The organism is Paenibacillus sp. HWE-109 (assembly GCF_022163125.1).
In the GTDB taxonomy this organism is placed as follows: Bacteria; Bacillota; Bacilli; order Paenibacillales; family NBRC-103111; genus Paenibacillus_E.
Genome location: NZ_CP091881.1, coordinates 1,614,804 through 1,672,474, shown reverse-complemented (window position 1 = coordinate 1,672,474; position 57,671 = coordinate 1,614,804). Strand labels below are relative to the sequence as shown.

Annotated in this window: 39 protein-coding genes and 1 pseudogene (2 of these 40 cut by a window edge); 5 read left to right on the top strand and 35 right to left on the bottom strand. The window is 48.1% G+C overall.

Annotated features, from left to right (window positions below; translation table 11 throughout):
* The 16 genes and pseudogenes from LOZ80_RS06710 to LOZ80_RS06630 all read right to left on the bottom strand — a co-directional run.
* Positions 1-778, bottom strand: the 5' portion of a protein-coding gene (locus LOZ80_RS06710; RefSeq protein WP_238170695.1) for an extracellular solute-binding protein. The gene continues 602 nt to the left of window position 1, outside the view; the window shows 778 of its 1,380 coding nt (coding positions 1-778); its start codon is at positions 776-778; the stop codon falls past the left edge of the window.
* Positions 779-899: 121 nt separating this feature from the next.
* Complete coding sequence (locus LOZ80_RS06705) at positions 900-3,317, bottom strand: hypothetical protein (protein WP_238170694.1); 2,418 nt, start codon at positions 3,315-3,317, stop codon at positions 900-902.
* A 192-nt stretch (positions 3,318-3,509) separates the two neighbouring features.
* Positions 3,510-5,111: an extracellular solute-binding protein gene (locus LOZ80_RS06700; protein WP_238170693.1), complete on the bottom strand. Its 1,602-nt coding sequence runs from the start codon at positions 5,109-5,111 to the stop codon at positions 3,510-3,512.
* Between the two features lie 174 nt (positions 5,112-5,285).
* The gene (locus LOZ80_RS06695; RefSeq protein ID WP_238170692.1) at positions 5,286-6,173 is read right to left on the bottom strand and encodes a carbohydrate ABC transporter permease; all 888 of its coding nucleotides are present in this window, start codon (positions 6,171-6,173) and stop codon (positions 5,286-5,288) included.
* A 13-nt stretch (positions 6,174-6,186) separates the two neighbouring features.
* Positions 6,187-7,146 (bottom strand): ABC transporter permease, encoded by a 960-nt coding sequence (locus tag LOZ80_RS06690; RefSeq protein ID WP_238170691.1) that lies wholly within the window; start codon positions 7,144-7,146, stop codon positions 6,187-6,189.
* A 39-nt stretch (positions 7,147-7,185) separates the two neighbouring features.
* Positions 7,186-8,190 (bottom strand): zinc-dependent alcohol dehydrogenase, encoded by a 1,005-nt coding sequence (locus tag LOZ80_RS06685; protein WP_238170690.1) that lies wholly within the window; start codon positions 8,188-8,190, stop codon positions 7,186-7,188.
* Between the two features lie 278 nt (positions 8,191-8,468).
* Complete coding sequence (locus LOZ80_RS06680) at positions 8,469-10,559, bottom strand: hypothetical protein (protein ID WP_238170689.1); 2,091 nt, start codon at positions 10,557-10,559, stop codon at positions 8,469-8,471.
* Positions 10,560-10,613: 54 nt separating this feature from the next.
* The gene (locus tag LOZ80_RS06675; RefSeq protein ID WP_238170688.1) at positions 10,614-11,762 is read right to left on the bottom strand and encodes a GNAT family N-acetyltransferase; all 1,149 of its coding nucleotides are present in this window, start codon (positions 11,760-11,762) and stop codon (positions 10,614-10,616) included.
* A gap of 275 nt (positions 11,763-12,037) precedes the next feature.
* Positions 12,038-13,246 carry a multidrug effflux MFS transporter gene (locus tag LOZ80_RS06670; protein WP_238170687.1) on the bottom strand — a complete coding sequence of 403 codons (1,209 nt, stop codon included), beginning with the start codon at positions 13,244-13,246 and terminating at the stop codon, positions 12,038-12,040.
* A 175-nt stretch (positions 13,247-13,421) separates the two neighbouring features.
* Entirely contained in the window at positions 13,422-15,896 is a 2,475-nt protein-coding gene (locus tag LOZ80_RS06665) for an S-layer homology domain-containing protein (protein ID WP_238170686.1), read from the bottom strand.
* A gap of 984 nt (positions 15,897-16,880) precedes the next feature.
* The gene (locus LOZ80_RS06660; protein ID WP_238170685.1) at positions 16,881-17,879 is read right to left on the bottom strand and encodes a type I glyceraldehyde-3-phosphate dehydrogenase; all 999 of its coding nucleotides are present in this window, start codon (positions 17,877-17,879) and stop codon (positions 16,881-16,883) included.
* Between the two features lie 303 nt (positions 17,880-18,182).
* Positions 18,183-19,360 (bottom strand): annotated as a pseudogene (locus LOZ80_RS06655) (IS3 family transposase).
* Between the two features lie 502 nt (positions 19,361-19,862).
* A complete protein-coding gene (locus tag LOZ80_RS06645; protein ID WP_238170684.1) occupies positions 19,863-20,750 on the bottom strand; it encodes a carbohydrate ABC transporter permease in 888 nt (295 codons plus the stop codon).
* Between the two features lie 30 nt (positions 20,751-20,780).
* Positions 20,781-21,740, bottom strand: a complete 960-nt coding sequence (locus LOZ80_RS06640; protein WP_238170683.1) for an ABC transporter permease — start codon at positions 21,738-21,740, stop codon at positions 20,781-20,783.
* Between the two features lie 88 nt (positions 21,741-21,828).
* Complete coding sequence (locus tag LOZ80_RS06635; RefSeq protein ID WP_238170682.1) at positions 21,829-23,430, bottom strand: type 2 periplasmic-binding domain-containing protein; 1,602 nt, start codon at positions 23,428-23,430, stop codon at positions 21,829-21,831.
* 156 nt (positions 23,431-23,586) lie between these two features.
* Positions 23,587-24,486, bottom strand: coding sequence for a helix-turn-helix domain-containing protein (locus LOZ80_RS06630; RefSeq protein WP_238170681.1), 900 nt, complete (start codon positions 24,484-24,486; stop codon positions 23,587-23,589).
* Between the two features lie 140 nt (positions 24,487-24,626).
* Here LOZ80_RS06630 and LOZ80_RS06625 point away from each other — a divergent pair, with 140 nt between their 5' ends.
* From LOZ80_RS06625 to gdhA, 3 genes are all read left to right on the top strand, one after another.
* Positions 24,627-25,637 carry a Gfo/Idh/MocA family protein gene (locus tag LOZ80_RS06625; protein WP_238170680.1) on the top strand — a complete coding sequence of 337 codons (1,011 nt, stop codon included), beginning with the start codon at positions 24,627-24,629 and terminating at the stop codon, positions 25,635-25,637.
* Positions 25,634-26,620: a Gfo/Idh/MocA family protein gene (locus tag LOZ80_RS06620; protein WP_238170679.1), complete on the top strand. Its 987-nt coding sequence runs from the start codon at positions 25,634-25,636 to the stop codon at positions 26,618-26,620. The genes LOZ80_RS06625 and LOZ80_RS06620 overlap by 4 nt, the downstream gene beginning before the upstream one ends.
* Positions 26,621-26,908: 288 nt before the next feature.
* Positions 26,909-28,291 carry an NADP-specific glutamate dehydrogenase gene (gdhA, locus tag LOZ80_RS06615; protein WP_189012334.1) on the top strand — a complete coding sequence of 461 codons (1,383 nt, stop codon included), beginning with the start codon at positions 26,909-26,911 and terminating at the stop codon, positions 28,289-28,291.
* A gap of 68 nt (positions 28,292-28,359) precedes the next feature.
* On the opposite strand, the gene LOZ80_RS06610 is transcribed toward gdhA, so the two are convergent.
* The 11 genes from LOZ80_RS06610 to LOZ80_RS06560 all read right to left on the bottom strand — a co-directional run bounded on the left by LOZ80_RS06610 (position 28,360) and on the right by LOZ80_RS06560 (position 40,410).
* A complete protein-coding gene (locus LOZ80_RS06610; protein WP_283214743.1) occupies positions 28,360-28,674 on the bottom strand; it encodes a DMT family transporter in 315 nt (104 codons plus the stop codon).
* On the bottom strand, positions 28,674-29,015 hold the full coding sequence (locus tag LOZ80_RS06605) for a DMT family transporter (RefSeq protein WP_189012337.1): 342 nt from the start codon (positions 29,013-29,015) through the stop codon (positions 28,674-28,676). Before LOZ80_RS06605 ends, LOZ80_RS06610 begins: the two co-directional genes overlap by 1 nt.
* Positions 29,016-29,036: 21 nt before the next feature.
* On the bottom strand, positions 29,037-29,801 hold the full coding sequence (locus tag LOZ80_RS06600; RefSeq protein WP_238170678.1) for a TetR/AcrR family transcriptional regulator: 765 nt from the start codon (positions 29,799-29,801) through the stop codon (positions 29,037-29,039).
* Positions 29,802-29,866: 65 nt separating this feature from the next.
* The gene (gene tnpC, locus LOZ80_RS06595; RefSeq protein ID WP_238170677.1) at positions 29,867-31,312 is read right to left on the bottom strand and encodes an IS66 family transposase; all 1,446 of its coding nucleotides are present in this window, start codon (positions 31,310-31,312) and stop codon (positions 29,867-29,869) included.
* A 1,944-nt stretch (positions 31,313-33,256) separates the two neighbouring features.
* Entirely contained in the window at positions 33,257-34,966 is a 1,710-nt protein-coding gene (locus LOZ80_RS06590; protein WP_238170676.1) for an adenine deaminase, read from the bottom strand.
* Between the two features lie 21 nt (positions 34,967-34,987).
* Complete coding sequence (locus LOZ80_RS06585) at positions 34,988-36,049, bottom strand: ABC transporter ATP-binding protein (RefSeq protein ID WP_238170674.1); 1,062 nt, start codon at positions 36,047-36,049, stop codon at positions 34,988-34,990.
* A gap of 15 nt (positions 36,050-36,064) precedes the next feature.
* Complete coding sequence (locus LOZ80_RS06580) at positions 36,065-36,853, bottom strand: ABC transporter permease (RefSeq protein ID WP_189012345.1); 789 nt, start codon at positions 36,851-36,853, stop codon at positions 36,065-36,067.
* A 4-nt stretch (positions 36,854-36,857) separates the two neighbouring features.
* Complete coding sequence (locus LOZ80_RS06575) at positions 36,858-37,679, bottom strand: ABC transporter permease (protein ID WP_238170672.1); 822 nt, start codon at positions 37,677-37,679, stop codon at positions 36,858-36,860.
* A 27-nt stretch (positions 37,680-37,706) separates the two neighbouring features.
* Entirely contained in the window at positions 37,707-38,639 is a 933-nt protein-coding gene (locus tag LOZ80_RS06570; protein WP_238170671.1) for a nucleoside hydrolase, read from the bottom strand.
* A gap of 69 nt (positions 38,640-38,708) precedes the next feature.
* A complete protein-coding gene (locus tag LOZ80_RS06565; protein ID WP_238170670.1) occupies positions 38,709-39,818 on the bottom strand; it encodes an ABC transporter substrate-binding protein in 1,110 nt (369 codons plus the stop codon).
* A gap of 244 nt (positions 39,819-40,062) precedes the next feature.
* Positions 40,063-40,410, bottom strand: coding sequence for a DUF2294 domain-containing protein (locus LOZ80_RS06560; RefSeq protein WP_238170669.1), 348 nt, complete (start codon positions 40,408-40,410; stop codon positions 40,063-40,065).
* A 326-nt stretch (positions 40,411-40,736) separates the two neighbouring features.
* Between LOZ80_RS06560 and LOZ80_RS06555 the strand changes: the two genes are divergently transcribed.
* Both LOZ80_RS06555 and LOZ80_RS06550 read left to right on the top strand, forming a co-directional pair.
* The gene (locus LOZ80_RS06555; protein WP_238170668.1) at positions 40,737-41,750 is read left to right on the top strand and encodes an ATP-binding cassette domain-containing protein; all 1,014 of its coding nucleotides are present in this window, start codon (positions 40,737-40,739) and stop codon (positions 41,748-41,750) included.
* Positions 41,747-42,562 (top strand): ABC transporter permease, encoded by an 816-nt coding sequence (locus LOZ80_RS06550; RefSeq protein WP_238170667.1) that lies wholly within the window; start codon positions 41,747-41,749, stop codon positions 42,560-42,562. The genes LOZ80_RS06555 and LOZ80_RS06550 overlap by 4 nt, the downstream gene beginning before the upstream one ends.
* Positions 42,563-42,879: 317 nt before the next feature.
* Here LOZ80_RS06550 and LOZ80_RS06545 read toward each other — a convergent pair whose 3' ends face one another.
* The 8 genes from LOZ80_RS06545 to LOZ80_RS06510 form a co-directional block, all read right to left on the bottom strand.
* Entirely contained in the window at positions 42,880-44,385 is a 1,506-nt protein-coding gene (locus LOZ80_RS06545; protein ID WP_238170666.1) for an FAD-dependent oxidoreductase, read from the bottom strand.
* Positions 44,386-44,886: 501 nt separating this feature from the next.
* Positions 44,887-45,501 (bottom strand): polysaccharide deacetylase family protein, encoded by a 615-nt coding sequence (locus LOZ80_RS06540; RefSeq protein WP_238170665.1) that lies wholly within the window; start codon positions 45,499-45,501, stop codon positions 44,887-44,889.
* Between the two features lie 173 nt (positions 45,502-45,674).
* The gene (locus LOZ80_RS06535) at positions 45,675-50,606 is read right to left on the bottom strand and encodes a sugar-binding protein (protein ID WP_238170664.1); all 4,932 of its coding nucleotides are present in this window, start codon (positions 50,604-50,606) and stop codon (positions 45,675-45,677) included.
* A 142-nt stretch (positions 50,607-50,748) separates the two neighbouring features.
* Positions 50,749-52,278, bottom strand: a complete 1,530-nt coding sequence (locus tag LOZ80_RS06530) for an extracellular solute-binding protein (protein ID WP_238170663.1) — start codon at positions 52,276-52,278, stop codon at positions 50,749-50,751.
* A 77-nt stretch (positions 52,279-52,355) separates the two neighbouring features.
* The gene (locus tag LOZ80_RS06525) at positions 52,356-53,237 is read right to left on the bottom strand and encodes a carbohydrate ABC transporter permease (RefSeq protein ID WP_238170662.1); all 882 of its coding nucleotides are present in this window, start codon (positions 53,235-53,237) and stop codon (positions 52,356-52,358) included.
* Positions 53,238-53,248: 11 nt separating this feature from the next.
* Positions 53,249-54,109: an ABC transporter permease gene (locus LOZ80_RS06520; protein WP_238170661.1), complete on the bottom strand. Its 861-nt coding sequence runs from the start codon at positions 54,107-54,109 to the stop codon at positions 53,249-53,251.
* Positions 54,110-54,305: 196 nt separating this feature from the next.
* On the bottom strand, positions 54,306-56,048 hold the full coding sequence (locus LOZ80_RS06515; RefSeq protein WP_238170660.1) for a sensor histidine kinase: 1,743 nt from the start codon (positions 56,046-56,048) through the stop codon (positions 54,306-54,308).
* Positions 56,049-56,141: 93 nt separating this feature from the next.
* Positions 56,142-57,671, bottom strand: partial view of a response regulator gene (locus tag LOZ80_RS06510; RefSeq protein ID WP_238170659.1) — the 3' portion only. It continues 87 nt past the right edge of the window; only the last 1,530 of its 1,617 coding nucleotides appear in the window; its start codon lies off the right edge, out of view; the stop codon is at positions 56,142-56,144.

Here is a 57,671-nt window from a genome sequence, read left to right as displayed (position 1 = left end):
GCCTCTCGAACTTTTTACCGGTTTGCAACAGCAGCAAAGGCCAACGATTAGATGAATACAAGTCGCAATGAAAACCAAGCCGTTCATTTGGGATGGCCAGCTTTGACGAATATTCGATCAAGTCCTTCCATTGCCAGCTGCTATCCGGCTCGGACAAATTCGCCGCTTGAAAGTGCTCACGGTTGTAGCACAGAATGAGTGGGGAGAAAATAAACGGCTGCACGAGCTGGCGGCCCTCCACCTGAAAGGCATCTGACAAGAACGAATACAGCTCTGGATTCCGTTCCATCGGCTCCAGCAGTCCTTCGTCTCCATTTTCCGCGCATTCCTGAAAATTCTTGAAGTTCATCATCACCACATCAAGCAGGCCGCTGGACAAGTACTCGCTGATATAACCGTAATTGTTGCTGGAGGTAGGCACAGCTTGTACCCGAATATGCGGGTTTTCCTTTTGAAAGATGGCGAGCAGCCTGTGCAAATCGGCTTCGCCAGTTACGGAGCTGTGGAAGCCTAACTTCACAGTAACGAAGGCCCCGTCCGGTGGACCGACAACCTTGGTGCCGACGCGCGGTATTTTCTCAATCAACCCTTCTGAAACAAGAACTTCGAGCCCTTTGCGCACAGATTGGTTGCTTAGAAAGAATTGCGCAGCGAATGTCTTCTCAGAAGGCAGATATTCCCCCACCGCCCGCTTTCCTGTCAGTATGTCTTCCCGCAGCGTACTGACGAGTTCGCTTAACCGTTCGCGGGACGTCTTGCGTATTGTCCGTTCTTCCATCGTTAGACCTCATTTCCATCCGATACACTGTCAAGATCAGGAAGCAACAGTCTTTTCCTGCATCTGCATTGCTAATTTTATTATAGCCATGTTCCACCATTACCTGTCAATGTACTAGGGATTAGGAAAACAAAAAATTTCCAGTACTATGCTTCACTGTATCACTTTCTGGCGGCAGCGCTGTCCGGTTAACCCCTTCTTCCACACAAGACGCCATTAAGAAGTAAGTCCCGCTGCCTAAGTTAGCTTCCGCCACATACTTTCCTCCAATAAATCGAGAGCCGATCGCTTTCCATTTGTTCACGCCGTCCTGCATATGGAAATGCGCCATGTTCACATCGGCAGCGCTACTCGTTAAATTCCCGAAGTTCCAAGTCATCACGTTAGTCGGGTCAACGCTCTTCAAGAAAGCTCTCTCGCTATTGCTCCCGCTGAATACTGCTCCGCCATCGATCGTGATCGACTGATCCGGCTTATTCTTGGCGCTGTTCACATCGCCAACTTTATCCCAAGCGCCCGTAAACAAGAAGCAGCAATCCACGAGCCCGCCGCCCTGCATGATGATTTCACGAGTTCCTACCCTAACCGTACCACCCGTTTGAGGCACCCCCTTGAACCACGTATTAACAAGCGTCAGCTTATTGATACTCCCGAGGTTGACGTCTTCGATGTTATAGAACTCGCTGTTCAGAATCGTCAATTCTCCATTGCTTGGCGTATACCCTACCTGCGTCGTTCCCGTACGGATCGGGCGGGCGATTTCGTATCCCTTGAGCATGCCGAAGGAGCAGCTATCGATGATGTTTTTCCTTTTTCCGCGAGACGAGCCCTTCGAAATCGTAACCATCTCTTCGGCCGTGCAGCCTCGCATTTGCAACCCATCCATATTGACCCAGAAGGAACCGGAATTGGCCATCTTCACACCAGGTTTGGTATACGTTACGACCGCATGACAATCCTCAAGTGTCAGATCCGTTAAGCGCTTGCTCGCCACGATCCGGGAAGCGATATGTTTCTTCACCGTCACCCGCTTGGCGCTGTCTCCCCAAGTTGTGCCGCTGTTCGCGAACGATAGCAGTCCTGAGTTGTTCAGATACGTCAGATCGTGCTCATATTGCCCATGGGTAACGAACGGGCCGTATTCATCGCCGTCACCGTGGCAATTTTCCACCAGACTATAGGCTGCACATGTAAAATCGTTCAAGTGCCGAGCGTTGCTCGTATTGCAATCCCTGACATGCCCGTACAGCACGTTGAGCTGTTGCGTCAAATAGCCGGTACCGCCCCAGTCGCGTTCTTCCGGATTCATCAATTGACAGCGCTCCGTCACATAATGAGTGTTGTATCTCCGCATGACGACTGGCCAGAACACCTTGGTCGCCTTAATCCCCGATGCGTCGCATTCGACGGCGAACTCGTAGGCAACAGGATTCGATCCAATCTGATCCCATGTTGGGAACGGTCTAACGCTTGTGCCATTGGGAGGCACCGGTATGCCGATAAATTGCATATTGCGAACGTGGCAGCGGAAAGCAGGGTGAACTTTTTTGTAAGTAACCGGCCGTCCCTTGGCAAGCAGCCAGCCCAACTTGTAATTGAACCGAACATGGGTGGCATCGAAAATTTCCGTTACTTTGATCAAATAGTCAAGTTCACGCTGCGCGCCGCCGGCAGCATTGTTTTTGATCTGGGCATGCCACCAGCTGTCCACTTCAAAAATCGACGAATCAGCGACTTCAAATATATCAGAGTACTCCTGTAAATCTTGTGTTAGTGTTACCGTTTGCACGATTCCGGTTACTATTCCTTGAAAAAACATCACAGCGCCGAACGGATTATCCAGCGTGTTCAACTCCATGCCTTCGGTCGTCACAGTGTGACCGTGGAAATCAATTTCTATGTCGCTGCGATGGAACACATGACGCTTCACGAAGTTCAAATCCGAGTACGCCTCAACCCGGTGGATCGAAGGATCATTGATCAGCGCCTCGAGCGCATCATCGGCATTCTTCTTCACATCGAATATGCCGAACCAGCGAAAGTCGCCAACCCCACTATGTACGACTTCGAAACAACCCTCCGTCTTAGGCGGCTTCCGTCCCATGCTATCGTCATTCTCGCGACCTTTGCCGCCCTTGATCGGCTTGATCGGCTTGTGCACCGTACCGCCGTTATCCGCTTTGGTGCTGCCTACTACAAAGCGAACAAGCTTGGCGCCTCCGTCACCGTTCTTATAGTAGCCTCCGACAAACACATAGAGGCCGTCATCCAATTGGCCGGAAGGGAGTGACTTGAGCTCCTCCACGTTGCTGACTCGCAGCACTTGATTCCCTTGGCTGCTGTTGCTGAATTTCTCATTGTCTGCTGATGCGATACGAGGAACCAAAGCGCTTCCAGCCAGCATCGCACCGCCAATCCCTAGCGTTGCCAGCATCTTTCGTCTACTGATTGCTTCGCCCGCTTTACCTGTTGCTTGATTCGCCTCGCCAGTTACGTTCGTCGCATTCGATTTTCCTTTTTTGTCAGTCAGGAAAAACATCGTTCAACAACTCCATTTCGCAAAGGGTTTAGGTAAGCTCGCCTGATGATCATGTTCCGGGAACAGCAGGCCATATCCGCGCTCATACGCGGGGATTGGAGACTGCCGCAGCAAGGAACGTCTAAATGGTCAGACTAGCGAACATCTGGAACCTCCGCTAGTCTGACCATCATGCCGTACAACGTCTACGTATTAGTTTTCCGCTTTGAACTTGATCGTTTTGCCTTTGGCTGCTGTAGCAAGCTCAGCATAGTTGTCAAAAATCGCCTTGCCGCCGAATTTCGTCATGATTTCTTGACGGTATTGCGGCCAATTGGATGCATCCTTGTCTTTATACACAACTTGGATATGCAGTTCATTCATCCGTTTGCGCATCGCGCCCAAATCCATGCCTTCCTTGACAGTCAGAGCCGTGCCGACAGAAGGAAGAATTTTGTAACTGTTGATTTTCTCCACGATTTTCTTATCGCGCTCCGTAATTTTCGGATCGACGACATTCAGCCCGAACACCTCCGGTTTGCGCGGTGTAAACCAGCCATAGATTTCAATGAAGTTATTGTTGTCGATTACGTCTTTCTTGTAAGCATCTTGATTCACTTCTATTGTCTTGCCGTTGCGCTTGTAATGAACGCCTTCTTTGCCGTAACGGGTCAACAGAAATCCTTCTTCGCCAGCCAGCCAGTCGAGAATTTCAATGGAACGCTGTACTTTGGCATCGGAAGTCTTGGAGCTGATCAGGAACGGATTGCCTGGAATCGTCTCGACCCATGTGCCGGTTTTTTCCCATGGATGGAACGGCTCCCAATCCGCTGTCGTTTGACCCGCTTGCTTGGATTTCATTTGCAGGCCTGCCGGATTGTTGTCGAAGGCAAGGTCTCTGCCTTGACCGATCACGATACCCGCTTTGCCCTGCGCCGCTTTATCAAAGTGCTGCCCGTATTTGTTGAGGAACCAATCCGGATCGACAACTTTCAGATCCAGCAGTTTCTTAATATCTGTAAGCACATTTTGCATGCGGATATCGCTGCGGACGTCGATGAATTGATCGCCGTCGACATAGGTGTCGCCGACCAAGCCATTTTGCAGGAATTCCGGGAAATCCATAGAAACGCTGGTGCCGCTGCCTGCAGCCGTAAAGCCGTAGGTGTCATTCTTGCCGTTGCCATCCGGATCATTGAACGTGAAGGCTTTCATAACATTAACGAGTTCATCGTAGTTCGTCGGCATTTTCAAATTCAACTTGTCAAGCCAATCCTTCCGTATATAAAAGGTACGGTAATAGTTCGTTTCATAAGGAACAGGCGCACGTTTAAACGCGCTTTGCACTTGGTATGATTTCAAGTTAGCTTCAGTTACCCAATTTTTGAAATAGTTCGGCATTTTCTCAGGTGTAACAATGCCCGTCAAGTCGCGGGCCACGCCGTCACGGATGTAGTTATTGGAAGGGACACCCTCTGCATAGAAGAGGTCCGGAATGTCGCCGGAAGCGATCATCGTATTCAACTTATTGGTGTAGTCTTGACCAAGCGGCAAGTAAGTCATTTTCAGAGTGACATTGAACTTCTCTTCGATTGCACTCTTCACGAAATCTTTATCTGCCGAAGGAAGTTGGGAACTTGCATCTGCGATAACCGTCCATTTCAGATCCAGCTTTTCCTTCTTAGCGTCCGGACTGGAAGAAACGCCGGTCTTCCCTGCTGGTGACGATGAAGCACCTTCTTTGGCGTCCGAACATGCAGCGAGCAAGAGTGAAGAAGCCAACAATACAGTCGTTACTTTTGAAAACGTTCTCAAACCAATGACCCCCTATTCGATTTCGAAGAATTAGATTCCTTTTACCATCAAGCCATTTTCTTACTTCCGTCAATTCATCTGAATCGTTTGATCGTCAAACCCACATGCATTGCCCTCAAGGTTCACCTCCCGTAAGTAATACACTGTTCCTGAAAAACAAAGCCGCCGTCAGACCTACCCTTTGACGGCACCCAACAGCATGCCCTTAACGAAATATTTTTGCAAAAACGGATATACGATCAACACGGGTACAATCGCTACCACTACGGTAGCCATTTTAATCGTTTCTGGCGGCATCGTATTCAGCGCAGATTGCGGGACAGCCAGCTCCTGACTGATAGCGGGCGACACAATCATGTTGCGCAGCACGACCTGCAGCGGATACAGACTCCGATCATTCAAATACATGACCCCGCCGAAGTACGCATTCCAATGATTCACACCATAGAATAAGCCGAGTGTTGCCATGATCGGCAGCGAGAGCGGCAGCACAATCCGAGTCAGCGTGCCGATATCGCTGCAGCCGTCTACCTTCGCCGCTTCCTCAATCTCATACGGCAGACCTTCGAAGAAAGTCTTCATAATCAATATATTGAACGATGACACGAGACCCGGAATAATCAGCGCCCAGACGGTATTCATCAAACCGGTTGCCTTGACGGTTAAATAAATGGGGATAATCCCCCCTGAGAACAACATCGTAAACACGATGCCCATCAGCACAATATTGCGTCCTGGCAGAAATTTCTTCGATAACGGATACGCCAGCATCGTCGTAATCGCCAGGTTGCACGCCGTACCGACGACTGTGATAAAGACTGTCACTTGCAGCGCTTTGGGAACCGTATTGCTGGAGAAAATCGTTTTGAATGCCTCGAACGTGACGGCATGCGGGAAAATGATGAAACCGCCGTTCTTGAGCACTTCCGTATATGGCGTGATCGCCATGACGAAAACAAAGTAAATCGGGAACAGCGTTGCCAAACAGAATATCGCCAGAACCGTATAAAGAACGGCATCTACAACGCGGTCTGATTTGGTTTTTTTAAGTATGAATGGCATGGCGATGCCTCCTTTACCAGATGCCGGACCCGCCGACCTTTTTGGCTAATTTGTTCGCTCCTATCACGAGCACAAGACCGATCACTGATTTGAACACACCCATCGCCGCTGGAACACTGAATTCCATCTGCTCGATGCCTCGCCTGAAAATCCATGTATCGAGAATATCACCCACATCGTAAACTCTAGCGTTCAGGAAAATGTAGACTTGCTCGAAGCCGGCATCCATAATATGCCCGATTCGCAAGATTAGCAGCAAAATGAATACTTCTCGAATGCCTGGCAGCGTAATATGCCACAGCTGCCGCCAACGCCCCGCGCCGTCGACCACGGCCGCTTCATACAATTCGTGATTGATCGAGGACAGCGCGGCCAAATAGATGATTGCTCCAAAACCGGTGCTCTTCCAAATATCCGACGTGACCAGCAGCGAGCGGAAATAATCCGAATTGGCAAGTACATCCAAATCTCCCCAACCCATATCGCGGAAGAACGTTGTAACTAGCCCTGCTCCAGGAGCAAAGAAGGAAAAGACAAGTCCATACACGATAATCCACGATAAGAAATGCGGTCCATAGGTAATCGTCTGCACAACCCTTTTGAACCATGGCGCGCGAATCTCATTGAGAATAAGCGCCAGCATCACGTCAGGCAGCATGTTGAATAAAATACGGTACACACTGATCAGAATCGTATTGCGCATCAGACTCGGAAATTCCGGCGACGAGAAGATCGTCCGAAAATTATCAAAGCCGACCCATTCGCTCCCCCACATCCCCTTCAACAGGTTGTATTTCTTGAATGCGATCACGAGCCCGAACATCGGCACATAATGATAAACGATGTAATAGGCGATTCCCGGAACCATAAGCAAATACAGCCATTTGTAACGGAGAAATGTTTTCCAGATCGTCGGTATTATCCGTTTTTTGACCGTAGAGTCACCAGAAATCGCATTCACATTTGCTCCCATATTCAACCTCCTTCATCATTGGTGAATGTGATCCTTACCTTAAGCAGGTTTGAGTTTCCCGTGACGAACAACAATCCCCATCGATTGCTGCGGCTTTTCCAGACAGCTTTGATACATAGAAGGCAGCTCATCGAGCGCACATTCATTCGTGATGAGCGATTGCATATCGATCCGTTTCTCCGCAATTAAGCGTAAGAATTCCCCCATATTCCTGCCTTCTGTCCATCGCACGTATCCTAACGGATAATCGACTCCTTGCTGCTCATACGTATGCTCATAGCGGCCAGGACCGCCCGCCCGCGAGATGTGCACACTCGCTTCTTTCATAAAAAGCAGATCCCGATCAAATTCCGTCCCGGTATCCCCAACAATTACGACGCGTCCACGATCGCGAAGCCAGCCGATCGCATCATCCACCATACTATGTTTCCGGCTGCTTGCACAAAGCATAACAGCATCTGCGCCAAGCCAGGAAGGATCTGATTCAACAAGACGTCTAAGCTCAACTTGTGAGCGGCAAGCTTTGGCCCCGACTGCTTCAAGCGTGCGACAGCGCTCCTCCATCAGTTCCAGTCCAATTACTCTGTAGCTCGCAGCATGCGCAATACGGGCGATTACCTGCCCTAATATGCCAAGCCCTGCAATGATCATCGCTTCCCCGAAACTCAAACTAGCTTGACGCAGGGCATGAATCGCAATCGCTCCAATGCCGACGAATGCTGCTTCCTGCAGCGTGACACCTTCCGGTATCGGCGTTACTAAATGTTTCGGCACGAGCAGGAACTCTCTGTGGGCAGGCACCCCGTAGCAAGCGACTTTTTGCCCGGGAACAACGTGAGTTACACCTTCTCCTACCTCCTCAACAATCCCGCTCGCGCTGTAACCCAAATTAGCATCCCCGCTATTTTGTATCATCATTAGCTCGGTACCTACACTTACAACGGAATATTCCGTTTTCACTTTGACGAATTGAGGTATCATCTCCGGGGGTGGAAGCTCTAATAATTGCGCCGACCCATTTATGCCTTTAACTGCTCTCATCATGCTTACCTCTTTCTGGTTTGTATCTGATTTAATAATTACACCAGAAACTAACTAACTTCGATTTGTGATTTGTTTCTGATTTATTTTTATTATAAATAGGCTAAATATGAATGTCAATCCTTTTTTGTGTTTGCAATCGCTTTCAATGTTAGGTTATATAACGCATATTGATTAACGCATTACATATACCTAACATTAGAAATCAGGACCGCACCGCAAGGATACACGCTAAAATAAGAAAGAAGCCCACCTATTAACAGGTAGACTTCAACGATGAATTAAACAAGGATCATGTTTCCGGCCTCATGTTTGACTAGATGACTTTCCACCGGCAGCAAAGATCGATCGACCTTATCTTCTATGCAAGCCGTCATAAGCATATACGAATCACGGTTGAATGCGCCTTCCGCAACTATGTATTTGCCTCCAGAAAACCGGGAGCCTATGGCTCTCATTTTATTAATGCCGCCTTGAATGTGAAAGTGCGCTGTATCAGCATCAGGGGCTGCACTATCGCAATCCCCGAGAATCCATGTTATAATTCCTGCCGTGTTCCTACTCTTCAAATAAGCCTTATCTGCATTCGCGCCCCGAAATGACGTGCCTCCATCTATCGTAATGGACTGGTTGTTCGTTCCGCTCAGCTCGATACCGGAATCTTTAAAACCACCGCCATGAATCACCACCTCATCAGAACAGATCTGAATCGGACTCGCTTCAGGAGAAGCGCCGACAAACCACGTGTTCGTCAGCCTCAGACGCTTGATGCTTCCGACTAAATTTCCATCGACGTTGTGAAAATAGCAATTCAACATGGCGAAATCGCTTGAGACTGGGCCAAATCCAGCATGCGCAACTCCGGGAAGCCGCGCCATTTCCCCGTTCTTGGTCATTCCGAAGGCGCAGCCGTCAGCCAAATTACCGCGTTTCGAGCGGGATGAACTTTGCGAAAGGGTCAGCATCGTGTCCGCTGTACAGCCCCTCATTTGCAAACCATCCGCATTTGCCCATATCGTACCGGAATCGACCAACCCTTCCTTGTAAACGGCATGAACATCCTCCAGTGTTAAATCGGTTATGCGCTTGTGCGCTACCACTCGTGAACCGACATGCTTTTTGACAGTGATTCGCTTGGCACTATCTCCCCAGGTTGTACCGCTGTTAGCGAATGAGAGCAAACCCGAATTCCCAACAAATGTGAGATCATGTTCATACTGTCCATGAGTAACGAACGATCCATGTTCATCGCCATCGCCGTGGCAGTTCTCAACCATACAATAGGCCGCACATGTGAAATCATTCAAATGTCTTGCGTTGCTTGTATGGCAATCACGAACATGCCCATACAGCACGTTCAGTTGTTGCGTCAGATAACCGGTTCCGCCCCAAATCACTTCCTCAGGGTTCGTCAACCTGCATCGTTCCGTCACATAATGAGTACAGTAGCGCCGCTCAACAACTGGCCAAAATACCTTTGTCGCCGTAATATCAGCAACATTGCACGCAACGGCAAACTCGTAGGCGATCGGATTTGAACCCAATTGATCCCAGTTCTCCGATGGCTTCTCGCTTGTTGAACCATTATCCGGCACGGGGACGCCGACGAAATTCATGTTCCGCACATGACTGCGGAAGACAGGATTCATCTTCATGTAAGTGATTTCCCGTCCCGCAGCAAGGGGCCAGCCAAGCTTGTAGTTAACCCGGACGTGGCTGCCATCGATGATTTCTGTAATCTGCAGCAGGTAGTCCAACTCCCGCTGCGCACTGCCTGCCGGATTATTCTTCACCCTGACTTTCCACCAGTCATCCACCGTAAAAAGGGTCGAATCCAACACCTCCAGAATATCGGTTTGCTCGGGAAGATCAGCAGAAAGTGTAAGGATTTGCGTTTCGCCGGATACCTTCCCCTGGAAGAATATCACCGCTCCGAACGGGTTTGCTGGCGTATTTAACTCAATACCTTCCGTCGTGATGGTATGCCCGCCAAAATTAAGTTCAATATCGCTGCGGTCATATGTATGTCTTCGCACAAAATTAAGATCCGTATGCGCCTCAATCAAATGAATTGAGTCGTCATTGACCATTGCATCCATGGCATCGTCCGCATTCACTGTCGCATCCATAATGCCGAACCACCTGAAGTCGCCCACCCCGCGATGAACGGTTTCCCAGCGTCCGCTGCCGCCTGTGCGAGGATCATGAATCGTCCCGCCATTATCGGTTTTGTTGCTGCTCGCCATCCAACGTACAAGCTTGCAGCCGCCATCCCCCTTTTCATAATAGCCTTCTACATACACAAGCTGACCATCATCCATGGGATGCGGTTTACAGGCCAACAGCTCCTCCAGGTTGGAAAGTTGAATCATCTCATGACCTCCTGCTCTTATTGGTTTTCCAATCCTATGTCTCAAACAAGTGTTTCAAACAAAATTCAACCCTCCGGCATGCGGAAAAGGAACAGGGAACAACTGGCCTAACAATTCCTTCAACGGTTCTGGAACAGCGATGTCAGCTTCCGGATCGAACAATACCGCTACAAGTTCTTCCTCACTCAAAGCGACCGCTTCCACGCCATCCACATACAAAATAGTCCCGCCGCTGGCGCCGGATCGGAGAAAACTCAGCCTGGATGCAGCTAATGGCGCCTTCTCCACCAAATAAGGCAATAGCTCGCTGAACAATCGTTCCGGATCAATGATCTGTGCGGTGCCATGATTCCTCATTTTCTTATGGGGGAAATCAGCCAATACCTGCAACAGCCTCGATTCATGCCACAGTACCGGAACTTCCAGAACATCAACAAGCCGCTCGCGCAAAACATGACCAAAAATAGATGCCACTGCTTCCGCACTGCCGCCCCATTCCACCACAAAAGGAGCTTCTTCATTAACATCATCCCCCTCTGAGGGCACCGCAATGACAACATAGGAAGCAATATCATCCGATTCGAAAGCCGCAAACACAGCATGCTGCATATGATAACAGCTGGCGATGGCTTCGCTAGCGATCAAAGCGGCAAGTTCTGCCACTCCCTGCTCATACCTTACAGGACGAGTTCTAGCTGCTCCATGAAGTCGGAACAGATCTTCCGAACCAATTCGCCGAACTGTGAAGTCGGAACTGGCAGCAATCACTGGCAGCTTCTCGTCTTTAGCGGATATTATAAACCTTGTCACCCTGCCATAATAATGACAGCCACTGCGCATATAGAGCGGACCATCACCAGAAACAAGCATCATACTTGCTCCAATGCGATCTGCATGAGCCAACACTTGACCCAGCATCGCAGAGGCGATTTTCTTTCCCCGATAGCTCGGAGATGTACACACGGAACCAAGGGATACCACATTCAGATTAGCAGCTCCAATGCGTATAATCGAAGGAACTAATCCCATGAAAGCAACAAGTCTCTCCCCCTCAAATGCACCGAAGGATTGCCCGAGGCGTCCGTCGAATGCACTCGGAAACGCTCTCAACATAGAAGCCTGCTTAGCATCGCGAAACGTTTCATCAGCCAATTGAACCGCCTGCGCCATTTCGCGTTCACTCATTGTACGTATCTCAATCATGAGATATCCTCCTTGAAAACTTGTAGTCTTCCATTGTTCTGGTTTCTTTCTGATTTATTAATGTAATATTAAAATATAAATTAAACCAGCTAGTTTGTTTCAGGTTTATTTCAAGTCAATAATCAGTCAATTCCAATCCGTTGTCAACCTTTTTTTCCGCACATCCATTAAACAACACCGTTATTTAAAGCAATTCGACAGATGAAACGCAAAAAGAGCAAAGCCAAGCTTTATCAGCTTGAACTTTGCTCTTACCTGCCGTTTGATATAAGCTACTAACCTAATCTTGCACTACTCGAGCTTCTTCTAACGAGAAAGAAGTAGGCCAGCATCGCTGCAGCGCTCGTCAATAAAATAATCACGCCCAGCGGAACGGCCGTGTCTTCGCCCGCGATGCCGACAAGCGGTGAGACGACTGCACCGAGCAGGAAGGGAATGACCCCTAGCAGGGCAGCAGCGCTGCCCGCCATATGAGCCTGAGTCTCCATTGCCAGCGGGAATGCTGCCGTAGATGTGATGCCGATTGCCGCCACGAAGAAGAACAGCGGAATCACCAATGCGAAAAGCGGTCCATGGACGATGGCCACCACCAAGACAATAACGCTTGCCAAACAAGCAAGCCATAGGCCGAACAACAGAAACGCATGCTCGGATACACGATGCGACATCCGCCCGACCAGCTGAGAACCGATGATCAGGCTGATGCCGTTCGATCCAAACAAAAGAGCGAATACGGTCGGTGATGCCCCATAAATATTTTGATAAATAAAGGGCGTTCCCGAAACATACGCGAAGACGCCCGCGATCATAATGCCCTGTGCCAGCATGTAGCCGACAAACTTGCGATCTCGCAAGAGCAGTCCATAGTTCCGCAGCTGCTCCACGAAGTTGCTGGGCCTGCGGCGATCAACTGGCAAAGTCTCCTGCAGCTTCCATTTGGTCATCGTCAATAAGTAGATTCCCAGTAGTGACAGCGCTACAAATACGCCGATCCAAGATGTGAAAGAAAGAATCCCACTACCGGTAACCGGCGCCACGAGCGGACCCAAATTACCTACAAGCAGGAGCAGCGAGAAAAATTTGGTAAGCTCGTGACCACTATACAAATCGCGTGCGATCGCGCGGGAAATGACAATGCCCGCCGAAGCGGCAAAACCCTGCACGAAGCGGAATGCGATCAACAACCCGATATTGGGCGAGAATGCGCAAGCTAACGAAGCGACGACATAAACCGCCATGGAGATCAGCAGCGGATTCCGTCTACCGTAGACGTCGCTCAGCGAACCCATGACGAGCTGGCCGATGCCGAGTCCGAGTAAGCAAGCGGTCAAGCTGAGCTGCACCAGCGAAGCTGTCGTACCGAATTGCTTCACAATCTCCGGAAACGCCGGTAAATACATATCGATCGTAAAAGGCCCGAGTGTCGAAAATAAACCGAGCAGCATAGCTAATCTAAACACATGCTGATTGTTCTTGTTGGTCATAGTAAATAGAATCTCCTATTCTTCGTTCCGTATCCGCAGACTCTTTATCTCTATTGGTCAAGTCTGTTTTTCATCTTAACACATCTGTACAGATTTCGACAACAGTTTAGTTGCACGAACTCGAAAAGAAAACGAGATCAAGCTGCAATAGCAACCTGATCTCGTAACACTCCACCTATTTAAACTGTTCAAGCAAAGATTTCACATCAGGATTCAGGCTCAGCGCACGCAAGATAATAGTCAAAGCTTCTGCTCTAGTAGAAGATTCGTTAGGAGCAAAAGTATTTGCGTCTCGACCTTCAACTAACCCAGAGGAGGCAGCCGCTTCAATCTCTTTGGCATTCCAAGAACTTCCTACATCCCTAAAAGAAGCAGCTTGGTGTTTATCTGTCGCATTTAGATCGATTAAACGCCCTAAAATGGCAATGATTTCTGCTCGAGAAATGGTTTTATCCGGTTTAAACGTACCATCTTCATATCCCGTTATGATTCCGTTTGAGGAAAGAGCTGCAATCGCTTTATTCGCCCAGTGCTCCTTCACATCTTTCAATAAAGCGGATTTGTCCGCAGCTTCGACGTGAAATACTTTAGCTATCATAACTGCAAATTCTGCACGCGTGATGCTAGCATCCGGCTTGAATGTATTGTCTTCATATCCCGATATAACGCCCAGTTTTACAAAAAGATCGATATTAGATTTGCTCCAGTGCTTGTTCACATCGGAGAATTGGGTATTGTTTGATTTCGTTTTTGCTTCTTCAATCTTGCTTTTTATGAACTCCTCGACCTTGGCAAGGTTAACCACTGAAGTGAAAACAGCTGTTGGTTGTTTCGTTGGAGGTGCTGTGTCTATACTTGGAGACGAAACTTGACCTTCCGAAGAATTATTATCTGGCAGTTGCGCCGCAACTGTTATCGTAACGAGATAATCTTTGAAAGTAGCATCTTCCGCGTAAACGGCATAGTTGACAGTGTTCCGAAAATCTTGTTTGGTACTGCCGCTAATTTGATCAAGAAGACCAACTTTTGCTTTGGTGCCTGTAATCGTAAAGGTTGGAATTAATTCAGATACATTCGTCCCATAAGGAACAGTCAGCGATACGGTTTGATTATTTTGATTTATAACCCCATTGACTTGCGGAGTCGTTAGTCCAAAAGAGGTCATATCCTTCGCAGGATTCAACGCCCTATTCAGAATCAAAGTGTAAGGTACTGCAGCATTCTCAGAGTCTACCGCATAAATGGTTGGTGAGAGACTAATATCATTTTCAGTAACACCTGATTGTTGAACAATGCCATTCATTTTAAGGTGGTCTGCCGTTGTTGTGTAAACGGCTTTTGTTGCACTTAAATCAGTGCCATAAGGGATTTGGAAGGAAATCTTTTTATTGACCTCATCAATGACACCATGAACTTGAATCGGGTAGCTTAAATCATAGGAAACTATTTGTTTTTGCAACTCTACGGATACTACATAATCTTGCGTTAATCCATTTTCAGCAAAAACCGTATATGTTACTGGTTGTGAGAAGTCATTGATGCTTTGACCCGAAACTTGGAGTTGGTTGCCAACTCTTACAGATTGACCATTGGCGGTAAAGTTTGCAGCTTGATTAGCACGGTCATAGCCTGTTGGTACTTGTACCGCTATAGTATGATTAGATTCATTGACAATACCATCTACACCACCAACGTTAAATGTCAGCAGTTGTTTAGTTGCACTTGCATTTTGAGGCGCTTCATTGACGGTTACCAAATAATCTTGAACATCCAATCCCTCATCCAACACGGTATAAGTGATAGGTGCAGTAAAATTGCGCGCTTCTTCACCACTAATTTGTTGTTGCCCGTTAATTTGAACCATATAACCTGTAGTCATGAAAACAGGCACTAAAGCTGACAGGTTCGTTCCATAAGGAACTGTAATTGAAATGGTTTTACTGGACTCATCAATAATTCCGGTTGCAGGAAGGGATGCTAAAGCAAAGTACGTGAATTCTTTTGCCTTACTGAGCACTTTTTGTATACTGACAGTAACCAAGTAGTTGCGGGAGCTTTCGTCATCCGCGACCACCGTATACATCACCGGTTGTGTAAAGTCCACGACAGATACACCACTCGTTTGAATAGCCCCATTTACTTGTACCGAAGCTCCGTCCGTTGCGAACGAAGGCGTCAATTGCGTTAGGTCTGCGCCCTTCGGGACTGTGAGAAATACGGCGTATGCTTCGTCATCAATCAGGCCCGTTGCCGGTGGATTGGTTAAATTAAAAGCTGTGATAGACTTTAAGTTGCTCGGCCCAATGGTCACAGTTACCGTGTAATCTTGTGTACTATTATCCTCCGCAACGACGGTTAATACGACAGGATTCGTATAGTTAGTACGCGTCATATCGCTCGTATGATTAATGACAGATGCTCCCGAAATCGTAAATGATTCAAACATATTATTAACGGCAGATCGGTAAGGAACGATCACGCTAATCGTATGATTGCTCTCATCAATCACGCCAGGATTACCTTCTACAGAAAACGAAAGAAATGCCTTGTTTGAACTTAAACTAGTGGCAAATATCGCTTGTGGAAGCACACTCAAAACCAAGCTTATAACTAGAAATAGCCCTGCTAATCTTTTGAAATTTCTTAACAACCTTTTCAACCTCCATTTTTCTTTCAGTCAATTCTAGTTTGAATTGACATGACTTCGCTGTAGTACCATGTATTATATTCTCGCAGCATTCGACATTTTCCTCTATTTCCCGACAAGCACCTCCGTCATCAAACGTCGCAGTCGCTTTTTTGGGCGCATATTGAATGCGATTTGACCGTCGGCATACACCAGAAACCCAATGCGCGCCCGAAATTCGCCCCTGAGACGGGGCACCTCTCCGTCTTTGGGATCGCAGATCACCTATTTCCGTAATTATATGGAATATTAACCCCTCCGCGGATCGTAGAATCGCTATTTCGCGCAAACTGCCCAGTTTTGGGCGCAGCACAGTGAAATAGCGGAAGCACGTTCCGCGCTAGCGGAAGCTGCGCTGCCAGATAGGCAGTTTCATTGGAAAAATCCAGTGAAATCCTCCATTTCACATTCAAAATCCCGATCACATTGGATAATTACAATGTAAATCTCCAAATTGGCCCTTGGAAGCTGATTTCAAGTAAAACCATTGGACTAATCCAATTAAAGGTTGATTTCAAGTGTCTCCAAGCTAATTTCAGTGGAAATATCCAATGAAGTGCTTGATTACTTAGTGGTGCAATGAGCAGCAAAAGCCAGTTGAGAGTTGAAATGTGTGGTAAGAGAGGCTTTAGGTGGGAGGAACAACCAGTGGAATCGTAGATTCGCTATTTCCGCGGTTTGGAGGCTTCTACCACCTCCACAAACACCTTAATAATGAACCGTAGTTCCGCGAGATCACTATTTTAACCATTTAGTTCACAAGTAGAGCATTTACGATCCGCAGGACTGGGACTAGGAATCGGACGGGGACGGGACGGGACAGGGACGGGACGGGGACCGAACCGGAACTGCACCTGGGACTTATGCGTCTGCCGCACAAATAAAAAACCAGCAAAGCCAAATCTTTGCCGGTTTTTCATCGTGATTGGTTATGGTATAACTTCTTGGCTACTGCTTAGCCAGATGTGCGGCAACTTCCGCCAACCGCGAGGCATAGCCCCATTCATTATCGTACCAAGTGGCAATAGATAAAATCTCGCCTTGAACTTGTGTAAGAGGAAGATCAATGATGGAGGAATGTGAATCTCCGACGATGCGTGAAGATGCCCACTCGCCTTCCAGAACATCAAGCACGTTCTTCAGTTCGCCCTCTTTAGCTGCTGAACGGAACATATCGTTCACTTCCTGTACGGTACAAGGCTTCTCAGTAATTAAATTTAATTCAGCAATACTTCCCGTACGCGTAGGAATGCGATAGGCTTTCCCCGTAATCTGCAGATCCGGCCAAATAAATTTAAGTGCTTTAGCCGCACCTGAGGAAGAAGGGATAATATTTTCTGCCGCCGCCCAGGAATCTCTGCGATCCTTCATCGGCTGGTCCGTGAGCGACTGCGTGTTCGTATAAGAATGCACCGTAGAGAATAATCCGTACTTAATTCCAAAATTCTCTTTTACGAGTTTAACGACAGCGGCCAACGCATTCGTCGTACAGCTCGCCATGCTGATGATTTTGTGTTTGTCTGGATCGAAACTATCCAAATTGATGCCTTTAAGCAATACCGCATCGCAATCTTCCAGACTTTTGCTTGGTCCGCTAACCAGTACGCGTTTCGCGCCACGATCCAAATGGATTTGCGCAACCGGACGAGTCACGGCTCTTCCCGTACAGTCAATGACAAGATCTACGCCAAGAGCTCCCCAGTCAGGCACTTCCTTGAGCGAGTTTATATAGGGTATTTCGCGTCCTCCAATGACAATGACGCCTTCTTGAGAGGAGACCTCTTCCGGCCAACGCTTGTAGTTCGTATCAACTTCAAATAATGCGGCCAGCGTAGCTTCATCTTTAATATCTGAAATAGAAAGAGGAACAAATAATTTGTCCTGCAATGCAACGCGAAGCAACTGCCTGCCGATACGTCCAAAGCCAAAGATAGCAATTTTACTCATGATTCTCTCCAACTCCTATCATTATTCAACATATTCCCCCAAAAGTAACGATATCACATTCATTCGGCCCTGTATATACGAGGAGGCAAGCCTCCACCAATTGTACAAATAAGAGTCTTTAGCAGCTTCTATTTACACAAAAAGCGGGACTTTTTCATAAATAGCGGTCCTGAAAGACTCTTATCTTCGCTGAAACACGCAAAAACCCCCAAACACGAAGTAATAAGAGTCTCAAAAAGCTCCTATTTGCGCGAAAAGCGGCCGTTTGTATCTGAGTCAATAGAGTGGACACAAAAAAAAGAGCTAAGAAATCAGTTTTATTTGCTTGTAGTACTGGGATTCAAACTTGTCTGGAGACAAATAGCCAAGCTTGCTGTGCGTACGTTTCCTGTTGTAGAAAAACTCAATGTACCAGTAGATTCGTTGGTGTGCTTCTTGGCGGCTTTGAAATTTATATCTGTACACCAATTCCCGCTTGAGAATGCTGTGAAAAGCCTCTATACAAGCGTTATCGTAGCAATTGCCTTTACGGCTCATACTACGAATCATATGGTATTCTTTCAGTTGTTTACGGTACTCATTAGATGCATACTGCGATCCCCGGTCTGAATGATGGATAAGGCCTTTAGGCGGCCTTTTGGCTTCGTATGCTTGATTTAAGGCGTCTAGCGTCAGTTCCACGGTCATACGATTGCCCAGCTGCCAGCCAACGATTTTGCGGGTAAACAAGTCAAGAACGCTTGCTAAATAAAGGTTTCCTTGACGTGTATGGATGTACGTGATGTCGGTAACCCATACTTGATTCGGTCTTGTACACACATCAAAATGCTGATTTAACCAATTTGGCGCAATCGGGTGGCTGTGATTGGAATCCGTTGTTTGCACCTTGAATTTCCCTATAGCTTGTGAGCGTAAACCCTTCTTTTTCATGATACGCCCAACCGTTTTGACAGCGACTTTGAAACCTTTCTTTCTCAGTTCCTTTGTAATTTTCGGACTCCCGTAATTCCGATCCGATTCCAAGTACTCCTTTTCCACCTCTTTAGCCAACGCTTCGCGGTACTTTTTCCGCTCACTTGGGGGTGTGGTTCGCCATTTATAATAGCCGCTCTTGGATACACCTAGTACGCTGCACATCTTCTCAACTCGAAATGTTGAACGGTGGTCATCAATGAACTTGAATCTCACTTCGGGTCTTTGCTGAAGATGTGCAGCGCCTTTTTTAAGATAGCTAGTTCTTCCTCTAGGTCTTTGTTGCGTTGTTCCAAGTCTTTCATGATCTGGTCATGGCTACGTAGATTGCCACTTCCTACGAAGGGCTCATCTGGAAATTGGCGATATTTACTGACCCAACTGCTCAATGTTTTCGCTGGAATGTTCAGTTCGTTTGCAATATCCGGAATCGATTTACTATGTTGTTGAATGTACTTAACCGTTTCTTCTTTGAACTTTTGATTGTACCGTTGGCGGAATTCACTCATCTCGGACACCTCGTCATTTAGATAGGTCTATTATCTAATTTCCCAATTCGCTGTGTCCACTGTTAAGTCTAAATGCAGTTTTACGCGATTAGAAGTCCTTGGGGACCTTTATCAGAAACCCAGCCTACCACACGTTCCATATGGATTGCCGAAAGGCATCGCCCGCAATACCTGCCACGAAGAAAAAACCTAGCCTGCGGCTAGGTCTTCAAGTCAATGTACCTTCGCAAGTCTCCTTACGAACTCAATACCCTTTATTCGGCCAAAATCGCTCATTCTGAAAATCTAATGAATGCCAGATGCGCTATTTCAAGTAACCGATCACTTTTCCGCCTACAAACTGCTCAATAGCGCTAATACAGCTCATTAGATCACCAAAGCAGCCATTTTCTCGTCTATAAGCATCATACAGTTCATTAGATGTCCTTGGAGGCAGCAAACCGACATAACAAGAAGTCTACGTGGACATCAATTACATCAATTACTAAGGAGGAAGCTTCGCTCACCCCTTGATCGAACCCAACAAAGCACCTTTAACAAAGTACTTTTGCAGGAACGGATAGATGACCAGAAGCGGCAGTGTAGCGACAACGACTACCGCCATTTTGATCGTTTCAGGTGGCAGCGCATCTAGAACCATCGAGTTAATCGATAGCTCCGTGCTGATATTTGGAGCTTGTATCATGCTTCTTAGCACGACTTGCATCGGCATCAGCGTTTTATCAGATAAATAGAAAATGCCTTTGAAATATTCATTCCAATGTGTGACACCGTAGAAAAGACCAATAGTAGCCATAATCGGAGCAGATAGCGGAAGAACAATTCGTATTAACGTTGAAACTTCTCCGCATCCGTCGACCCGAGCAGCTTCCTCTACTTCGGCAGGCAGATTTTCGAAGTACGTTTTTACAATCAATAAGTTAAAGGTGGAAACCATGCCTGGAATGACGAGTGCCCAAACTGAATCATATAATCCGAGGCTGCGCACCAAAATGTAAAGCGGGATAATCCCGCCACTGAAAATCATCGTGAACACAATCAACATGAGAATAATATTGCGTCCTGGCACCGATTTCTTGGATAACGGATACGCCAACAGCGTAGTCACTATCAAATTCAAAGACGTGCCTACCACGGTAATGAATACCGTGATTTTCAATGCTTGCGGAATTCGTGCAGACTGGAATATTTCCTTATAGGCTTGCAGCGTGAAATGTTCAGGCCAAATCACAAAGCCGCCATTTTTCATGACTTCTACATAGGGCGTTAAGGAGACGATAACGACATAATACAGCGGAAATAGCGTGACAAGAGCACAGATAAAGAGTACCGAGTAAATACCTGCGTCAATCACTTTATCCTCTTTTGTTTTATGACTCACGAATGACATACGAATGAGCCTCCTTTTCCAACATCACGCTTACCATATGCCAGAACCTCCGATTTTCTTAGCCAGCTTATTGGCGCCTATTACCAAAATTAGTCCGACCAAGGATTTAAATATACCCATTGCTGCCGCTACCCCAAACTCCAAGCGTTCGAATCCATAGCGATACACCCAGGTATCTACGATATCCCCAACATCATATACGCGAGCATTCAAGAAAATGAAGATTTGATCGAAGCCTGCATCCAGAATGCCGCCAATGCGAATGATCAGCAAAAGCACGAATACATCACGGATGCCCGGCAGCGTAATATGCCAGAGCTGACGCCAACGTCCTGCACCATCAACGACGGCAGCCTCGTAAAGTTCCTGATTGATGGATGCCAGAGCAGCCAAATAAATAATCGCTCCGAATCCGGTATTTTTCCATATTTCCGTCAAAACCAGCAAAGGTCTGAAGAAATCCTTATTCGTCAATAAATCTATTTGCCCCCAACCCATGTCGCGCACAAAAGTACTAATCAAGCCTGAGCCCGGCGCAAGGAAGGAAAAAACTAACCCATAAACAATGACCCAGGAGAGAAAATAAGGTCCGTAAGTAATGGTTTGCACTAATTTTTTGAACCAGCGCACCCTGACTTCATTCAACATAATCGCAAGAATAACATCAGGCACCATATTGCCAACAATTTTGTAAATACTGATCAACAGCGTGTTTCTCATAATTTTCAAAAATTCAGGGTTGTCAAAAATAACTCGGAAGTTATCAAAGCCTACCCACGGACTTCCCCAGATTCCCTTCATTAAGTTGTAGTTCTGAAAGGCAATCAAAGTTCCTACCATAGGGGCATAATGGAACACCGCATAGTAGAGCAAACCAGGTATCATCATGAAATAAAACCATCTGCTGCGATAGATGCTGCTTAGTTTGCCTTGTTTTATTGGACGTGCAACAATCCGTTTATCTTTATTTGCAGCTATGGTTTCCGCCATCGCCATCTCCTCCTAGCTGTCTTTACGAGATGGAAGACAGAAGGAAACCCATGAACAACTCCGGGTTCCCCTCGATGCCTTCACTATCTTATTTGAAATCGTTAAGTTTCTTGTCTTTCAGAACCCCATTCAATTGCTTCGTATATTCAGTGAAAATTTCTCTGCCTTTGAACTTGGTCATCAGCTCTTCACGATATTGCGGCCAGTTTTTGCCGCTCTTGTCTTCAAGAACCGCTTTAATATGATATTTGCTCATTTCTTTACGGAAATCTCCGATGTTGATGCCATTAGGCGGTACCAAGCTTACTGGCGGCAATGCGTTATGTTTCGGGAAGCTTTCGATCGTCTTCAAAATCGTACGATCATGCTCGGAAATACGCGGATCAATTAGTTCAAGTCCAAGAACATTCGGCTCTTCCGGCGTAAAAGCGGCATATACGTTCAACCAGTTGCCCGCTTTGGCGATGTCCGCATCGAAATTAGCCACATTCAATGTAATCTTATTGCCAGCTCTCGTATAATGTTTGCCTTCTTGCCCATAGTGAGTCAAGATGAAGCCTTCTTCCCCTGTAAGCCAGTTCAGAATTTCCAGGGAACGCTTCACTTTATCAGGGTTTTTGTCAGCGGAAGTTTTGCTTATCAGGATGGTGTTTTCAGGGATGTTATATTTCCAAATAACCGGTTTATCCAATGGGAAAATAGGCTGCCAATTCGCTTTAGGATCAAGCGCTTTGGCGCGATTCTGCACGCTGGTCGCAACGCTGTCGAGCGCAATGCTCTTATCGCCTGAGAAGAACATGCCCGCTTTGCCTTGAGCAGCTTTATCATAGTGTGCTGGCGCTTTGTTGAGGAACCAGTCCGGATCTACGATCCCTGCGTTGTTCCATTCCACGACTTGATCAATAACGCCCTGTACTTTAAGGTCGGTCCGGTTATCTACGTAATTGTTGTCGACAATCATGAAGTCAGCAACGAAACCATTATTCAACCATTGCGGGAAGTCGAAAGGCATCGTTACACCGCTGCCAGCAGTCGTGAAACCGTACGTATCCTGCTTGCCATTGCCATCCGGATCACCCTTGGTGAACTGCGTCATAACATTGGTTAACTCAGCGAAATTTTTCGGAGCTTTCAATCCGAGCTTATCCAGCCAGTCCTGACGAATATACCAAGATACATAGGTATTGCGTTGGAATGGATCAATGGCACGCGTGAAATCACCTTGCTTAAGCTGGAAGGCGTCTACTTCTTCCTTGGACACCCATTTGAAGTAGTTAGGCACGATTTCCTTGGTGAAATAAGGAGTGAGATTAGCGGATATGCCATCTGATATATATTTTTGCGACTCTGCGCCGCCCGCGATGAACAGATCCGGCACATTCCCTCCAGCTAAGGTCGCGTTCAACTTGTCGTGGTACTCTTTGCCTAACATCATATAATCAATCTTCAAATCTACATTAAATTTCTCTTCAATTGCTTTCTTGACGAAGTCCTTGTCTGCGGCAGGCAGGGTGACATTTCCTAGATTCTGGCTAGCAACAGACCAGTTTAATGTCAATTTGGCTGGTTTAGCGCTTCCCGTCGGTGCACTTGATCCATTTGCCGCTTTCGGTGACTCCGTTGCTTGGTTGTCCGAACATCCTGTAAGCGCAAACATTGTAGCGAGTCCTATTACAACTAATTTTTTCATTTCAATGAACCCCTCCTATTTATGCTTTCGGTAAACATCCTCTTCCCTGATCTAGTAATAAGGAAAACGTTTACTTATTACAAGTATAGGTTCATTACTGGGTTGAAACTAGCAGACGATTTCAAGAAATAGTGGTAATAATACAGAACTTGCTTCCTATTCACTTGGTTTAATTTGGCTTTCCACACACATTTTATGAAGATATTGTTTAGGCGTACACCCATTGAAGCGTTTGAACAGTTCATAGAAATGCGCCATGTTCTCAATGCCTACTGACTGAGCAATCTCGCCTACACTGCGGGTTTCAGTGACGAGCATCCGCTCCGCTTTCGAGATCCGTTTGCGATTAACGTAATCTATAAAGGATGATCCCATCTTCTTTTTAAAATATTTGGAGAAATAAGAATAGCTCATGCCAGCAAGCTGGCTCGCCGCTCCCAGGTCTATTTTCTCTGTCAGATGGTCATCGACATAAGCGGCAAGTGATCGAATGATATCAACATCGGCATCCACATTGACATGCGTCGTCAGCACCTCACGATTGTCGTGGCGAAGCAGCAGCAAGAGCAGATGCTTCATATGCATGCTGACTGCAATTTCAAAACCTTTATTTTGATCCATTACTTCATTATGCGTTTCTGTGATAATCCGTCCAATGTCTTTCCTCGCCTGTTCGTTCTCCCGGAAAATGTAATTCAGCTCTTCCAATGGCTGAAATATTTCCAGGAAATGCCGATAGTACATCATCATAGCCGGGTCGAAATAAGGCTGCAGGTCTATATGCAGCACAATATAGACGAGATCCTGATCGCCGATTTTCCGTCCTCTATGTAATTGGGAAGAGCCTATCACCATAACATCCCCAGCATTTAACAAGTAGGTATGGTTAGTGGTTTGAATTTCATGTCTCCCCTTCTCAACCAAAATGAACTCAACTTCTTTATGATAATGCCAGGCATTCCCGTGCTTCTGCTCTTGACCAGATTGGCAAAATCGCCAGACTTTCATGCATAATGAAGCATTTTGATAAGGTATCGGTTCTTTAAAAATTTCCACTGCTTACAAGCACCACACTTTCGATGATCACAAATATGGATATAAAAAGAATAAATGTCCGCATATACGGTATCCAGCAATATGTATATCATATAACTTAGTTAAACATTTTTATACTAGGAAGCAAGGAGTGAGTTAGCATGAAAGTAGCCATTGTCGGTTGCGGGGGAATGGGAAATGTACACGCCCTCAGTTATATGAACATGCCGGATGTGACGCTGGTTGGCGTCTGCGATGTGGATTTCGAGTTAGCACAAGAACTATCGATGAAAACAGGTGCAGCGGCTTATCATTCCTTTGAAGAAATGCTGAACGAAACTGACTTGGATGTTGTCAGCGTGACTTTGCCTAGCTACCTACATAAAGAGTATACATTGAAAGCGGCGCAAGCCGGCAAACATGTGATTTGCGAAAAGCCGCTTGCGCTTAATTTGGAGGACGCAGCAGCCATGATCCAATGTTGCGAACAGAATGGCGTTCGTCTCTTTGTCGGGCATGTCGTTCGCTTTTTCCCTGAATACATCCAAATGAAGCAAGCCATCGATGAGGGCAAGCTGGGTCGAGTCGGCGTGGTTCACGCCAAACGCATAGGCTCTCACCCCGGGGATGTCAAACCATGGTTCAAAGATGCCGATAAAAGCGGCGGCGTCATTGCCGATCTCATGATCCACGATATTGATTTTCTACGTTGGGCGATCGGTGACGTGAAGTCCGTTTACGGCTTGAACCACCGGGTAAATGAGATGGACTACGCATTGGTCACTCTGATTTTTGAGAACGGCGCCGTTGCTAATCTGGAAGCTTTCTGGGGATATCACGGCCCGTTTCAAACCGCTGTAGAAATTGCCGGCAGCAAAGGGCTTATCCGAAGCGATAGCCAGAAAAGCAGCTCCTTGCAGATCTGCAAAGCACCTTCCAGTTCGGAAGAAAGACGTTTCGCAGAAGTTCCGCAAAGTCCGGGATTCTCCAATCCTTATGAACTGGAATTAGCCCATTTCATTCAGTGTATCCGCGAGGGAAGCGAGCCTATCGTTTCGGCTAACGATGCTTATAAAGCATTAGAGATTACTATGGCTGCGCTCGAATCGGTACAGACAGGAAAATCTGTGTACCTTCAGCCAAGTACGCAGCTCGGGGAGGAGACAGCATGAAGAAGTTAAAAGTAGGTTTAATCAGCTTTGCCCACGGCCATGCATACTCCTATCTGGAATCGCTCAGAGCCATGTCGAATGTCGACATCACGGGCATCTCCGACGAGATCCAGAGCCGCGTTGAAAAAGTAACAACCGATTACGGAATTCCGTATTATGCCAATTATGAGGATTTGCTCGCTACTGATCTTGATGCCGTTGTTATCTGTTCGGAGAACGTTCATCACGCCAAGCTCACAATAGCGGCAGCGCAAGCAGGCAAGCACGTGCTTTGTGAAAAGCCGCTTGGCCTCTCCCTTACCGAAATGGAAGCTATGATTTCCGCATGCCAAGAGAATGGCGTTCAGCTTATGACTGCTTTTCCTTGCCGATATTTGGCTTCCGTGATGAAAGCGAAGGAAGCCATCGATCAAGGTGAGATCGGGGAAATCGTAGCGATCAAGGGAACCAATCGCGGTTCGCTTCCTTCCGGCTGGTTCCTCCAATCCGAGTTATCGGGCGGCGGTGCTTTGTTGGATCATACCGTTCATGTAATGGACTTGATGAATTGGTTTACTCAGTCGGACGTGAAAGAAGTATACGCTTATTCTGCCACATTATTTAATGAAGACATTAATATCGACGATGCTGGCATGATCCATGTCAAGTTCGCCAATGGGGCCATCGGTGTCTTGGACACAAGTTGGTCACGGAACTCGTCATTTCCTACTTGGGGAGATGTAACGATGACGATCATCGGTACGAAAGGCACGATTGCGGTTGATGGTTTTGCTCAAAAGAACGAATTATATAGTGAGACTAACGGAAAAGGCGTATGGACATTCTGGGGAGACTCTATGGACGAATACTTAGTGAAGGGATTCGTTACTGCGCTGCTGAACGGCGAGCAGGTACCGATCACTGGGGAAGATGGCTTGCGTTCGACTGTTGTCGCTTTAGCTGGATACGAATCCGTAAAACTGGGGCAACCGGTTTTGCTGTAGGGCAGATTATTAGGCTGAATAGACGCATTGAACAAATAGAGGCTGCTCTAGGTTTACAACCTGGAGACAGCCTCTATTTCTAGTTAGTATCGTCGCTTCTATCTAATATCCGGCGATATTGCCCCGAAAAAACGCGCAGCATTAAGCTTTCACGGGTTTCGCAGAGTTTTTCCCAAGCCGAGTAAGCTTACATGACATGTAAATTTTGGTTGCTCTATTGCCTTGGATAAGGTAAAACTATTATATTAGACATTTTACTATTACTGAATTTGAAGGTGGATGAGATTCGTGATTGTTCAAGTACACAATGAAGTAGAGAATGAAGTCGTTGCCAGCCAGTATGTACACAGCGTATACGAAACCGTAGTCAAACGCAACCCATATGAGAAAGAATTCCATCAGGCCGTTAAGGAGATTTTAGAGTCACTGATTCCAGTTCTCTCTAAACATCCGAAGTACATGAAGGCCGGAATCCTTGAACGTATCGTTGAACCCGAGCGTCTAATTACGTTCCGCGTGCCATGGGTAGATGACCAAGGAGTTACACACGTGAACCGCGGTTTTCGTGTTCAATTTAATAGTGCGATTGGCCCCTATAAAGGCGGACTGCGTTTTCACCCTTCCGTTAATGCTAGCATTATTAAGTTTCTCGGGTTTGAACAAACGTTCAAAAACTCCCTTACAGGCCAGCCTATCGGCGGTGGTAAAGGCGGCTCGGATTTCGATCCTAAAGGCAAATCCGATAATGAAATCATGCGCTTTACGCAAAGTTTCATGACAGAGCTTTATAAATATTTGGGTCAAGATACCGATGTACCGGCAGGAGACATTGGTGTAGGTGCCCGTGAAATTGGTTTCATGTTCGGTCAGTACAAGCGAATTAGAGGCGCATACGAGGCTGGAGTACTGACAGGCAAAGGCATTATCTATGGCGGCAGCTTAGCACGTACGGAAGCTACTGGGTATGGTTGTGTTTACTTTGTGAATGAAATGCTGCAATCTCTGGGTCTTAGCTTTGAAGGCAGCACCGTAGTTGTGTCAGGATCTGGGAACGTGGCGATCTATGCCATGCAAAAGGCGATACAACTGGGCGCCAAAGTCGTTGCTTGCAGTGACTCCAACGGTTATATTCATGACAAAAACGGAATCTGCCTTGACACGGTTCGTCGCCTGAAGGAAGTAGACAGAAAGCGCATCAGCGAATATGTAGATGAGCATCCAGACGCAACCTATCATGAAGGCTGCAACGGAATATGGACTATTCCATGTGACATTGCACTTCCTAGTGCAACACAGAATGAAATTGATGAGGATGCAGCGAAGGTCCTCGTAAGCAACGGCGTCAAAGCCGTTGGTGAAGGCGCGAACATGCCATCTACGTTGGAAGCCATTGATGTCTTCTTGCAGGCAGGCGTGTTGTTTGGACCGGCCAAGGCTGCGAATGCAGGCGGTGTAGCCGTGTCCGCGCTGGAAATGTCCCAGAACAGCATGAGATACTCCTGGCAATTCCATGAAGTGGATGATAAACTCCACGCTATCATGAAAAACATTTACAAAAACGCCGTCCAAGCGGCAGAGGAATACGGATATCCCGGCAACCTCGTTGTAGGCGCTAATATTGCAGGCTTTACCAAAGTAGCCGATGCCATGATTGCTCAAGGTGTCGTTTAGGTAATAATACAAACAGAGGCTGCTCGCCAGGTTATTAACCTGTTGAGCAGCCTCTTCTTATTGTCTAATTAGGAAATTAATTTCAAACCAACCGCTGCGCTTAATACCATCGCTATGAATACAATCCGTTTCCAATCTTTGGACTCGCCATAGAACAGCATCCCGACCACTGCCCCGCCAACTGTACCAATGCCTGTCCAAACGGCGTATGACGTCCCCATCGGCAGGCTTTTCATAGCCTGGCTCAGAAGACCGAAGCTCATGACAATACCAACGATGAACAGACTGAAGGAGCGAATATTCTTCGCTTTATTAATCTGGTTCATGCCCACAACGCCGACGACCTCAAACATGCCGGCAAACATAAGAAAAATCCACCCCATCAGACTGCAGCTCCTTTCTTATCTTGCTCAGATGTCACAAACTTTAGTCCGAATACACCGGATAAAAGCAGCAGGATAAGGAATACTTTAATCATCCTGAACGGCTCGCCGAAAACTAGCATTTCCACTACTACCGTGCCCGCTGTCCCCATTCCCGTGAAGACGGCATAGACGGTCCCCACTGGCAGTTTAGTTGAAGCGCTAATAACAAGATGAAAGGAAATGTACATCGCAATAATTGTGCCGATCCACGCCCATGCGGTATCCGAGTGTTTCAAGCCGGTGACCCAAATAACTTCAAAAAAAGCACCTACAAAAATATAAATCCAGTTACGGTTCATGTGTAAAATCCTCCTGTTGCTTCACTTTTTGATGCCACGCCAGTATACGAGCCAAGAAGCCTCAATTCTGATAAGCGATAATTCAGCTCCTCCGAACAGCAATTCGACGAACATCCCGTCCATCACAGCAAGGAATGCCGCTGTCGCCCTATCTCTGCTGACATCAGGGGTGATTAACCCATCTGCTAGCGCTTGGTCGAATACAGGAATTAGCATCGTTTCTAATTTTTCTAAATGGTAGTAACCTTGTTTGACAATCACCTCGTAGAGATGAGAAGGCGGGAAAAAGACCGTACGCAAGAAAAACTTGGCGTTATCATCTTGTTCGTAGCAATCATTGTATTGAATTAGGAAGCCATGCAAAAGCTGATCAATCGAAAAATGCTTATGGCGTTCCAGATAATCAGCAACAAAATTCAATTCCTTCGCTTGGACTTTCTCAAATAAATCAAGGAAAAGTTCATCTTTCCCTTTGAAATGCGTGTAAATGGATTGCTTCTTGATGCCTACCTCAGCAGCAATATCCGCAAGCGATGCACCTTCATAACCGTTTTTAGCAAAATGTTTGAGGGCTACCTCTCTGATGCGAGTTGCAGTCATTTGATCACTACCCTTCCGAACGTTCGTCAGGATGATTGTATCACGTTTAGCGGCTAAGGGCAAGAGCACGGGCACGGCACGGGCACGGGCACGGGCACGGGCACGGCCACGGGCACGGCCACGGGCACGGCCACGGGCACGGCACGGGCACGGGCAAGCTAAAGCCACCGGACTTTCATCAAACATCCACTCTGCAGAGCAGCTTGCTATGCTTGGGAGTAAACGTAAGGATTAAGAGTCTCCAAAGGTTACTACTTACCTTCTTCCAAACGCGGAAAACGAAACTCCCCACGAAAAGTAACAATAAGCGTCGAGAGTACAGGTGAATTTTGTTTACGAAGGGTTGAAATGAAGCCGCGCGCGCGGGCGAACTGATGAGCCCCGTCCCAGGTACGGAATAAGCCGGAGACTTTGGCTTTGACCTTGGCCATCCGCAAGTCTCGTTCGGCGACATTGTTGTCAAAAGGAACACGGACATCTTGAATAAACCGGAGAATCGGTTCCTTGTGACGACGGAAACGTTCACCCAGATTGGCCGATTTACTTTTGCTTTGCCTGCCTTGCGGTCCGGTTTTGGCTTTGGTACGCCCTTGATTCCATTCCAGCTCGCCCTGCTGCAGGATGTCATCGTACCAATTCTCTAGCCATTTAACCGTACTCGGAGCTAAGCAGCACAAGACTTTACGGGCGGCTAGCGTGAGACGCCAGGCTACTTGTAGCAAGCGTTTCATCTGCACGGCCCACTGGTGATGATCATAATCGGCGATTCCTTGGCATTCCCGCAGTAAGTGCGCATTGCATAAGGCATGCTGGAACGTGTATTTTTCTTTAAAATACGGCCCGTTGCAGTCATGCACTAGAATGCCCGAGTAAGCCGGCAGCAGACCGATGGCATCAAAAGCGAGGGTGCCCCGGTTTTCGTGAACCGCCTGGAACGTCCAGTCCACATTAGAGAGGGTGTGCAGCCATCGCTGTTTGCCATCGACGTGAATGCCGGTTTCATCAGCGTGCAAAACATCGGCATTCAGCAGGTTTTGGCGAATTTGTTCCTCATAGGGACCTAGCTGCTTGTGCGATTTCTTCAAATGGGCGATGACCGTAGCCTCGCTCAGCGAATGCCCGGTCAGGTCCGCAAACATCTCGCTCACCCTTTTCAGTGGAATCATATGGTACGCACTCACATACACGATCCAGCCCGTAACACCAGCTCCATATTGGACAGAGGCGCTGACATGCGACGGAAAAGCAGCCTGATGAACCCCGCTACACTGCGGGCAGCAGCTCGTATGAGCGCGAAACTCGGTTGTCTGGATGCGTGGTTCAGGCAGATCGATCTGCTGACGCCGGTCGTAGCCTATACAGTTCTCCTGGTCCATTGGAGCATGACACGCAGGGCAGGTAGTTAGGCAAAAGTCGAGGATGGCATCCGGATCATCCACCATACTAAGTGTGTGTCCTTCATGACCTAGGGGTGCTCCCTTTTTGCCACCAGCGATGCGGGAGTTTGCGGGCTTACGAAACCCGTCACTTGAAGGCGGCTTGCTACTATTCTTGCTGTTAAGCCCTAGCTGGCGCTCCAACTCGGCTACTCTGTTTTCCAGTTCAGTGATCCGTTCTAGCAGTTTCGTAATGACCTTCTCGATTTGATCTGGACTACTGTGGCTAATTTGTTTGATTTCTTCGAGGCTCATTTTCATCCTGATCCCTCTTCTCCATTAAATTCGTTAAGTATTCTTAACCAATTTTTAGGGGTTTGAATAAGGGGACCTAAGTAGTAACCTCCAAAGACTCCTATCCCCCAGAATTGGCCGGTTCAGGCGCGCATAAGAGCTTCTAGAGGCTCTTATATCTTCGTTTGGTGACGTTTTGAGGGTGTTTGTTGGAGATAAGAGTCTCCAAAGACTTCTATCCCCCAGAATGTGCCGCTTCAGGCGCGTATAAGAGCTTCTAGAGGCTCTTATTTAAGAGTGCAGCTCGCCTAGGCACAAGCTGGATATGCTTTATTCCCGCACGCCCCCCTCCCTGGCACCATTGGCAGCTAACTCAGACTCCAGGGATCGGCTTGTTCGTTAAGATAAACCTAGCCTGCGCTTGGTCATCAAATCTATGGACCTCGAGGCAAGCCCAAGCCCCCCTAACGAACTCAATAACCGTTAATCGGCCAAAATCGCTCACTCTGAAAATCTAATGAACTCCAGATGTGCTATCGCAAGCAAATGATCACCATTCGACCAATAAAGTGCCGGATAGCGCCAACTCCGTTCATTAAATCTCCAAAGCAGCCATTTTCCGGTCTACAAGCATCATAGAGTTCATTAGATGTACTTAAGACCGAAAACCGCCGCAGCAAAGAAGGCAACGGTGGACGCCAATGAAAACAGCCTAGCCTGCGGCTAGCTCATCACGTCAATGGACCTTGAGGCAAGCCCAAGCCCTCTAACGAACTCAATAACCGTTAATCGGCCAAAATCGCTCACTCTGAAAATCTAATGAACTCCAGATGTGTTATCGCGAGCAAGTGATCACCATTCGACCAATAAAGCGCCGGATAGCGCCAACTCCGTTCATTAAATCTCCAAAGCAGCCATTTTCCGGTCTATAAGCATCATAGAGTTCATTAGATGCACTTAAGACCGAAAACCGCCGTAGCAAAGAAAGCTGCGGTGGACGCCAATGAGAACAGCTTAGCCTACGCTTGGTCATCAAATCTATGCACCTTGAGGCAAGCTCAAGCCCCCTAACGAACTCAATAACCGTTAATCGGCCAAAATCGCTCACTCTGAAAATCTAATGAACTCCAGATGTGCTATCGCAAGCAAATAATCACCATTCGACCAATAAAGTGCCGGATAGCGCCAACTCCGTTCATTAAATGTCCAAAGCAGCCATTTTCCGGTCTATAAGCATCATAGAGTTCATTAGATGCACTTAAGACCGAAAGCCGCCGCAGCAAAGAAGGCTGCGGTGGACGCCAATGAAAACAGCTTAGCCTGCGGCTAACTCATCACGTCAATAGACCTCGAGGCAAGCCCAAGCCCCCCCTAACGAACTCAATAACCGTTAATCGGCCAAAATCGCTCACTCTGAAAATCTAATGAACTCAAGATGTGCTATCGCAAGCAAATGATCACCATTCGACCAATAAAGTGCACGATAGCGCCAACTCCGTTCATTAAATCTCCAAATCAGCCATTTTTTCGGTCTATAAGCATCATAGAGTTCATTAGATGCACTTAAGACCGAAAACCGCCGCAGCAAAGAAGGCAACCGGTGGACGCCAATGAGAACAGCCTAGCCTGCGGCTAATTCTTCACGTCAATGGACCTCGAGGCAAGTCCAAGCCCCCCTAACGAACTCAAAAACCGTTAATCAGCCAAAATCGCTCACTCTGAAAATCTAATGAACTCAAGATGTGCTATCGCAAGCAAATGATCACCATTCGACCAATAAAGTACCGGATAGCGCCAACTCCGTTCATTAAATCTCCAAAGCAGCCATTTTCCGCTCTATAAGCATCATAGAGTTCATTAGATGCACTTAAGACCGAAAACCGCCGCAGCAAAGAAAGCTGCGGTCGGTACCAATAAAAAAAGCCCCTCGCGTCCTTGGACGGAGAGGCCTTGACTGCCTTGGCTGCTGCTCTATTTAACAATAAGAGGAACTACTTTGCCTTGATTCACATCAATTAAACCAAAGTCCGTAATTTTCAAAGCCGGACTTACCGGCAACGAATGCGTGCTGATGGACATAATCGGATTATAATGCTGATAACCCAGCGATTCCATTGCTTGGCGCAGATGCTCGACTTCTTTGGCTACTTGCTCCAGCGGCTCTTCCGTTAAAATGCCGCCCACGGGCAGCCTGAGGTTCGCGATCACTTTGCCATCTTCCACCACGCTGAATCCGCCTTGGTTGTTAATCACTTCGTTGGCAGCGAGCATCATATCAGAGGGATTAAGCCCGACAACGAGCAAGTTATGATTGTCGTGGGAGTACGTCGTCGCGATGGCTCCCCGCTTGATCGTATCGCCGCCGATCAGCCCATAGGCGCGGTTGCCATTCTTCCCGTAGCGTTCGAACGTTGCAATGAGTGCGCTGGCGCTAGCTTGCCACAGCAGCTTCCCTTGCTGGACTTCAACCTGAGCGTGCCGCTCTTCCGTGAACGTAGAACCATCCTTCACCATCATCTTGCGGCACGTATAAACAGCATCAGCTTCTTCTATGCTGACGACAAAATCCGCTTCCGTTAAAGGCGCCATCTGCACGCTCTGATAATAATGTTCAGGGAAAGCCGGCGGCTTGATGAGTGGCGTATAAGCCTCTTCCACATCGTAAACTTTACGCCCCGCCTTAAAGACCTGCTCAATCGTTAGCTGTTCTAGATTGGAAAGCAGCAGGAAATCCCCTATTTTGCCTGGCGCGATCACCCCGCGGTCGTACATCCGCATCCGCTTGGCTGGAGAAAGTGTGCTGGCATATATAGCCTGCTCAGGCTTCATCCCCATGCCGATTGCTTTGCGCACGATATGATTCAAATGCCCGCGGCGCTGGAAGGAGTCCGCCATCACGTCATCGGTAACGAAGCAGTAATGCTCGGAGACATCATGCTCGATTAAATAAGCCATAACTTCATCCGTCATGGATTTCTCTTGAATTTCAATGAACATGCCCGCAGCGATCCGGGCTTCCATGCCCTCAATCGACTGATGCGTATGATCCGAGTCAACTCCGCTGTAAATCATCCGGTGCAGATCCAAATCCAACAACTTAGGCACATGCCCTTCGATGATAAGATGCGGGTAGTTGGCGCGGACATGGTTGATGATTTGATTCGTTTTGCAATCGGGATCTGTGATAACATCAACGAAATTCATGATTTCACCCAGGCAGATGATCCGTTCTGTGCGAAGCAGTTCGTCCAAATCGGCGATATGAATCTCACCGCCTGTCGTTTCCATGGATGTCGCTGGAACCGAGCTCGGGAGCGCATAGAACATGTCCGCGACAGTATCCTGACTGGCCTTCATAAACTGCTTGACCCCATCCAGTCCGAAGACGTTGGCAATCTCGTGAGGTTCAGGAACAATGGTTGTGACCCCATTACGGATGAGCCCGTAGGAGAACGTCTCGGGCGTCACCATCGTGCTTTCAATATGCAAATGAATATCGATAAGACCTGGAATCATGTAACGGCCTTTTCCATCCAAGCGTTCCGCGGCTTCGAAACTATCCGTCCCTCTTTGGCCAATGTACAAAAATTTACCGTCCAGGATGGCTGCGTTGCCAGGAATAAAAGTTTTGAAATAACTGTTATAAATTTGAACATTTTCAATCAGTACATCAATGCGCATCTGTCTTCACCTCCAAGTCCACTACTCAACAATGACTAATTTCTCACCTGGAAAATGAAGCCGAACCTCTTGGCCGTTCGCATAAGGGAACTCCATTTCTTTATTCACGGTGAAGGAACCGAGTTCCGTTTCAATAACATACTGATAGCTTCGCCCGAGGAACGTGCTGACCTTGACGCGGCCGCTCACGCGATTGGCCCCTGCCTCCAGCTCATCCAGCGTCCCCATCACGACATCATCCGGACGGATGGCTCCTTGCTTGCCTAGCTGTTCGCCTTTGCTCGCATGCTTGGTTACAGTGAACATATAGTCGTTCACCTTGAGGGCAATCTCGTCACTGACATCAAACCGAGTATCGAAGGTGATAAAATTCGTAAACCCGATAAACCGCGCCACGAACTCTGTCTTTGGATATTTAAATATCGTTGCCGGAGCGCCCAACTGCTCGATAATCCCTTTATTCATGATCGCCACGTTATCGGAGATGGAGAAGCACTCTTCCTGATCATGCGACACATATACCGTCGTAATGCCCAGCTCCTGCTGGATGCGGCGGATCTCCACCCGCATGTTGACGCGCAGATTCGCGTCCAAATTGCTCAGCGGCTCGTCGAAGAGCAGCAGTTCCGGCTCGATGACGAGCGCACGCGCAATCGCGACGCGCTGTCTTTGACCACCCGACAGCTCCTTGGGGTAACGCTTCTCGAAGCCGGACAAGCTGACGACATCGAGAATATGACGCACGCGGCGATCCAGCTCCGCCCCACTCACTTTGCGCAAGCGCAGGCCGAATGCCACATTATCATAAATCGATAAATGCGGGAATAGCGCATAGCCCTGGAAAACGAAGCCGAAATTGCGTTTATTCACAGGAACACGCGTGTAATCTTTTCCATTCAATGAGAAAGTGCCTGATTTCGCCTCGATGAATCCTGCGATAAGCCGCAAGGTCGTCGTTTTTCCGCATCCGCTGGGACCCAGCAGCGAGATCAGGCTGCCTTTTTCAACATTCAAGTTGAAATCCTGCAGAATATAGTGCTGGTCGTAGGCAACCGAAATTTTTTCCAGTGATAGCAATGCCATGGATACAAGCCTCCGTTATCGTTTGGTGAAATAAGATAAACCCATCAACCGTTCAATGATGAACATAAGTACAGCTGTGAACAGCATCAGCAGCACAGAAATAGCAGCAATCGTCGGATCAAAATGATTCTCCACATAAGTCAGCATCTGAATAGGCAGCGTACTGACCCCAGGCCCCGTCATAAAGACCGAAATGTCCACATTATTAAAAGATTCCAAGAAGGCAATCAAAATTGCCGCAATAATCCCGGATTTGATATTCGGCAGAACGACTTTGAAGAAGGTCTTCAAGTGCCCGCTGCCCAGGCTTAACGCGGCTTCTTCTATCGCAAAATCGAAATTCGATAAGCTTGAAGCAATAACCCGAATAATAAAAGGCAGCATGATGACAGTATGTCCGACCAACAACGCCGCATAGACAGGCAGATGGTACATCACGATCAAATACTTGAGCATTGTGAATCCAAGAACGATACCAGGGATTAGCACAGGAGATATGAAAATCGCATTGAGCGCTTCTTTCCCTTTGAACGTAAACCGGCTTAACGCGTAAGCAGCGGGAATCCCCAGCAGCAGGGCAAATAAATTGCCAAGCAGCGAGACGATGATGGACGTATTGAACGTTGACATGAACATTTTGACGTCCAGAATGTTGCGGTACCATTTTAAAGAGAAGCCTGTCGGCGGGAATTTCAAGATACTCCCTGGCTCGAATGATGCAAATGCAATGATGATGAGCGGCCCGAGCAAAAATAGATAGACAAGAAACGTAAATACGGCCAGCCCTCGGTTCTTCTGCTGCATATTTCTACCCCTTCGGATTTAATTTAACAGCCAGTTTATTCATCAGCGCGATAATCACAAATGTAATCACAATCATAATGACTGCAATAACGGAGGCGAGATACCAATCATTCAGCGTAATCGCGTTCTGATATAGGAATGTGGAGATAACCCGCTGCTTGCCTCCGAGCAAAGCAGGTGTCGTATAGGCCGTCAAACTGCCCACGAAGACTAGAATACTTCCTATGATTAATCCAGGTACGCTAAGCGGCACGATAACTTTGAAGAAAGCCGTGAAGCGACCCGCTCCCAAGCTTTCTGCCGCCTTCAGCAGGTCCGGATCTATATTCTCAAGAACACCGACCAAGGTAATAATAATGAGCGGCAGGAATAAATGGACCAGACCGATCATCATCGCCGCGGGCGTGTATAAGATATCGAGCGGCTCCTTGATCAAGCCGATGGCGATCAGCGCGTTATTCAGCAGCCCCTTTTTGCCCAAAATAATCATCCAACTGAACGACCTTACAACAGAGCTGGTGAGCAGCGGAAAAATCGCTAAGGCAAGCAGAATCGCCTTCTGCCTTGGGCTTTGTTTGGAGATGAAATAGGCAACTGGGAAGCCCACCACGATGCACAGCACGGTTGTGACCACACTTACACGCAGGGTCGTCCCTAAAATTTTCAGAAAGTAGGGGTCCTTGAAGAAGCTCCAGTAACCGGCAAATGTGAAGCTGCCTTTATTGAAAAAGGTTGAACCTATCGTCAGAAGGATCGGAACCACCATGAAAACCGTCAGGAACAGTAATCCCGGCAGCAATAGGAAATATAAATACGTTTTTTTCATGTAGCTTTACTCCTGTTCCTGGGTTCGCTAGGCGCGCAGTGCGCGGATAAATTGGTCGAGAAAGGCGTCGGCAGACACTTCCATACACACATGGACATTAGCCGGCTTGGCCAAACGATTCTGGAAATCACAAACGGTTTGCCCGTCGCATAGCTCACTTCGGGTCTCCACATCTACGTAATAATGGCAGGTAGTAACCAGCTCTTTATTCAGCGCCACCCCGACCGCGAGCGGGTCGTGAAGGGCGCAAGCCCGCACACCGTTGCGCTCGTGATAGCGCTGCATGTAATCGGCTGTGCTTTCCCTGACGTAGCGGCCAATCGGCGTATCTCCGAGCGAGCGGATATGTTCTTCCGTCAGCAGCGCCTTGCGGGTTACATCCAAGCCTACGAGCGTTAAAGACGGGAAGCCCGCATGCAGCACGATCTTTGCTGCTTCCGGATCGACGTACATGTTATACTCCGCCGTCGGCGTCACATTGCCGAAGCCTTGGACAACGCCGCCCATCACAACTACTTCGCGAACCTGATGAATCAAGTCCGGGTATTTCATAACAGCTAGGGCCAGATTCGTCAGCGGAGCGGTCATAATAAGCGTGACCTCGCCTGCATGCTGTTTCACTTGCTCGATGATAAAATCGACCGCATGTCCCTCAGCCACTTGCATATGAACCTGCATATCGCTTAAAGCTCCGCCAAGTCCGTCCTTGCCGTGAACGCGATGCTCAAAATAAGTCGTGCGCAGTAGAGGCTTATTCGCCCCTTTCATAACCGGAATCTGCTGTTCCATGCCCAGCAGCTGCAGAACTTTGCAGGTATTCAGGGTAGCTTGGTCAAGTGACACATTGCCGTTCACCGTTGTGATGCCAAGCACTTCCATTTCCCCGCTGCCAACGGCCAGCAATATGCCCAGCGCATCGTCTACGCCTGTATCCACATCAAGGATGACCTTCTTTGTCATGATAAACCCCCTCCCATTTCATACAGACAAGGGTATATCAACAAACATATACCCTTGCTCCATCTTCAACTATTGAGTAACTTCTTTATTCCAGCGGTCAATCCACCCTTTAAGGTTTTGGTTCACAAATTTCATATCTAATTTACGAAGCTTGCTTACTACGTCCGCTCCATAAGTAATGCCTTGAGCCTCATCAGCCGAGAGTTGAAGTGTCGAATTCACCGGGGAATCCACTTTGGCTTTCGCTGATTTTTCTTGTACTTCTTTGCTCAGATGCCAGTTGATGAAATCTTCGGCCAACTGCTTATTTTTACTTCCTTTGATCACGTTGACCGTATTCATAACCGCGTAGGCCCCTTCAGTCGGGGAAACAAACTTGGTTTCCGGCACTGCCGTTTTCAAATCCTTTACATACATCTCCATAATTGGCCCAGCAGCAATCTCTCCTTGCGCGAACATGTTCACGAACTCGGATGTTTGACCGTAATATTTGACCACGCCTTTATTCAGTTCTTTCACTTTGGCGAAAGCTTGATCCGCATTGAACGTTGTGTTCCCGGCCACGACCGAAGCCGCGTCTAGAATCATTGGACCTGTAGTTGAAGTGATGTTCGGCAGCGTCAGCTTCTTGGCAAGCTCAGGACTCCATAGATCGCTCCATGACTTGATTTCTTTTGTTGTCGCTTTCGGATTGTAGGCGATCCCTAATCGGCCGATCGTGTAGGCAGGGCCATAATCTTCGCCAAGCGGAGCTTTGGCTACATCGTAGACGTCTTTCAAGTTCGGAATACGCGTGCGATCAATCTTGTCAAAAAGACCAGCTTCAATACCTTGCTGCGCATAGTAATCGGATAAATAGATGAGATCCACTTTGGAACTGCTGCCTTGTTTCACTTTGTTCAGACGCTCCGAGTTGTTGCCGATCTCCAGAACGATTTTGACGTTGTGTTCTTTCTCAAACGGCGCATAAACTTCCTTCTTGAAGAAATCATCCGAGAAACCCCACGTAGAAATAACTAATTCGGTAGGCGCTCCTTTGGCTGTTGCCGCGGGTGCAGTTGAAGCTGGGCTTGCGCTTGCAGTCCCCTGATCTTTGGACGGTGCTGAGCCGCATCCGGTTAGAGCCAGTCCCACCACGGACAGCGAAATAAGGCTTTGAAGCATTCTTTTTTTCATCATTAATAACCTCCCAAGTTTGTATATCTATGTTTTGAAGCGTGAACCCCTTGTCATTTTTTACTAGTATGCTACCCCAGGCCTTACATCTATGCGCATAAGCGCTAATAAACAGAAAAGTGCCCTTGATAGAAGTTAACCTTCTAATCAAGAGCACTTTTCATTGTAAACAATGTAAAGAGACATCATCTGATATACATATGGTTTCCACTTAAGATAGATCAAAAGTGAAACACCGTGGTCTGAACTATTCAATTTGTTTAAGAATGATGTTCGTAATGGCCCATTGTGTTGGCGGATCATAATCTCTTAATACCGCGTCCATGGATAAACCCATCTCTTGTTCCAACTTCTCACGGATTTTCTTCTTATAGATCGAAGACATATAGAAATCCACTTCATGCTTCAATGTTGGCGCCTCGCCTTCAAGTGCCGTGGAACGGGGTGAACGACGATGTTTGGCATGAAAAGTAATGATGTTCTGGTCGATCGATACCTTGAGCAAGGTGGTTCCAAAGCCAAACAACTCTTTAGAAATCTCGTTATACAGGTGACACAGCTTCTTCTTATATTCATTAGAATCTGATAGGGACAATGAAATCACCTTCAAGAACGATTATTGACTTCTACTCTTTAAATCTATCTTAATAATACATAGGATTCCCGAATTAATCAAGCAAATCGTTCGCCTTTTTATCTATATTAGGCTACGTTTCAGAGCACTCTGACTAGAAATGCCCCAATTTCCCGAATATCTATCATGCTTTGTAAGAATTATGCAGCAGCGTTCCCCCAAACAGCTGGTTTACCTTGGTAGCATGTATTGTATTGCAAGTGCTCAATTCCAGATCAACGTTTATATTCAGTTTATAAATGCAAGTTACAATGCTCACATATGAATGAATCAAGGAGGGATTTGCCGTGGAACATGTGTACAGAAAAGAAAGCAATTCTAATTGGGCCGTAGAAGCAAACGGACTCGTCAAAACATTTGGCGAAAATCGTGCGGTAGATGGCGTCCATCTCAACGTACCTACGGGTTCAATTTACGGCGTGCTGGGTCCGAACGGTGCTGGTAAAACCACCACCATTAATATGTTGGCGACTTTACTTCGACCAGATGCTGGGTCAGCGCGAATCTTTGGGCACGATGTAGTAAAAGAGTCACAGATTGTTCGCCAACTGATTGGGGTAACAGGTCAATACGCATCGGTCGACGAATCGCTCAGCGCATCTGAGAATCTGATGATCTTCTCACGGTTGCTTGGGCTTGGACGCGCGGAAGCACGGCGTAAGACGGCGGATTTGCTTGAAGAATTCGGCTTATCGGAGGCAGCGAAGCGGCCGCTGAAAAACTTCTCCGGCGGGATGCGCCGCAGACTAGATCTCGCGGCGAGCCTCATCGCCCAGCCTCCCCTCATTTTCCTGGATGAACCGACGACAGGACTTGATCCGCGCACGCGTTCACAGATGTGGGAAACGATTCGTCGCTTGGTGAAGACAGGGTCCACCATTTTACTAACAACTCAATATCTCGAAGAAGCCGATCAATTGGCAGACCGCGTCGCCGTTATCGATCGTGGACGTGTTGTCGCTGAAGGGACTGTCGACGAGCTGAAAGCTTCCGTTGGTACGTCCTCCTTGCATCTAAGAGTCCAGAATCCTCAGGACATCGAGAAAGCCAGTCAAACGGTTGAACTCGTCTTGCGGGCAAAAGCTGTGGTAACAGCCGGAATGATTACAGCTCCTATGACGGATGCAGATCGCGTTACCGACCTCTTAATTTCGCTACGCGAAGCTGGTATTCATTTGGCGGAGATGAGTGTTCAGAAACCGACTTTAGACGAAGTATTTCTAACCATAACAGGCCAAGGAATTAAAGATGAAACAGCCTCGCCTGATGGTGCAATGAAATTAGAGGAGGCACGAGCATGAGCAGCACTTTCATTAAACCAGGAGCCGAGCGGCAGCTGAAAAATCACACGAGCTTCGGCCAAACAGTCCGCCACTCGCTCACGATGGCTTATCGGGGTCTTCTAAAGCTTCGCCGTACACCTGAACAATTGTTCGACGTCACCCTCCAACCCATCATCTTCACCTTGATGTTTACTTATATCTTTGGCGGAGCGATCTCTGGTGACGTAATGAGCTATTTGCCAGTCATTATTCCAGGCATCCTCGTACAGACCGTGATCACGACCTCTATTGTCACCGGGGTTCAGTTGCGTGAAGACATGGATAAAGGGGTATTTGACCGTTTCAAATCTCTACCTATCGCGCGAATTGCACCACTGGCAGGCGCTTTATTAGCAGATACCATCCGCTATACGATCGCAACTGTGCTCACATTCAGCATGGGCTTCATCATGGGCTATCGGCCTGAGGGAGGCCTAGGTTCCGTTGCCATTGCCGCGGCACTTGTCATCTTCTGCTCTTGGGCAATCAGTTGGATTTTCGCCTTCTTCGGCGTAATTGCCCGGACGGCCTCCAGCGTGCAGGGAATCTCGATGCTTGTTCTCTTCCCGCTAACGTTTCTTTCCAACGCGTTCGTGCCCGTCGACACCATGCCCAATTGGCTCCAATGGTTCGTTAAAATCAATCCGATCTCGCACCTTGTGACTGCTGTCCGAGAGCTCGCCAACACCGGAACTGCCGGATGGGATCTTGTGATTTCGCTCATCGGAGCTATTGTGATCGTAGCAATTTTCGCTCCTATTACCGTTATTGCCTATATGCGCCGCACATAACTTCAATTGACTCAAAGAGGCTGTCCCCAAAGTCAATTTAATGACTTTAGGGCAGCCTCTTTCTTTCAATATTGCACGACATGGAAAAGCTACCGTTAATTTCGGTGTTTTTGTTGGTCTGTCATTCTAATGAACTGCAGGATGCTTATTCACGAGAAAATGGCCACTTTGGCAATCCAATGAACTGTATTAACGTTATCGAGTCATTTATAGGTGGAATGGTGATCATTTGTATGACTTAACGCCTCGAGAATTCGTTAGATTTTCAAAACGAACGATTTTGACCAAATAAAGCGTATTGAGTTCGTAAGGGGGGGCTATGGAAGTGTGAGTTTCCCAATGTCGAGCTGCTTTATTTGATCACCTGATAGATTTTCTATCTTATTTTTCGCATCTGTACCACTCAGCGCTATCCTATATTTGTCCTTTAAATAAGTATGGATATCGTTCATTTCTTGTTCTGTTAGCTTAGTTAAGCCTGGTTCTCCTTTTAGCTTTCCAAGAATGAGACCAATAACTTCTGCAGCTAATGCAGTGTTGGCTTGGATGCGGGCACTGCCGTAAGCGACGGCTGAAGCACCCACATTTTTACCTGCTAGAATGACGTTTGCATATCCTTTAGGAATAAAAGAGCGTAAGGGCATCCCGTACTTGTCAGGATCTCCGCTATGCTGGCCCCACGTATGGGTTGCTGTTCCCTGCAGATCTATGGGGTATCCGCCAATACTGACGTTATCCCAGAACATCCTGCCGCTCATGAGGTCTGATGCTTGCAGGACATATTCCGTTTGGTAGCGGTTGTAATCACGAATGTATAAATAGTCCGGGTAGTCATTGATTTCAGCCTTTTCCCAACCGGGAAGTTGTTGGCGAAGATGAGGTAGGATTCGCACCGTTTCCGATTTCCCCAGATTTATTGCGCTCTGGATACTTTCCTTGTTGGAAGGATCAACATTAAATAGTAAAAGAGCGTTGATCAGCACCTCTCCATCCCGTTGATTGATCGCATTTAACCCACGTAGAAATGCTTCCTTACTGCTTGGCGCGAATTCCCCTCCGACCTTACCGAAGCCCCATGTAAATTTATCAGTAACAGTCGTCGTGGAACCATACCTATCTTCAACTTCTTTTCTGGATAAATCATTGATTCCCGTTTGGAACTTCTTCCAATCCACATTGCGAAATTTCATCATAATCGAAGCAGCCATGTAGTCTTTGGATCCGCCGAATACGGTTTCGATCCCAGGAAGACGCTCTAATCCTAGATCTCTTGTTAAAGCAGCGAAGTCAGTATTCTCTACCCAATAGTTAGCGCTGATGGTTTTTTCTGAACCGTCTGCCGAGCGGTAAGTCAGTGATTTAATGGTTTGCGTTGCCGTTTCATGGCCTGCATCCTTATCCACACGAATAATTGTGACACCAGATTCGATTGGGATCCCTTTAATAAGTGAATTATAGTACTGCTCGAATTCATTCGCCTTACGTATCTCACCCTTTTTATAACGGATAAAAAGAGTCTTCACACTTCCTTGAAGCAGCGAATTGTTGTGGTCATCCACGGGTTCATCCAAAAACTGCATTTGACCTTGAATAAGCTGCCCTCCCGGCTTCTCCCGCGGATCCAAAACAACGACCGACAGCCCTTCATCCACCGCAGCCCTCGCCAAGTACATTCCTTCTATTTCTGAACCAATTACAACAACATGTGTTTGGCTAGAAGTATTCTTCTCCTTGCTAATCGGGACCGTCTGACTTTCACAAGCAGGCAAAAATGATAAACAAACAAAAATCAATACAAATACTACTCTCACGAGTCTCTTCATTGCTTCTCCTTTACATATATTGGATGTTACTTTTATAGACGGGATTTGTGCTCTAAAGTTCAATCATGATCTCAAAACCTGTATGGTGTGAAGGAGGGCTTGGGGGCTTGGGGGTTCAGAACTCAAGACTTTGAGCTTGCCGCTCCATAAAGGGATCCTATTTATAGCGACAAATCTTACTAAGGGGAACTCCAGTACGCTATCTAGGCAAAAAGCAGGGAAGCGAGGGTCATAGCGGAACTACAGGGTCTTATTTCCACGAAAAGCGCTGAATTTCCCAGAAAACAGCAAAATAGCGTACTCCAGTTCCCTCAACCTCGCTAAAATGACACTTTGGGCCGAAATAGCGAACTGTAGTTCCCTTTCTCCCCACGCGAGGCCTCAGTGGTAACTCCTCTATCTTTCATGCAACTATATATACTTTATTTGCGTTCCACATACACGAAAAGAACCTAGCCGTTGGCTAGGTTCTTTTCGAGATCCTCGATCACTATTTTTCGATTATGCTTCCGACATACGCAAGAGCTCACTAACCGTTACAAGCTGATAACCATCTTCCGTTAATTCCTTGGACAAAATTCGAACGGCTTCGATGGTTTGGGAACGGTCCCCAAAGCCGTCATGAAAGAGAAGGATGCTCCCGCATCCAACCTGCTTTCGGGTTGACTCAACAATATGCTCTACGCCAGGCATCTCCCAATCTTTGGCTTCTCCGTTGAGAGCTCCGATGACAAGATACTCCAGTTTGGCAGTAATCGCGTGAACTTCCAAGTTATAGTCAATATATGGAGGACGCATAACAGCAGGTCGACCGCCTGTTACCTGTGTAATTAATTTGTCCGTCTCGACAAGCTCGCGCTCACATTCGTCCAAACTAATTCGAGTCATAAAAGGATGAGAGTAAGTATGGTTTCCAATTTCATGTTTCCTGACATGGACATCCATAGCGGTCTCAGGATAAAGTTCGATTTGTTTACCCATCATGAAAAACGTAGCGTGACCGGAAACCTCATCGAAAATATCTAACAATTGCGGAGTATAGATCGGATTAGGTCCATCATCGAATGTAAAAGCAATAGCTTTTTGAGTTGTTGAAACGCGACGAATGATTTCCATACTTTCAGCCACCTTCTCTCATTGTTGCTCAGGGTTACGATGTAAACCAGTTGATTTCAAAATGATGTGAAAACTGCAACTATTCCTCTCCCCGCATGAACGTTTCTCTGTTAGAGCACGGGGCTTCCTGTGACACTCGTTCTGGTATTGACAAGGCTCCCAGCCACCCTATCTTAGGGTGCTAGCTTTAATTCCCCGAATGCGGATGTATTCGTCCAGTTCGTAGCCTCGCCGGCCCATACCGTCTGGCTTTGTCGACCGTTTCCATCATCCTCGTCATTGTTCGCCACATCGAAGCCGATTATCATTCCGGCGTATGGCGTAAGGCCAAGTGAACTCCACGGAATCGCCATCTCCACACTATATCCATTCGTCGTTGAGGCCCATGCATGCTGCACCCCATTCATGAGGCTTCGAGCCTCGTATAGGGAGTTATCGTTCCAACCTTTGATAAACTGCCGGTCAAAGCTGTCATATGTCGCGCCCTGGTTATGATTTCCGTCAATATAAATCTCGACGGAATCGTCGGAATAGGGCTCCTGTGAGTTGTGGTATAGATTCCCGTCGATGACATTGATTCCGACATATAAATAACTATTATCCCATAATACCCCAAATTGCACCAAATTGTTAGAGGTTCCGATCACATTTTTGTTCGCTTGCTTCGTTATAGCCCATGCCGCTTCGTCCAGCGAGCCATTGATTTGGATGGAGGCACTCGTTTTGGTAACAGGGATCAGCGTGTAAGACGCATCCATCGTAACACTGACTGGATTGCTCGCTGCTGATACGTTGTTTTCCGCATCTTTCGCTTTTACAGTAAAGATGTAGCTGGTTCCTGGCGTTAACCCGGTGACCGTATAGGTCGTGGAACTAACCGTTGCAACCAGATTTCCGCCGTTATAAATTTCGTATCCAGTAACACCAACGTTGTCTGTTGCAGCCGTCCAGGACAATGCCGCCGTCCGGTCAGTGTGCGAAGGTGATGTCAAACTCGCCGGGGATGTCGGAGGCTGCGTATCTCCAATAGAGACGGAGGAAAGCTGTAGGCTGCCGAAGGCGGACGTGTTCGTCCAGTTGTTGTTCGTTCCGGCCCACATCAGCTGGCTTTGCCGGCCGTTGCCGTCGTCCGTATCATTGTTCGCCACGTCGAAGCCGATGGTCATACCGGCGGTCGGCGTAAGGCCAAGCGTGTTCCACGGAATCGCCAGTTCCACGCTGTATCCGCCTGGAATCGGTGCCCATGCATGCAGCACACCGTTTGACATCACTCTCTGCTGCCATAGCGTGCTGTCGTTCCAGCTCTTGACATACTGCTGGTCATAACTGTCATACGTCGTGCCCTTATTGTTGTTGCTGTCGATATAAATTTCAATGGAGTCATCATTATAGGGTTGCACAGAAGTATTGTACAGATTGCCATCGATGACTTTGACGCCCACATACAGATAAGTATTGTCCCAGAGTGAGCTGAATTCCGCCGTATTGTTCGGAGTGCCAATAATCGTTTTCTTCAATGGCTTGAATGAGGACCATACTTGTTCGTCCAGCACTCCATTAACGCTAACGGCACTTATCGTTTTCTTCGCTTGAAACAGATACGGGTCTGTCATGACGCTAAGCGAAGCGCTCGCTCCCGACACATTGCCTGCAGCATCCCTTGCCTTCACACTGAACATGTAATTCGTATTCGCCGTAAGGTTGGTCGCAGAATACGTGTTGGACGCTACCGTTCCTACTAAAGTTGAACCTTGAAACACCTCATATTGGGTTACACCGATATTGTCCAAGGACGCATCCCAAGACAAATCTGCTGTGGTCTCGTTTTTGGACACTAGGCGCAAATTCCCAGGAGCCGTCGGCGGCGTGAAATCGCGATCACGAACGACTTTCACATTGTCAAACTCAACACTCGTTTTGAAGGCATATAGGCCGGTTTTTCCTGAGGTAAGACTCGTATCGTTAACGGATAATTCCTTAAACCCATTCACATAGAAATCGAGTGTGCTGTTGTTTAGAACCGCAGTGAACAAATACACTTCATTCGTCGTCATCGTATAATTTTTCGCAGTTAGAATCGTGACAGCCCCGTTCACCGACTTGCCAATCTGCAGTTTGCCAGCTTTAATTCGGAAATAGTAAAAATTGTTCGGATCGATATAGCGGGCTGTAATACCGGCGGCCAAGTCAATATCATTTTGAGTAAGTTTGATGTTCGTTTCCACGCTGTAGTTGGTATATGTGCTGGTATCGACGGTACTGAACGCATTCGTCGACAGCCAGGAAGATTGCTTGTAAACCTTGGATCCGCCTGATGTTACGACAGACCACGTACCGTTCGCAGGCGTCCATCCATCTGCTACCCCGTCCTGAAAATCGTCACTGAATGCGAGTGTACCGGGACCTGTCGCCGTTGTTGCAGCTAATAGATTGCTAGCTGTTGATGTGCTGCCTGCACCGTCTGCGGAACGAACGGTAACCGAGTACGTTTGGTTAGGCAGAAGTCCTGTGAGTGTATACGTCGTGCCCGAGGTAGCAGCCACCTGTTTGGACCCTACATAAATGTTGTATGCGACTACACCAGCGAGATTCGATGGCGGATTCCAACTCAGGCTGAGGCTCGTGAGTGTCGCTGATGTCATGGTCAGATTCGTCGGTGTGGCCGGCGGAGGCGCTGTCGTCACACTCAGAACATTGCTCGAAGCCGAGAGATTGCCTGCGCCATCTTTGGCTTTCACCGTAAACGAATAGGCGGTGCTAGGGGTTAAGCCGCCAACCGTATACGTTGTGCTCGAAAGCGTTGTCGTGGCACCGATATATACGCCTCCGCTGTATATGTTGTACCCTGCTACACCGGTGTTATCGGTTGAAACCGTCCACGACAGGTTAACGGTTGTGGATGTCTTCGATGGAACTGTCAGGTTCGTTGGCGCTGTCGGCGGCTCTGTATCGGTGCCTTCACTCATCAAGGTATCACCGTAGAAAACACCGGTTCCGTTCGTTCCAATATAGACACGTCCCCACGTCTGACGGTCGCCTTCCATCGTGTTGGCTTCATTGCCAATCGTCGGTTCGGCTACGTCAATCTTCACCCAGGTGGTGCCGAAATCATCGGAGCGGAAAATGCCCACGGTATTATCAACCTTGCCATATACGAAGACTGTGGGATCCGGGAATCCCAGCTTATTTTTACCAAATGCAAACAATGTCGCCTGCTGCACATTCGGAAGCTGCGTCCATGAATCGCCGGCGTTGCTGGAACGCCAGAGACCTCCCCCATCCAGACTGACCCACACTTCGCCCGCCTTACTTGGCGCTGCCTTGATGCTGAAGTACGCGGGAATTTTAGTCGGTGCTTGCGGCATTGTAGACGCTAGTGTCCAATTGGCGCCACCGTCCGTACTGCGGAATAGTTTCCACGTACCTCGTTCTAACAGATAAAACGTATTGTTATTGACGCGGTCTGACGCTAGCGGCTGGTACCAGACCCAGAAATCGTGTACGGTTCCGGAGGGTGCGCCTGTGCCCGTGTTCCATGTTAGTCCCCTATTGGTTGAATAGAGCGGACTTCCGTGCTGCGGAACCCAAACCATCGTCTCGCTTCCGGCGGATACGGCGATGCGGCCCGCCGCACCCGGCGGATTGGGAAACGCCGTCCAGGATGCCCCGTTGTTGGTGCTGTAACCTCCGCCAGCGCCTGTGCTTGCATAACGCGTGGAACCTACCCGGGCGATAAAGTTTGGATTGCTCTCTTGAAAGTCGATGGACACTGTATCACCCAGCGTCGGATTGCCGAGCTTACTGCTTGGATACGTAGAAAGCGAAGTATGACGCAAGCCGTCGACATCGGCGTGCCCGCTCAGCAGCGGTGCACCAATTGGCGTACTGCGCAAAGTGAACGTCACCACTTCTTCGTGGCCCTCTTCGTACGTATACCAGTGGGACGGACTTGCCGTTATATCATCTGTACGCCATGTGCCGTAGAAGTCGGTTAACCAGACACGATTTGGATAATGGGGATCGATCGTCAATGTCGAGGTATTCGCAGAAAACCAATTACTCGTCCACCACGGAACGTCCTGATGTTTGACGAAGGCAACCTTTGTCCAGTCCGTTCCTCCATTGACCGAACGGTAGATCGGCGCCGGTGTAACTGATCCGTCCTCAATGGCCGTCATGATGATATTCGGGTTTGTAGGATCTACGGTAATACCGTTGTATCTCCCCGTCGACGGAGGTGTAATGTCCGTCCATACCCCGTTTGCAAATCTCGCAACGCCGGATTCATAGGTGACATACAGGGTGCCGCCGCCCGCCAGAACAGCCCGACGAGGTGTAAGCGGACTTCCGGTCATCAGCGACCATGATGTCCCGCCATTGACACTCTGGTAAATGCCGGTACCTTTGACCCCGACATAGATGGTTTGAGTCGCAATGCCCGCAGAACCCGTACTCTTATCAAATAAAACAAAATTGAGTCCGGTCGGATCGGCACCGAGGGTCGGGAAATTAGTAACCTGCTCCCACGAGCCTGAGCTGGCACCGGATGTGCTTCTCCACAGCCCGTCATAACGAGTTCCCATATAAATGATTTGACTGTTGTTCGGGTCTACCGCAAGCCGCTCCCCCAAATCTCGTCCTGACCCGTTGCCAAAATGCCTCGGAGCGAATCCTGTTGACGACCAAGTGGTTCCCCGGTCCGTTGATTTCAGAATATCCGCAGGAGCGCCTACATAATTGTACTTGCCCGCTGCGATGTAAACCACATCCGGATTCGAAGAATCAAGGGCGATAGAGTCAACGCCGTACAAATTGTATTTTTCTCTGGGCGTGGCATTCAATAATTGAATCCACTTGTGATTCACATTGTCCCAGCGTAAGGCTCCACCGACGTCGGTACGAATATAGACGAGATCCGGCTCAGTCGGATGAATGGCAATCCCGGTTACAAATCCACCGCCGCCAATGCGCACATTTTGCCAATTGTAAGGCTCTTGCTGAGCGGCATTGACGGAAGAAGCGGTAAATAGAAGCATACCGATCATAAAAAAAAGCATCATGAAACCGTGCAATTTCCACCTTTTCGAAAAATCCAAAGCAATCATCCCTATTCCCTCCCATAATGGATATCATCTTGCTCGACTTACAGCATCCATCCCCCCTTTACTTACTCATATTTTCTTATTAGGCACAGCTGATGCGGCAGCCTGCGCTGGCTAGGCGCCATCGGCAGACTGCCGCACTGCGTTATTTACGAGCAGTCGCGTACCATGTGTTGATTTCGTCGTAGCTCGATTGGCCTCCGGCTTTTTTGAATTTTTCCGTGAATGCGTCAAATCCTGTAAGCTGCTCGCCACCGACGATGATTTTGACCGCATAATCGTTGACCATTTGGCTTAGCTGCGCATTTTCCTTGGAGTAATTCGGGAAATATGGCGCTAATCCAAGCGGATTCTGCTTGAACACATCCGGCTTCTGCAGCTTGTTCAGATATTCCCAGCCCTTGTAAAGCCGATCATCTTTGCGGACGCGCGCCTGCCAATAGATTGGGTATTTGTTTTCGTCGATACCAGACAAATAGTTGCTTGCCGAGCCGCGCTCGTCATTGAAGATCGGCAAAATTGGGTAATAATTTCCGTCCTTGACCGAATGGTGCGTGCCCTCTACGCCGATCGCCATGTTTTTGAACGTATCCGGTTCGAGCTTGGCGTCGATCCATTTGATCGCATCTTCCGGATGTTTGGAAGCTTTCGGTATAAAGGTCAGCCTGTCGAATCCGGATGACTGTGCCAGACCTGCCTGACCGTTTTGGCCTGTCAACGCGGGAATGTAAGCATACGTGGCTTGCGGGAAGTTTTTCTTCAGTGCATCATCGATCTGCGGAATGTCGGCCCAATGCAACACGATCACGCCCGCCTTGCCGTTCGTAAACTTCTCCTTCACCGTTGCGTCCTTGTTGATTGCAAACTCTTGATCAAGCAGCCCTTGTTTGTAAAGATCTGACATGTAAATCAGATATTCCTTAAACGCTGGATTCATAGCGCGGGGTATCAGCTTGCCGTTCACATCGTTCCAATCGTTGACCATGCCGAAGGCGCCGACGATGTTGTCGACCATCGGAACGTCGCCTTTGATGGACATCGGTATGTTCTTGGCTCCGTTACCGCCAGGATCCTTCTCCTTAAATGCCTTGAGGACAGCTAGCAACTCGTCAGGGCTCGTTGGTACTTTCAGACCCAGCTTATCCAACCAATCTTTGCGGATCATCAGGCTCGTGCCGACGGATTCGAGGGTACGCGTCGGAATCGCATAGATTTTACCGTCGACTTTGGCCATTTCCAGCGTCTCTTTGGACAATGACGCTTTGATGTTTTTGCCGTATTTCTCAATAAGCGGAGTCAGATCGACCAGCGCGCCTTTTTTGGCATAATCGGCATAAATCGCTTTGGAACTGCTATCGCCACCCGTTGAGACGACGTCGTATGGCTCGGAGGAAGCGATCAGAAGATTGAGTTTGTCCTCCGGCTTATCTACCGGAAGCGCTTCGTAATTTACTTTGTACCCGGTCTTCTCCTCCAGCATAGCGGCGATCGGATCTTTACTGAAATTGGGGCCCAAGCGCATAAGCGCTTTCAATTCAGGCTTGGGACCAGCATTCGCTGGCTGGGCGGACGGCGCCGAAGAGCTTTTCTCACCTTCGTTATTCGAGCCGCAAGCAGAAAGAAGCATCAAGCTGACCGCTACAGGGAGCGCGACCCATTTCATGGTTTTCATCATCTTTTAAACCCTCCTATATATGAAGTGCAATTTATCATTAAGCAGCGGTATGGATTCCGCCGGCGTTAATGCAGCAATTAGCCTTTGACGGAACCGATCAATACACCCTTAATAAAATACTTCTGAAGGAATGGATATACGAGAAGAATGGGTAGGGTAGATGCCACTACCGTAGCGGCTCGGATACTTTCCGGTGACATATTCATCAGATCGTCGGCCGACTTGTTGAGCGCGTTCGCCGTATCGTTCTCCATCACGATATCGCGCAGATGCAGTTGAAGCGTTTTAAGCGACGGATCGCTGATGTAGAGCATTGGACTGAAGTAGTCGTTCCAGAAGCCGACCGCATAGAACAAAGCGATCGCAGCGAGTACAGGCATACTGAGCGGAAGGATGATGCGGAATAGAATCATATATGTTTTCGCACCGTCGATCCGCGCCGATTCTTCTAACGCTTCGGGAAGCCCTTCGTAGTAGCTTTTAATCACCAGCATATTGAAAACACTGATCATCGCCGGCAAGATAAGAGACCATAGATTGTTTAGCAGATGCAGCTCACGGATCAACAAGTAATTCGGAATAAGTCCACCGTTAAACAACATCGTGAAGACGAATAATATCATGATTCCAGAAATGCCGGGCAAATGCCGCTTAGACAACGGATAAGCGGTGATTGCCGTTACCAAGATGCTCAGAAGTGTCCCCGCTACTGTCACGATGGCCGAAATGACGAAAGCCCGGCCGAATGCGTGAGAAGTGGCGACGTTGACCAGCGTATCCAGCTGGAAGCCGACCGGCAGCAGGTTCACCCGTCCCGATACAAGCGCCCAATCGGAACTGACAGATTTGGAGAACACGTGAATCATGGGCAGTAAGGTAATCAGCCCTAACGCAATCATGAAGCCGTAGACGAAGATGTCTACTACCCAGTCGCTGAACGTTCTTTTACGAATATGCATGTCAGGCCTCCTTACCAGATCCCGCGGTTCAGCAATTTCTTGCTGAGCCAGTTGCCGGAGACGACGAGAATGAAACCGACGATCGAATTGAAAAGGCCGACCGCGGTGCTGAAACTGTAATCCATCTTGCCGAGACCCATTCGGTAGACGAAGGTACCGATGACATCGCCGGATGCGTAGACGGTTGGGTTATACATCGTCAGTATCTGTTCTGTGCCCGCGTCCAGCACCATACCCAGGCGGAGAATGAGCATCAGGATGACCGTCGGCATAATGCCGGGAAGAGAGATATGCCACATCTGCCGCAGCCTGTTCGCTCCATCGATCGAAGCCGCCTCGTATTGCTCCTGCTCGACACTGGCGAGAGCGGCGATGAAGATGATTGCGTTCCAGCCGATTTCCTTCCAGCCTGCCGTGAACACGATGACGCTTCGGAATACGTGGTTATCCATAAAAAATCGGATTGATTCGCCACCGAGCCGTAGAATTACGGAATTGACAAGTCCGTCGGAAGGAGACAAGATCGTCATGAACAAGCCAGAGATGATGACCCAGGACAAGAAGTGAGGCATGTAGATAATCGTCTGGATCGTCCGCTTGAACGCTGGGAACCGAATCTCGTTCAGCAGCAGGGCGATAAGGATGGGTATCGGGAACAGCAACACGATCTTGTATACACTGATGAGCAATGTATTCGTGAACACTTGCATGAATTCTGCAGATTGCATGAGCTTGTGGAACTGCTCAAGTCCGACCCATTTGCTTCCTGCGATCCCATCGAAAATGTTGTATTCCTGAAACGCGATCAAGACTCCGTACATCGGTGTGTATTTGAACAGCACCAGTAATAGCAGGCCAGGCAACAGCAGCATGTAGGTATCGATGTTCCGCCATACCTGTCGCCACCTGCCTTCACGCTTGCGCGAAACCTTGACCTCCCCTGCCTTTCCATTCCATTGTGTGATGAGCTCGCTCATATTGTGGTTGCACCTCCTGCACTTATGGCTTCATTGTACCTGCAGGAGGGTACGTCATGTAGAGGGCAATCCGACACTTTCTAGTCCTATCCTACTTAATTTGTTCCTCTTGCATCGCCTTGAGACGAATGATCACGCAAGTGCCTTCGCCTAATCGGGAACGGACCGTAAGTCCATATTCGTAACCGGCCAGCAGCTTGATTCGCTCGTTCACATTGTAAAGCCCGTACGAGCTGCCACCTTCGGCGTTCAGCAAAGGGCGCGATGTGGACAAGAGGCTGGAGGCTATCTGCTCCTCCATGCCGATACCATCATCTTTGACCATAATCTCAAGCTCGTCGCCATACCGCTTCGCACGAATGCTGATGGTCCCGATTTTGCTCTTGTTCTTGCGGATGCCGTGCAGCAGAGCATTCTCGACAATTGGTTGCAGCGTCAGCTTCGGAATAACGCACCGGCTCGCCTCCGGATCCGCTTCAATCACGAACTCGAATGTCGAAGGGAACCGGTTCTGCTGGATCTCCAAATAGACTCTCGCGAGCTCCAGTTCATCCGCTATGCAAACACGATCCTTTCCTTTATTCAAACTGAGCCGGAAGTAGTCGGACAGACTCTCGATCAGATGACTGATATCGTCGGCTTCGCGGGAGATCGCCAGCCAATTGATCGTATCCAGCGTATTGTAGAGAAAGTGCGGATTGATCTGCGCCTGCAGCGCGCGAAGTTCAGCCTCCCGCTCCAGCATTTTCGAACGGTAAGCTTCCTCCATCAAATCCTTCACCCGATGCACCAAATGATCGACAACCCGCTCAAGCAAATAGAAGTCGCTGCCCCGCTCTTCCAGCCCTTCGACGCCTTCCGTGCGGATCGTCTTGAAGACCGATCGGATCCGGCGATTCATTCCGTTAATAATGAAAGCCATTAACATGAACACGAGAATCAGAAACATGATCGTCATACCGACGATCGTCGCGATGCCGGACCACTGACTTAACGTGGTCGCGCGGTGCGTCAGGCCAGATTTGGGCACCTCCAGCACGAGCCGCCAATCCGCAGTTTTGATGGGGGCACTCACCTCGAACAAGTCCATGCCGCCTTCAGACCGTTCAAGGATTCCTTCACCGGACCCGCTCGTGAGCAGAGCCTTAGTGCCGATCATGGATTGCTCCGCACTGTAAATAATAGTCCCGCTGCGATCCACCATAAAGACACGGCTCTGAGCCGGAAAATCAAGTTCGGATATGATGTCGGCGACCAGCTTCTCGGGAACATCCAGCATAAGCACGCCAAGTGTCTGATCGAAATTTCGCGGGTGTCTCAGCAGGCGGGCACAGGAAAGAATCCGTGCCGGGCCCGAGTCCAGATAGTTTTCTTCGTAGATTCCCGTCCAAACGATGCTGCCGCCCGCTTTCATAATCTCTTCATGCCAAGGGTATTCTTTCAAGTTGTCTAGCGGAAAAAGATTTAATAAATCGAAGCCGTATAGATTCCCCTGATCGGTAAAAACACGTGCCCTGACAATGTCGGGCGCCGTTTGAACGGATTCAAGCAAATTGCGCAGCTCTTTCGACTGGGTGATGCGCTCGATGATCGGATTAGCGGGATCCAAATTCTCATACAGCTTGTGATTCATGAATAAAGAATTGGATGAATTTTGCACATAGTTAAGTCGCGAGTTCAAATTAATACCTGCCTGTTTCAGCGTCTGCTGCATGGTCTGGGTCACCTCCTCCTGCAAAATCCGTGAGGATTGATCATAATAGACGAATAGCATGATGCACGCAGGCAGGAAAATCAGCAGTCCGTAGACGAGCATCCACCTCCTGGCCGCCACAACGCCCTCCCACAAATTGGAGGCAAGGCTCCTTCTTTTTCGCAAGACCTCTCTCACTGGATCAACTCCTTTGGCATGGAAGCCGTTCATTTCCTATTGCTGATCCCGGTAAGCGCTTGGCGTAAATCCGGTCATCTTTTTGAACAGCTTGCTGAAATAGCTCGGATCCGTATAGCCGACCAGCTCGCATACTTCGTAGAACTTGATGCGGGGATCCCGCAGCAGTTCCTTCGCTTTCGCGATACGGACCTTCATCAAATATTCGTAAATCGTCTCGCCGGTCTCCTGCTTGAACAGTAAGCTGACATAGGTTTGGCTCAGGTAAACGCTAGCCGCAATGTCCGCGATTGCCAGGTTCTTGGCGTAATTCTCGGATATAAACTTCTGAATGTGATCGATCACATTACTCGATCGTCCGCTCCGCTTTTCCTGAATCCAGCAGCAAATGCCATATAGATAATCGCTTACGAAACTTTTCAGCTCCGCCATCGTTTCCAGCTTCAAGAGTTGGTCCAGCGTCCAAGCTTCCTGCTCTTCCTTTTCGCGGGTAAGCAGGTTAAGGTCAAGCAGCAACCTGCCGGCGAGAGCGATCATTTGCAGCCCTACCTGCCGGCCGTACTTGAAGCCGTCCTTGCGAATTTGCGCCAGCGGCTCGAGGATGCTTTCCATTTCCAACTCCAATCGGTGCTTCTCTCCCGATTTCAGTACCGACACCAGTCGCTCACTCTGGCTGGCATCGAACCGGATCGGGCTGGCTGCGCCGATTTCCAGACTGTCCATCGTGATCACCTGGTTTTTGCCCATATACCACTTCTGGTCCGCCGCTTCGCGGGCATGCCGATAGGACGCCGGCAGGAAAGCGATATTCTCAGCGCGCTCGCCGACGCCGATCGTAACGCTGATCTTCAGCCAGCGCTGCAAATTGTCTCGGATTGCCTTTGCCAGCGAGAGCAGCGAAGCCTCCGGGTCTTGCAGCCGATCGCCAAGTACCAGAAGTGCAACGTATTCAGCGACTCTGTTCTCGAATGCATACCCGGGAAGGAACTGATCGATCAGTTCTTGAATAATGTTCAAGAGCGAGTAAGATAACAACTGCTTGTCCTTCTCCGAACGGACGCCGTATACTTCCTCTGAATCGTCAACGGTTATTACGAGTACGAGATAAGACGTTTCGAGCGGCAGTTCCAGATTGAGAAACGCTGCTCTTTCCTGCAGCCCCTCAACTTTTGCGACGCTATCCTGAATCAACGACATCAGAAATTTCTCGCGAAGCAGCGGCATGCTCTGAATCAACTTGACTTGCATGTCCTTGAGCAGCTGCCGCTCTTTTTCTTCCGCATACAGATCCTGCACGACGCCTTCAATGACCTTCTGAAGCTCTGTCCGTTTGACCGGTTTGAAAATATAGTCGGCAGCATGAATCTGCAATGCCGAACGCAAATAGTTCGCGTCATTATGGCCGCTGATGAATACGATCTTTATCTCGGGGAATCGCTCCCGAACGTCTCTCGACATACGGATTCCGTCCATCACCGGCATCATTACATCCGTCAGCACGATGTCGGGCTTCACCCGTTCAATCAGTTCCAGCCCCGTATCTCCGTCATCCGCTGTGCCAACCAA

Bases quoted from the DNA above. Each gene is read 5' to 3' on its own strand.
- LOZ80_RS06545 (WP_238170666.1), bottom strand. From the start codon at position 44,385: ATGAAGAGACTCGTGAGAGTAGTATTTGTATTGATTTTTGTTTGTTTA.
- LOZ80_RS06575 (WP_238170672.1), bottom strand. From the start codon at position 37,679: ATGAAAAAAACGTATTTATATTTCCTATTGCTGCCGGGATTACTGTTC.
- LOZ80_RS06670 (WP_238170687.1), bottom strand. From the start codon at position 13,246: ATGACCAACAAGAACAATCAGCATGTGTTTAGATTAGCTATGCTGCTC.
- LOZ80_RS06620 (WP_238170679.1), top strand. From the start codon at position 25,634: ATGAAGAAGTTAAAAGTAGGTTTAATCAGCTTTGCCCACGGCCATGCA.
- LOZ80_RS06690 (WP_238170691.1), bottom strand. From the start codon at position 7,146: ATGGGAGCAAATGTGAATGCGATTTCTGGTGACTCTACGGTCAAAAAA.
- LOZ80_RS06540 (WP_238170665.1), bottom strand. From the start codon at position 45,501: ATGGAAATCATTCGTCGCGTTTCAACAACTCAAAAAGCTATTGCTTTT.
- LOZ80_RS06535 (WP_238170664.1), bottom strand. From the start codon at position 50,606: ATGATTGCTTTGGATTTTTCGAAAAGGTGGAAATTGCACGGTTTCATG.
- LOZ80_RS06580 (WP_189012345.1), bottom strand. From the start codon at position 36,853: ATGCAGCAGAAGAACCGAGGGCTGGCCGTATTTACGTTTCTTGTCTAT.
- LOZ80_RS06520 (WP_238170661.1), bottom strand. From the start codon at position 54,109: ATGCTGCTGTTGCCTGGCCTGCTATTACTGGTGCTGTTCAAATACACA.
- LOZ80_RS06645 (WP_238170684.1), bottom strand. From the start codon at position 20,750: ATGTCATTCGTGAGTCATAAAACAAAAGAGGATAAAGTGATTGACGCA.
- LOZ80_RS06660 (WP_238170685.1), bottom strand. From the start codon at position 17,879: ATGAGTAAAATTGCTATCTTTGGCTTTGGACGTATCGGCAGGCAGTTG.
- LOZ80_RS06530 (WP_238170663.1), bottom strand. From the start codon at position 52,278: ATGATGAAAACCATGAAATGGGTCGCGCTCCCTGTAGCGGTCAGCTTG.
- LOZ80_RS06585 (WP_238170674.1), bottom strand. From the start codon at position 36,049: ATGGCATTGCTATCACTGGAAAAAATTTCGGTTGCCTACGACCAGCAC.
- LOZ80_RS06680 (WP_238170689.1), bottom strand. From the start codon at position 10,559: ATGATTCAACTTTCCAACCTGGAGGAGCTGTTGGCCTGTAAACCGCAT.
- LOZ80_RS06570 (WP_238170671.1), bottom strand. From the start codon at position 38,639: ATGACAAAGAAGGTCATCCTTGATGTGGATACAGGCGTAGACGATGCG.
- LOZ80_RS06610 (WP_283214743.1), bottom strand. From the start codon at position 28,674: ATGGGGTGGATTTTTCTTATGTTTGCCGGCATGTTTGAGGTCGTCGGC.
- LOZ80_RS06685 (WP_238170690.1), bottom strand. From the start codon at position 8,190: ATGATGAGAGCAGTTAAAGGCATAAATGGGTCGGCGCAATTATTAGAG.
- LOZ80_RS06550 (WP_238170667.1), top strand. From the start codon at position 41,747: ATGAGCAGCACTTTCATTAAACCAGGAGCCGAGCGGCAGCTGAAAAAT.
- LOZ80_RS06695 (WP_238170692.1), bottom strand. From the start codon at position 6,173: ATGCCATTCATACTTAAAAAAACCAAATCAGACCGCGTTGTAGATGCC.
- tnpC (WP_238170677.1), bottom strand. From the start codon at position 31,312: ATGAAAATGAGCCTCGAAGAAATCAAACAAATTAGCCACAGTAGTCCA.
- LOZ80_RS06605 (WP_189012337.1), bottom strand. From the start codon at position 29,015: ATGAACCGTAACTGGATTTATATTTTTGTAGGTGCTTTTTTTGAAGTT.
- LOZ80_RS06705 (WP_238170694.1), bottom strand. From the start codon at position 3,317: ATGTTTTTCCTGACTGACAAAAAAGGAAAATCGAATGCGACGAACGTA.
- LOZ80_RS06675 (WP_238170688.1), bottom strand. From the start codon at position 11,762: ATGATTGAGATACGTACAATGAGTGAACGCGAAATGGCGCAGGCGGTT.
- LOZ80_RS06635 (WP_238170682.1), bottom strand. From the start codon at position 23,430: ATGAAAAAATTAGTTGTAATAGGACTCGCTACAATGTTTGCGCTTACA.
- LOZ80_RS06590 (WP_238170676.1), bottom strand. From the start codon at position 34,966: ATGCGCATTGATGTACTGATTGAAAATGTTCAAATTTATAACAGTTAT.
- LOZ80_RS06525 (WP_238170662.1), bottom strand. From the start codon at position 53,237: ATGCATATTCGTAAAAGAACGTTCAGCGACTGGGTAGTAGACATCTTC.
- LOZ80_RS06600 (WP_238170678.1), bottom strand. From the start codon at position 29,801: ATGTTTGATGAAAGTCCGGTGGCTTTAGCTTGCCCGTGCCCGTGCCGT.
- LOZ80_RS06640 (WP_238170683.1), bottom strand. From the start codon at position 21,740: ATGGCGGAAACCATAGCTGCAAATAAAGATAAACGGATTGTTGCACGT.
- LOZ80_RS06565 (WP_238170670.1), bottom strand. From the start codon at position 39,818: ATGATGAAAAAAAGAATGCTTCAAAGCCTTATTTCGCTGTCCGTGGTG.
- LOZ80_RS06625 (WP_238170680.1), top strand. From the start codon at position 24,627: ATGAAAGTAGCCATTGTCGGTTGCGGGGGAATGGGAAATGTACACGCC.